This window comes from Bradyrhizobium sp. A5 (assembly GCF_042076515.1).
Taxonomy (GTDB): Bacteria; Pseudomonadota; Alphaproteobacteria; order Rhizobiales; family Xanthobacteraceae; genus Bradyrhizobium; species Bradyrhizobium cosmicum.
This window is the reverse complement of the sequence record NZ_CP148990.1, coordinates 6,783,433-6,839,546: the sequence shown is the minus strand read 5'-3', so window position 1 is coordinate 6,839,546 and position 56,114 is coordinate 6,783,433. Positions and strand designations below refer to the sequence as shown.

The 56,114-nt window shown below is 64.9% G+C and carries 52 protein-coding genes and 1 pseudogene (2 of these 53 only partly in view); 25 read left to right on the top strand and 28 right to left on the bottom strand.

What is annotated here, in order from left to right; all coding sequences use genetic code 11:
* A protein-coding gene (locus WHZ77_RS32345; RefSeq protein ID WP_375311634.1) for a DMT family transporter crosses the window boundary here: on the top strand, positions 1-431 show its end. It extends 442 nt beyond the left edge of the window; the window shows 431 of its 873 coding nt (coding positions 443-873); its start codon lies off the left edge, out of view; the stop codon is at positions 429-431.
* Positions 432-440: 9 nt separating this feature from the next.
* On the opposite strand, the gene WHZ77_RS32340 is transcribed toward WHZ77_RS32345, so the two are convergent.
* On the bottom strand, positions 441-1,655 hold the full coding sequence (locus tag WHZ77_RS32340; RefSeq protein ID WP_375311633.1) for an EAL domain-containing protein: 1,215 nt from the start codon (positions 1,653-1,655) through the stop codon (positions 441-443).
* Positions 1,656-2,239: 584 nt separating this feature from the next.
* The gene (locus WHZ77_RS32335; RefSeq protein ID WP_375311632.1) at positions 2,240-3,403 is read right to left on the bottom strand and encodes a hypothetical protein; all 1,164 of its coding nucleotides are present in this window, start codon (positions 3,401-3,403) and stop codon (positions 2,240-2,242) included.
* A 341-nt stretch (positions 3,404-3,744) separates the two neighbouring features.
* Here WHZ77_RS32335 and WHZ77_RS32330 point away from each other — a divergent pair, with 341 nt between their 5' ends.
* Complete coding sequence (locus tag WHZ77_RS32330) at positions 3,745-4,359, top strand: response regulator transcription factor (protein WP_375311631.1); 615 nt, start codon at positions 3,745-3,747, stop codon at positions 4,357-4,359.
* Positions 4,360-4,415: 56 nt separating this feature from the next.
* On the opposite strand, the gene WHZ77_RS32325 is transcribed toward WHZ77_RS32330, so the two are convergent.
* The 4 genes from WHZ77_RS32325 to WHZ77_RS32310 all read right to left on the bottom strand — a co-directional run bounded on the left by WHZ77_RS32325 (position 4,416) and on the right by WHZ77_RS32310 (position 6,889).
* The gene (locus WHZ77_RS32325) at positions 4,416-4,664 is read right to left on the bottom strand and encodes a hypothetical protein (RefSeq protein ID WP_375311630.1); all 249 of its coding nucleotides are present in this window, start codon (positions 4,662-4,664) and stop codon (positions 4,416-4,418) included.
* 98 nt (positions 4,665-4,762) lie between these two features.
* Entirely contained in the window at positions 4,763-5,140 is a 378-nt protein-coding gene (locus WHZ77_RS32320) for an Hpt domain-containing protein (RefSeq protein WP_375311629.1), read from the bottom strand.
* 155 nt (positions 5,141-5,295) lie between these two features.
* On the bottom strand, positions 5,296-5,994 hold the full coding sequence (locus tag WHZ77_RS32315; protein WP_375314863.1) for a Crp/Fnr family transcriptional regulator: 699 nt from the start codon (positions 5,992-5,994) through the stop codon (positions 5,296-5,298).
* A 187-nt stretch (positions 5,995-6,181) separates the two neighbouring features.
* Positions 6,182-6,889 carry a Crp/Fnr family transcriptional regulator gene (locus WHZ77_RS32310; protein WP_375311628.1) on the bottom strand — a complete coding sequence of 236 codons (708 nt, stop codon included), beginning with the start codon at positions 6,887-6,889 and terminating at the stop codon, positions 6,182-6,184.
* 250 nt (positions 6,890-7,139) lie between these two features.
* Here WHZ77_RS32310 and WHZ77_RS32305 point away from each other — a divergent pair.
* From WHZ77_RS32305 to WHZ77_RS32275, 7 genes and pseudogenes are all read left to right on the top strand, one after another.
* Positions 7,140-7,546, top strand: a pseudogene (locus WHZ77_RS32305) (response regulator).
* Between the two features lie 406 nt (positions 7,547-7,952).
* Positions 7,953-10,799 carry a chemotaxis protein CheW gene (locus WHZ77_RS32300; RefSeq protein WP_375311627.1) on the top strand — a complete coding sequence of 949 codons (2,847 nt, stop codon included), beginning with the start codon at positions 7,953-7,955 and terminating at the stop codon, positions 10,797-10,799.
* An 81-nt stretch (positions 10,800-10,880) separates the two neighbouring features.
* Positions 10,881-11,354, top strand: a complete 474-nt coding sequence (locus tag WHZ77_RS32295; RefSeq protein WP_375311626.1) for a chemotaxis protein CheW — start codon at positions 10,881-10,883, stop codon at positions 11,352-11,354.
* Between the two features lie 35 nt (positions 11,355-11,389).
* On the top strand, positions 11,390-11,779 hold the full coding sequence (locus WHZ77_RS32290) for a PleD family two-component system response regulator (protein ID WP_375311625.1): 390 nt from the start codon (positions 11,390-11,392) through the stop codon (positions 11,777-11,779).
* Positions 11,780-11,809: 30 nt separating this feature from the next.
* Positions 11,810-12,691, top strand: coding sequence for a CheR family methyltransferase (locus WHZ77_RS32285; RefSeq protein ID WP_375311624.1), 882 nt, complete (start codon positions 11,810-11,812; stop codon positions 12,689-12,691).
* Between the two features lie 2 nt (positions 12,692-12,693).
* Complete coding sequence (locus WHZ77_RS32280; protein ID WP_008565131.1) at positions 12,694-13,011, top strand: hypothetical protein; 318 nt, start codon at positions 12,694-12,696, stop codon at positions 13,009-13,011.
* Between the two features lie 141 nt (positions 13,012-13,152).
* A complete protein-coding gene (locus WHZ77_RS32275; RefSeq protein ID WP_375311623.1) occupies positions 13,153-13,656 on the top strand; it encodes a response regulator in 504 nt (167 codons plus the stop codon).
* A 34-nt stretch (positions 13,657-13,690) separates the two neighbouring features.
* On the opposite strand, the gene WHZ77_RS32270 is transcribed toward WHZ77_RS32275, so the two are convergent.
* Positions 13,691-13,996: a hypothetical protein gene (locus tag WHZ77_RS32270; protein WP_375311622.1), complete on the bottom strand. Its 306-nt coding sequence runs from the start codon at positions 13,994-13,996 to the stop codon at positions 13,691-13,693.
* Positions 13,997-14,146: 150 nt separating this feature from the next.
* On the opposite strand from WHZ77_RS32270, the gene WHZ77_RS32265 reads away from it, so the two are divergent.
* Complete coding sequence (locus WHZ77_RS32265) at positions 14,147-14,782, top strand: response regulator transcription factor (RefSeq protein ID WP_375311621.1); 636 nt, start codon at positions 14,147-14,149, stop codon at positions 14,780-14,782.
* 21 nt (positions 14,783-14,803) lie between these two features.
* On the opposite strand, the gene WHZ77_RS32260 is transcribed toward WHZ77_RS32265, so the two are convergent.
* From WHZ77_RS32260 to WHZ77_RS32250, 3 genes are all read right to left on the bottom strand, one after another.
* Positions 14,804-18,304 carry a PAS domain S-box protein gene (locus WHZ77_RS32260; RefSeq protein ID WP_375311620.1) on the bottom strand — a complete coding sequence of 1,167 codons (3,501 nt, stop codon included), beginning with the start codon at positions 18,302-18,304 and terminating at the stop codon, positions 14,804-14,806.
* A gap of 70 nt (positions 18,305-18,374) precedes the next feature.
* Positions 18,375-18,641 carry a hypothetical protein gene (locus WHZ77_RS32255; RefSeq protein WP_375311619.1) on the bottom strand — a complete coding sequence of 89 codons (267 nt, stop codon included), beginning with the start codon at positions 18,639-18,641 and terminating at the stop codon, positions 18,375-18,377.
* 185 nt (positions 18,642-18,826) lie between these two features.
* A complete protein-coding gene (locus tag WHZ77_RS32250; protein WP_375311618.1) occupies positions 18,827-19,528 on the bottom strand; it encodes a GntR family transcriptional regulator in 702 nt (233 codons plus the stop codon).
* Positions 19,529-19,622: 94 nt separating this feature from the next.
* Here WHZ77_RS32250 and WHZ77_RS32245 point away from each other — a divergent pair, with 94 nt between their 5' ends.
* The 5 genes from WHZ77_RS32245 (at position 19,623) to WHZ77_RS32225 (ending at position 24,856) form a co-directional block, all read left to right on the top strand.
* Complete coding sequence (locus WHZ77_RS32245; protein WP_375311617.1) at positions 19,623-20,639, top strand: ABC transporter substrate-binding protein; 1,017 nt, start codon at positions 19,623-19,625, stop codon at positions 20,637-20,639.
* Positions 20,639-21,400, top strand: a complete 762-nt coding sequence (locus WHZ77_RS32240) for an ABC transporter ATP-binding protein (protein ID WP_375311616.1) — start codon at positions 20,639-20,641, stop codon at positions 21,398-21,400. Before WHZ77_RS32245 ends, WHZ77_RS32240 begins: the two co-directional genes overlap by 1 nt.
* 11 nt (positions 21,401-21,411) lie before the next feature.
* Positions 21,412-22,275 (top strand): ABC transporter permease, encoded by an 864-nt coding sequence (locus WHZ77_RS32235; RefSeq protein WP_375311615.1) that lies wholly within the window; start codon positions 21,412-21,414, stop codon positions 22,273-22,275.
* Positions 22,272-24,014 carry an L-arabinonate dehydratase gene (gene araD, locus WHZ77_RS32230; RefSeq protein WP_375311614.1) on the top strand — a complete coding sequence of 581 codons (1,743 nt, stop codon included), beginning with the start codon at positions 22,272-22,274 and terminating at the stop codon, positions 24,012-24,014. The genes WHZ77_RS32235 and araD overlap by 4 nt, the downstream gene beginning before the upstream one ends.
* Positions 24,015-24,136: 122 nt before the next feature.
* Positions 24,137-24,856, top strand: coding sequence for a ribonuclease activity regulator RraA (locus WHZ77_RS32225; RefSeq protein WP_375311613.1), 720 nt, complete (start codon positions 24,137-24,139; stop codon positions 24,854-24,856).
* 21 nt (positions 24,857-24,877) lie between these two features.
* Here WHZ77_RS32225 and WHZ77_RS32220 read toward each other — a convergent pair whose 3' ends face one another.
* Both WHZ77_RS32220 and WHZ77_RS32215 read right to left on the bottom strand, forming a co-directional pair.
* Positions 24,878-25,438 carry a flavin reductase family protein gene (locus WHZ77_RS32220; protein ID WP_375311612.1) on the bottom strand — a complete coding sequence of 187 codons (561 nt, stop codon included), beginning with the start codon at positions 25,436-25,438 and terminating at the stop codon, positions 24,878-24,880.
* Positions 25,439-25,454: 16 nt separating this feature from the next.
* Positions 25,455-27,554, bottom strand: coding sequence for a S9 family peptidase (locus WHZ77_RS32215; protein ID WP_375311611.1), 2,100 nt, complete (start codon positions 27,552-27,554; stop codon positions 25,455-25,457).
* Between the two features lie 204 nt (positions 27,555-27,758).
* Here WHZ77_RS32215 and WHZ77_RS32210 point away from each other — a divergent pair, with 204 nt between their 5' ends.
* Together WHZ77_RS32210 and WHZ77_RS32205 are read left to right on the top strand one after the other, a co-directional pair.
* Positions 27,759-29,195, top strand: a complete 1,437-nt coding sequence (locus WHZ77_RS32210; protein WP_375311610.1) for an MBOAT family O-acyltransferase — start codon at positions 27,759-27,761, stop codon at positions 29,193-29,195.
* Entirely contained in the window at positions 29,195-30,304 is a 1,110-nt protein-coding gene (locus WHZ77_RS32205; RefSeq protein ID WP_375311609.1) for a hypothetical protein, read from the top strand. Before WHZ77_RS32210 ends, WHZ77_RS32205 begins: the two co-directional genes overlap by 1 nt.
* A 197-nt stretch (positions 30,305-30,501) precedes the next feature.
* Here the strand turns inward: WHZ77_RS32205 and WHZ77_RS32200 are convergent, their stop codons facing one another.
* The 3 genes from WHZ77_RS32200 to WHZ77_RS32190 all read right to left on the bottom strand — a co-directional run bounded on the left by WHZ77_RS32200 (position 30,502) and on the right by WHZ77_RS32190 (position 34,557).
* Positions 30,502-31,689 carry a pyridoxal-phosphate-dependent aminotransferase family protein gene (locus tag WHZ77_RS32200; protein ID WP_375311608.1) on the bottom strand — a complete coding sequence of 396 codons (1,188 nt, stop codon included), beginning with the start codon at positions 31,687-31,689 and terminating at the stop codon, positions 30,502-30,504.
* 105 nt (positions 31,690-31,794) lie between these two features.
* The gene (locus tag WHZ77_RS32195; RefSeq protein ID WP_375311607.1) at positions 31,795-32,535 is read right to left on the bottom strand and encodes a thermonuclease family protein; all 741 of its coding nucleotides are present in this window, start codon (positions 32,533-32,535) and stop codon (positions 31,795-31,797) included.
* 291 nt (positions 32,536-32,826) lie between these two features.
* A complete protein-coding gene (locus tag WHZ77_RS32190) occupies positions 32,827-34,557 on the bottom strand; it encodes a hypothetical protein (protein ID WP_375311606.1) in 1,731 nt (576 codons plus the stop codon).
* A 424-nt stretch (positions 34,558-34,981) separates the two neighbouring features.
* On the opposite strand from WHZ77_RS32190, the gene WHZ77_RS32185 reads away from it, so the two are divergent.
* On the top strand, positions 34,982-35,830 hold the full coding sequence (locus WHZ77_RS32185) for a caspase domain-containing protein (RefSeq protein ID WP_375311605.1): 849 nt from the start codon (positions 34,982-34,984) through the stop codon (positions 35,828-35,830).
* A gap of 111 nt (positions 35,831-35,941) precedes the next feature.
* On the opposite strand, the gene WHZ77_RS32180 is transcribed toward WHZ77_RS32185, so the two are convergent.
* From WHZ77_RS32180 to WHZ77_RS32170, 3 genes are all read right to left on the bottom strand, one after another.
* Positions 35,942-36,826, bottom strand: coding sequence for an efflux RND transporter periplasmic adaptor subunit (locus tag WHZ77_RS32180; RefSeq protein ID WP_375311604.1), 885 nt, complete (start codon positions 36,824-36,826; stop codon positions 35,942-35,944).
* Positions 36,827-37,105: 279 nt separating this feature from the next.
* On the bottom strand, positions 37,106-38,236 hold the full coding sequence (locus tag WHZ77_RS32175; RefSeq protein WP_375314862.1) for a lactonase family protein: 1,131 nt from the start codon (positions 38,234-38,236) through the stop codon (positions 37,106-37,108).
* Positions 38,237-38,369: 133 nt separating this feature from the next.
* Positions 38,370-38,507: a hypothetical protein gene (locus tag WHZ77_RS32170; protein ID WP_158324540.1), complete on the bottom strand. Its 138-nt coding sequence runs from the start codon at positions 38,505-38,507 to the stop codon at positions 38,370-38,372.
* A 129-nt stretch (positions 38,508-38,636) separates the two neighbouring features.
* On the opposite strand from WHZ77_RS32170, the gene WHZ77_RS32165 reads away from it, so the two are divergent.
* The gene (locus WHZ77_RS32165) at positions 38,637-38,813 is read left to right on the top strand and encodes a hypothetical protein (RefSeq protein WP_375311603.1); all 177 of its coding nucleotides are present in this window, start codon (positions 38,637-38,639) and stop codon (positions 38,811-38,813) included.
* 110 nt (positions 38,814-38,923) lie between these two features.
* Complete coding sequence (locus tag WHZ77_RS32160; RefSeq protein ID WP_014439102.1) at positions 38,924-39,049, top strand: hypothetical protein; 126 nt, start codon at positions 38,924-38,926, stop codon at positions 39,047-39,049.
* A gap of 216 nt (positions 39,050-39,265) precedes the next feature.
* Here the strand turns inward: WHZ77_RS32160 and WHZ77_RS32155 are convergent, their stop codons facing one another.
* A complete protein-coding gene (locus WHZ77_RS32155) occupies positions 39,266-39,496 on the bottom strand; it encodes a hypothetical protein (RefSeq protein ID WP_375311602.1) in 231 nt (76 codons plus the stop codon).
* A gap of 82 nt (positions 39,497-39,578) precedes the next feature.
* Entirely contained in the window at positions 39,579-39,953 is a 375-nt protein-coding gene (locus WHZ77_RS32150; RefSeq protein WP_375311601.1) for a hypothetical protein, read from the bottom strand.
* A gap of 252 nt (positions 39,954-40,205) precedes the next feature.
* On the opposite strand from WHZ77_RS32150, the gene WHZ77_RS32145 reads away from it, so the two are divergent.
* Together WHZ77_RS32145 and WHZ77_RS32140 are read left to right on the top strand one after the other, a co-directional pair.
* On the top strand, positions 40,206-40,478 hold the full coding sequence (locus WHZ77_RS32145; RefSeq protein ID WP_375311600.1) for a hypothetical protein: 273 nt from the start codon (positions 40,206-40,208) through the stop codon (positions 40,476-40,478).
* Positions 40,479-40,629: 151 nt separating this feature from the next.
* Positions 40,630-42,078 carry an acetyl-CoA hydrolase/transferase family protein gene (locus tag WHZ77_RS32140; protein ID WP_375314861.1) on the top strand — a complete coding sequence of 483 codons (1,449 nt, stop codon included), beginning with the start codon at positions 40,630-40,632 and terminating at the stop codon, positions 42,076-42,078.
* Between the two features lie 27 nt (positions 42,079-42,105).
* On the opposite strand, the gene rpsU is transcribed toward WHZ77_RS32140, so the two are convergent.
* The 3 genes from rpsU to WHZ77_RS32125 form a co-directional block, all read right to left on the bottom strand.
* Positions 42,106-42,381, bottom strand: a complete 276-nt coding sequence (gene rpsU, locus WHZ77_RS32135; RefSeq protein ID WP_375311599.1) for a 30S ribosomal protein S21 — start codon at positions 42,379-42,381, stop codon at positions 42,106-42,108.
* Positions 42,382-42,629: 248 nt separating this feature from the next.
* Positions 42,630-45,293 carry an EAL domain-containing protein gene (locus WHZ77_RS32130; RefSeq protein ID WP_375311598.1) on the bottom strand — a complete coding sequence of 888 codons (2,664 nt, stop codon included), beginning with the start codon at positions 45,291-45,293 and terminating at the stop codon, positions 42,630-42,632.
* Between the two features lie 116 nt (positions 45,294-45,409).
* Positions 45,410-46,102, bottom strand: coding sequence for a hypothetical protein (locus WHZ77_RS32125; RefSeq protein WP_375311597.1), 693 nt, complete (start codon positions 46,100-46,102; stop codon positions 45,410-45,412).
* Between the two features lie 152 nt (positions 46,103-46,254).
* Between WHZ77_RS32125 and WHZ77_RS32120 the strand changes: the two genes are divergently transcribed.
* Positions 46,255-47,280, top strand: a complete 1,026-nt coding sequence (locus WHZ77_RS32120) for a LysM peptidoglycan-binding domain-containing protein (RefSeq protein WP_375311596.1) — start codon at positions 46,255-46,257, stop codon at positions 47,278-47,280.
* Between the two features lie 192 nt (positions 47,281-47,472).
* Positions 47,473-48,783 (top strand): Spy/CpxP family protein refolding chaperone, encoded by a 1,311-nt coding sequence (locus tag WHZ77_RS32115; protein ID WP_375311595.1) that lies wholly within the window; start codon positions 47,473-47,475, stop codon positions 48,781-48,783.
* Positions 48,784-48,976: 193 nt separating this feature from the next.
* Here WHZ77_RS32115 and WHZ77_RS32110 read toward each other — a convergent pair whose 3' ends face one another.
* Together WHZ77_RS32110 and WHZ77_RS32105 are read right to left on the bottom strand one after the other, a co-directional pair.
* Positions 48,977-51,427 carry an adenylate/guanylate cyclase domain-containing protein gene (locus WHZ77_RS32110; RefSeq protein ID WP_375311594.1) on the bottom strand — a complete coding sequence of 817 codons (2,451 nt, stop codon included), beginning with the start codon at positions 51,425-51,427 and terminating at the stop codon, positions 48,977-48,979.
* Between the two features lie 247 nt (positions 51,428-51,674).
* Positions 51,675-53,750, bottom strand: a complete 2,076-nt coding sequence (locus WHZ77_RS32105; protein ID WP_375311593.1) for an AsmA family protein — start codon at positions 53,748-53,750, stop codon at positions 51,675-51,677.
* 263 nt (positions 53,751-54,013) lie between these two features.
* On the opposite strand from WHZ77_RS32105, the gene WHZ77_RS32100 reads away from it, so the two are divergent.
* Positions 54,014-54,688, top strand: coding sequence for a Crp/Fnr family transcriptional regulator (locus WHZ77_RS32100; protein WP_014439115.1), 675 nt, complete (start codon positions 54,014-54,016; stop codon positions 54,686-54,688).
* A gap of 92 nt (positions 54,689-54,780) precedes the next feature.
* Here WHZ77_RS32100 and WHZ77_RS32095 read toward each other — a convergent pair whose 3' ends face one another.
* The 3 genes in view from WHZ77_RS32095 to WHZ77_RS32085 are tightly spaced (at most 55 nt apart) and all read right to left on the bottom strand, a layout consistent with a single transcriptional unit that may run on beyond the window.
* Positions 54,781-54,975 (bottom strand): type II toxin-antitoxin system RelE/ParE family toxin, encoded by a 195-nt coding sequence (locus tag WHZ77_RS32095; protein WP_375311592.1) that lies wholly within the window; start codon positions 54,973-54,975, stop codon positions 54,781-54,783.
* Positions 54,972-55,259: a hypothetical protein gene (locus WHZ77_RS32090; protein ID WP_375311591.1), complete on the bottom strand. Its 288-nt coding sequence runs from the start codon at positions 55,257-55,259 to the stop codon at positions 54,972-54,974. Before WHZ77_RS32090 ends, WHZ77_RS32095 begins: the two co-directional genes overlap by 4 nt.
* A 55-nt stretch (positions 55,260-55,314) precedes the next feature.
* On the bottom strand, positions 55,315-56,114 hold the 3' portion of the coding sequence (locus WHZ77_RS32085; protein ID WP_375311590.1) for an efflux RND transporter permease subunit. Its footprint extends 2,365 nt past the window's final position; the window shows 800 of its 3,165 coding nt (coding positions 2,366-3,165); its start codon lies off the right edge, out of view — the gene reads right to left on this strand; its stop codon occupies positions 55,315-55,317.

The window sequence follows — 56,114 nt, the reverse complement described above, 5'->3', positions numbered from 1 at the left end:
CGGCCTCACTTACCGGCGATCTCCTGATGGTCGCCGCGATCGTGCTGTGCGGCCTCGGCTATGCCGAAGGCGCGGCGCTGTCACGCCGCCTCGGCGGCTGGCAGGTGATCTCCTGGGCGCTGCTGCTCGCCTTGCCGCTGATGCTGCCGGTCGCGGTCTGGAGCTGGCCGCCGACATGGAACGGCGTCAGTGCGCCCGCCTGGATCGGGCTTGCCTACGTCTCGATCTTCAGCATGTTCGTCGGCTTCATCTTCTGGTATCGCGGGCTCGCGATCGGCGGCATCGCCCGCGTCGGTCAATTGCAACAGCTTCAACCATTCTTCGGCCTCGCGCTCGCCGGCTTTCTGCTGCACGAGCCGATCGCATGGAGCATGATCGCCGCGACTGCGCTCGTGGTGGTCTGCGTCTTCTTCGCGCGGCGATATGCCTGAGGCCGCATCTCACGCCTGTCCCATCACCGTCTTCGTCAGCGCGCCTCTTGCAAACTTCTTCAGCGGCATCGGCTTGCCGAACAGAAAGCCCTGCACGAGGTCGAAGCCGAGCTCGTTCGCGGACACGAGGTCGGCGCGACTCTCGACGCCCTCGGCGACGGCGCGCACGCCATAGCCATGTGAAAGCTCGACGATGTGACGGCACACCGTGCGCTTGAGGCGGTCACTGCCGCTGCCGGTGACGAAGTGCCGGTCGGCCTTGAGCTTGATGAAGGGAATCTTGTCCAGATCCATCAGCGACGGCCAGTTGGCGCCGAGATTGTCGATCGACAGGCCGATATTGTGCAGCCGCACCTCGCGCGCGACCTCGGCGAGGAGATCGAGTTCGCGGATCGCCTCCTCGCTGTCGATCTCGATCGTCAGTCCGCCGAAGGCCGGATGCGTCGGTACGCGGCGGCAGAGATCTCGCACGGCCTGCGGCTCCTTCAGATACGACGCGGGCAGGTTGATCGAGAGATCGACCTGGCTCTGCTGCTCCAGCAGATAGTGCCAGTCCTGCACGGCGCGCTCGATCACGAACTCCGAGAGGTCGCGCAGGTGCGGATCGTGCTCTTCGGGGATGAAATAGGCCGGCGGCACCACGCCCCAGGTCGGATGCCGCATCCGCACCAGCGCCTCGGCGCCGCAGCGGATCAGCGTGCGCGCGTCGATCTTGGGCTGGTACCAGAGCTCGAGCCAGCCGGCATGCAGGGCCTCCCCGACATGCACGGCCGGGCTCGGCGCCGGCTCGTCCGGCAGCAGCATCGCGACGCGATCGCGCAGCGTCTCCGCGGCAAAGGGCGTTGTCAGCGGCGGCAGCATTGCAAGGCCATATTCCTCGCCGACCTGCTGCACCGCCCTGACGATGATCGACTCGCGGGCGCCCACGGCCAGAACCTTGCCGTCGAACGCCTCGCGCACCAGCGTCTGCAGAAACTGTCCGGGCTCGATGCCGTCGGCAGCAATGCCGAGCAGGATCAGGTCCGGCAGGTCGCTCGTCAGCACGGCCTGCAGCTCGTCGGCGCTGGCGCATTCGCTGGTGACGAAGCCGAGATCCTCCAGCACCTCGGCGAGGAACGCGCGCAGATGGCGCTTGCCGTCGGCGACGCATGCGCGCGGCGTTACCTTTCGCCGTCCGAAGGTTTTTGGCCTCCGTCCGGCGAGCTCAACAATTTCATCGTTCATCGCAAACCACTCCCGTTCCGCGACCGGTGTTAGCGATGGGAGCAGTTTCAAATATGGAGGGCTTCAGCCGTTCACTGGATTATCTGGGTAACGTTAAAGCCCGCATCACTTCTAAAATTGTCCGGATCTCGTTGCAGAAGTTTTTACGTCTGCCCGCGTGCCGGCGCGCCGGCATGTGACAATCATGTGAGATTTTCGTGCGGCGCAGTTTTCCGGCGCATGTGCGCAGTGTCCTGCAATTGGACGGGGCGGGGCGCGCTTCGCCCAATTGAATAATGCCCGCCTCAATTGCTGGTCGTCTTGTCGTGCTGAGCGGTGCGGCCGCCTGATCGCCAGACTTATTTCACGCGATGCGGCGTTGCGCGTGACGGATCCGCGACAACGCATCCGGGCGTGCGGGCGCAAATGTGAAGCACATCACATGCGTATTGCTGCACCTGCGCTAATGCTCAGCGCAGCCGGTGGTGGGCTGTCGAGGACTACAGCTATGTCGATGCGGCGAGTGATGTATTGGTGGTTCAGATTCGTGCTGTCAGGGCGATTTCTCGATCGCTTCCTGTGCCTGCCGCGTTAGCTGTGCGGTATCAGGTCTGCCCGATCAATTTGCGAAACGCCGCCGCGCCATCCTGCACAGCGTCGCGTCCCTTCCAGGCCAGATAGGACAGCTTGCCGCCAAGCGTGTCGTGACTGCGCAGCCGGCGTGAGCCGAGAATGTGTCCGACATTGGAGGGGAAGCGGCTGACCTCGGCGGACACCAGCGTCGCGATCGCGTCCATCAATTGCTGCAGCCGGACACCCCATTCGCAACTCTCGATGCCGTCGATGCGGACCTTGAGCGCATATTCGGTGTCGTAGATTTCGGTGAGCAGGTCGCGGGCGACCAGCACCCGGTTGTGCCGGAGCGCGACCCTGAGAGCGAGGCGCTTGTCGTCGAGCCGGTCGAGCACCATGGCAACGACGCAGGCATAGGGCGTGGCGGCGACGTCGGCCGCGCTCTTGCTTGCCGCGGCTTTGGTGGCGAGGCGCACCAATTGCCATGAGGTCTTGAGGCGCCTCGCCACCAGCGCCAGCGCGAAGGGCAGCGCCTCGGGATGGGACTTCTTGAAGGCGTCGAGCTGTGCCGTGATCTGGGCAACCTGGCCGTCGTCGAACTTCGCGATTGTCGCGGGCAGCTTCTCGTTGAACTTCGGCAGCGCGTCGCCGGCGCGCAGCACATGTTGCATCTTCCTGACGTCGTCGAAGGCGGTGCGCGAAGCCGTGTACTGCGCGAGCTTGGCGCGCGCGAACTCGGTGCTCTCCGCTGATGCGAGGGTATTCTCGAGGACCTTGATGACCTTGGTCTGGAAGGTCGAGGCGGTCTTCAGCACTTCCTTCGGGTTGTTGGCCGCGACCTGGTCGTTGATCGCCTTGATGTAGTCGCGCGCCATGGTCGGCAGCAGGTCGCGGCAGATCCACTCCCAGATCGGGGTGAGCGTGTTGCGCGAGATCCGACCCATATTCGAATGCTCAGGCGCGCCGTCGATCAGCAGCAGCTCGAGCGGGGCGAAGAAGTAGCGTGAGGGGCTGGCGGCGCGCGCCTGGGTTGATCCGTCCTTGCGGAACTCGGCGCGCAAGCGGGCCTGGACGGCGGTCGAGCCCGGCATGTCGATGCCGCACAGCTCGAGCCGCTCGAGCTCGCTGAGCAGACAGCTGCGCGACAGCGGCGTCAGCTTCTGCAAGAACTCCGATAGCTGGTCGATCTCGTTCATGGCACGCAATCTTCTGCAACGATTCCAGCAGACCTACCGGCCTAATGCGTGGAGGCATTTGCGCGCTCTCAATTGTGACATAGAGAAGCAAGTCGCCGTTAATTTATCCGTAAAATCCGGAGCCCGCGGACGTCCGGTCTGGAGGCGACTGTTAAGGAGGCTTTCGCCTGATTGCCCATGATTTGGGCACATTTATCAACCCTGACATAGTCAGCGGCGCTAGCGCACAAGCACAAATTGTGCCCTCTCCAACTTTTTAGCACAGAACTGCCAAAATTACCGTAGTCTTACGGAGAAAAAAGTTAATCACAGAATGCACTGAGTTCCGCTAAACGAGTCACATGGGGTCACAGAACGATACGGCCACTGATTCGCGACCGTCGGAATGGTTCGAAAGCAGCACCGCTCCGACCGAAGAGCTCGACTACGTTCGCCTGAACGCGGCTCGCGCCAAGGCTGCCGACGAAATGGCCGCCGCCATCGCCCGTGAACTCAACGGCCCCCTGACCGCGCTTCTGCTCTACATGGGTGAGATCAAGCATCACAGCGATCAGCTCGCGCCCGTGACGGGCGACCGCGCCTATCTGCAGCGGGTGATCGAGAACGCGCTGGCGCAGACCGAGCGCGTTTGCGGCGTGGTCAAGCAGCTTGCCGGTCCTCACAAGGCCGGCTTGCCGATCCCGTCCAGAACCGAGGACGCCGAAACGCAGGTCGTCCGTGCACCGCAGCCGCAGCGTACGCCTAACGCGGAGTTGTCGGGCCAGAAGCGGCTGACCAAGCGCGAACGCGAGGTGCTGAGGCTGATCAGCGAGGGCTACTCGAACAAGCAGGGTGCGCTGCGGATGCAGATCAGTCCGCGTACCTTCGAGAGCCATCGCGCCGAGGCGATGCGCAAGCTCGGTGCGCGCAACACCGCGGACCTCGTCCGTGCGGCGCTGCTCTATTCGATCGATTGAAGGTCAGTTGTTGCGCCGCCGCTGGCGGCGCAGGCCGGCTCCGAACCCGCTTGCGCTCAGAGATAGTCTTCGGCGAAGGGACGCGACCGCGAGCCGGGCCGCAGCGGCTTGATCGCTTCCTTCGGCGCGTTCGGGATGATCGTGATGGTCCAGCGCGGAGGGGTGCTCGATTCCTGCTCCAGCACCGAGCGCACGAAGCCTGTCACCGTCGACTCGCCTGCCTTCACCGTGGCCATCCGGCCGTTGAACTGGGCGATGCGGAAGCGGCGAACCTCTTTCTGGTCCGCGGTCTCGTAGGTGAACATGGAAACCCTCCTGGTTTCCGGTGAATATCGCCGGCCATGATTAGCCATCTGTGAAAATCCCAAACCGTAGAAGTACGGCGGGTGTTGCACGCGTTTCGCTAGACCTGCGGCTCCTGGACGCGCCCGGCGGCATAGGCGGCATCCATCAGATCGAGGAGATCGCAGAATTCGGTCTCGCCGAGCGCCTCTGCGGACGCCTCCAGTCGCAACGCCAGCGCTGCCAGCCTGAGATAGCCGAACGTCCCGGCAGCGCTCTTCAGCGAATGCGCTTCGCGCGCGATCCTGGCGTGGTGCTGCGCGAGCGCGAGCGTGCGGAACAATTGCAGGCGCGCGCTGGTCTCGCTCCAGAACACGGCTCGAACTTCGCTGGCGCCGTCGTCGCCGATCTCGCGCACCAGCGCCTGGTATGCGCCCGGCTCGCGCGCGGGTTCGGCATCGAGCGCCATTTGCGCGGGCGCAACGGTCACTTCAAACATGGCTCTGTCGATCTTGATCACGGTTGGTCTGTCGCGCCGCCCGTCCGGCGCGAGGCACGCCCATGTCTACGACATTCGGATTTCAGTTCCGGTAGCAGGACAGCAGGTGTTTGCGGGCTCGCGTTAGCTGCCGGTTTACCACGCAGCCCTGCCGGTCAGCGCGCCCCGAGCAGCCGGTCGTACTGGCCCTTCACGGTGGCGTAACATTCGCACGCCGTCTGGCGCAGGCCCTCCAGGTTGAGGATCTGGATGTGCCCGCGGCTGTAGTGAATGAAATTCGCCTGCTGCAACGTATTGGCGACCAGTGACACGCTGTTGCGCCGCGCCCCGATCATCTGCGCCATCGCCTCCTGGGTCAGCAGCAGCCGGTAGTCACCCGACAGGTCGTGGGTATGCAGCAGGCAGCGCGACAGCCGCGATTCCACCGGATGGGCGGCGTTGCAGCCCGCGGTCTGCTGGACCTGCGCGTAGACCGCCAGCCCGTGACGCGTGAGCAGCGTCCGCAGGGTGCTGCTCTGGTCGGCTATGACTCGCAGCCGGTCGAGGTCCATCACGGAGGCGACGCCCGGAACCAGCACGACCGCCGTGTTCAGCGCGCAGGCATCGCCCATGGTCGAGAGCGTGCCAAGCAGGCTGTCGCGGCCGACCATGGCGACCTGCACATTTTCGCCCTTGGCGAGTTTCACCACCAGCGAGATGACGCCGCGGTGGGGAAAGTAGGCGCGCTTGAGCGTTTCGCCGGTTTCGACCAGGACCGCTTCATGCGGCAGATCAATCGTGCGCAGATGCGGGCGGATCAACTCGTAATCGTCCGCCGACAACGCGGACAGGAAACCGTTGGGTGGGCGCACTATCGTTTCCAAAGCTGCCTCCCGTCTCGTCAGCGAAGCGGAGTTTGACGATCTCCTGCACTGGTAAGTTTCATCATGTTCACGACGGGATATATTGGCAATTGGTACTTTGTTATCCGGGTAATTACGCGATCGTCAGATGCTGCCTGTGTGCACGGCGGCATGCAGCCGGGTGCGTCCTCCGCCAGCGTCATTGCCGGATTCCGATCAAGGCTGCGTGGCGGGCCTTTACGACCGCATGACAATTACAGGACGTCGTCTCCAACGCGCGCAGGTCGATGATCTCGATCTGGCCGCGGGTGTAGTGAATGATGCCGGCGCGCTGGAGTGCGTTTGCGACGAGGGAAATCGCGTTGCGCCGTACGCCCATCATCTGCGCCAGTGCCTCCTGAGTCAGCGGGAGGACTTTGCTGTCGGAGAGGTCGTGTGCGCGCAACAGCCAGCGCGCCAGCCGGGCTTCGACCGGATGCAGCGTATTGCAGAGCAACGCTTGCTGCGCGTGCGCGAGCATGACTTGTTCATGGCGAATCATCAAGTTGCGGAACCGCGCGCTTGCGGCGGCGACCGCGCGGAAAGCCGCGATCTCCAGCATGGCGGCAGCACCTGGGAACAGCACGATGGCGTCTGCCGGAGCGACGCCATCGGCGAGTGCCGCCCCGCCGCCCACGACGCTGTCGCGGCCCAGCATGGCAACCTCGATCATCTGTCCTTCGGAAAGGCCCACCGTGATCGAGACGGATCCGCTGTGCGGGAAGTAGACGTGGCGTAACGTAGCGCCAGCTTCTCCCAAGGCAGCCCCCCTGACCAATTCAACCGTTTCCAGGTAGGAGCGCAGCAGATCGAAGTCTGCAACGCCGAGCATTTGCAGCAACTGGTTTGGCGGCTGGCTTGCGCTCATGCAGAGATCCATCTGGTGCGTTCATCGACAAATCGATGCCGCGCATCATCTTCGTGATCCAGTTGCACGTCAATCCAACCATATTGTAAAGGTTGTAGTGTCGTCGATATACCCTGTTGGGGGGGCAGGCAGACCGTCGCATCTACGGCGGAAATAAGAATGGCGCGCTGATTCTCTCATGAACTCGGAGCGTCCGTCCCGTTCGGGTCGGCGGGATAAAGCGGCAAGGGGGCAAACGGGGACAGGAGATCTGCACCATATTCTCGTTGTCGACGACGATCCGATGGTGTGCATGGCCATCGAGATCTATCTCCAGCGGAACAATTTCCAGGTGACGATCGCCGAAGGAGGAGAAGCCGGATTGCGCGCTCTCGAAGACGGGCGGTTCGATCTCATGATGATCGACATCTTCATGCCCCACATGCGAGGTTTCGAGCCGATCCGGATCTTCCACGAGCGCGCGCGGCCATTCCGCTCATCGCGATGTCCGGCTACGCCTTCGCGAATCTGAACTCGCCCGCTCCCAACTTCCTACGAATGGCGCTGGAGCTCGGTGCGGCGCGTTGCCTTCGCAAGCCGTTCACGCCGGATGCGTTGCTCGCCGCCATCAATAATTGCCTTGCCGAGCACCGCGCCGCCGCCGCGCGACTGGGTTAGCGCGTTATCAATCGCGACTTCCGCGAAATAAGTTTCCGTTTACCGCAAGCGCGTGTCTTGCGGATCTCGGCAAGTGGCGGCGCGAGCGCCTCTGATTGCGGGTGATTTGATTCAATTCGCGCGGTCCGTGCATATGCTGCCGCGATGACAGGATTTTTCGGGCACGTCGAAACGCCGTTATCGGTGCGTTTACCCAGGGCGCCGATGCGAGAGACGTCGCGCGGCTCCCGCCGGAAAACGCTATCGGATGCGGTCGAACGGCAAACTTCGCTTCAATATCCGTATTAGCACGGAGGCTGAAATTAACGGGACCGTGAAAGGGGATGTCTAACGATCCAGTCGGGGACTTCCGTCTGATCCATGTGCGGCACAGGCACCGAAGTCCAGCTCAGTTAAGGCGTAGCTCATGGATGATCTGTTGCGGGAGTTTTTGACGGAGACCAGCGAGAGCCTGGACACCGTCGACAATCAACTGGTGAAGTTCGAACAGGAGCCGAACAACGCCAAGATCCTGGATAACATCTTCCGCCTGGTCCACACCATCAAGGGCACCTGCGGCTTCCTCGGACTGCCGCGGCTGGAAGCGCTGGCGCATGCCGGCGAGACCCTGATGAGCAAATTCCGCGACGGCATGCCGGTGACGGCGGACGCGGTGTCGCTGATTCTGGCTTCGATCGACCGCATCAAGGAGATCCTGGCCGGCCTCGAGGCGACCGAAGCCGAGCCCGAGGGCACCGACCGCGATCTCATCGACCAGCTGGAAGCGATGGTCGAGCAGGGCATGGCGGCGATGTCAGCGTCGGCTTCGCCGATCGCGTCAGGCTCGGCGCAGCCGATGCCGGCGGCTGCAGCCGCTGCTCCCGTGGCGGAAGCGCCGCCGCTGGTGCCGGAAGCGCCGGCCGCCGCTGCGCCTGCGCCCGCAAAGGAGATGACCTCGGGCGCGCTGATCGACCAGACGCTGGAGCGTCCGCTGCGTCCGGGCGAAGTGTCGCTCGACGAGCTCGAGCGCGCCTTCCGCGAGACCGCGATCGAAGCGCCCGTTGCCGAGGTCAAGGCCGAGCCCGCCGCTGAAGCGCCGGCGCCGGTTGCCAAGGAAGTCACCAAGGAAGCCAAGGCTTCTAACGAAAAGGCGCCCAAGGAAAAGGCCGCGAGGAAGCCGGCCGCCGACGAGACCGCAGGCGAGGGCGACCGCGTCGCCAACCAGTCGATCCGCGTCAACGTGGATACGCTGGAGCATTTGATGACCATGGTCTCCGAGCTGGTGCTGACCCGCAACCAGTTGCTGGAGATCTCCCGCCGCAACGAGGACACCGAGTTCAAGGTGCCGTTGCAGCGCCTGTCCAACGTCACCGCCGAGCTGCAGGAAGGCGTCATGAAGACGCGCATGCAGCCGATCGGCAATGCCTGGCAGAAGTTGCCCCGCATCGTCCGCGACCTCTCGAGCGAACTCGGCAAGCAGATCGATCTGGAGATGCACGGCGCCGACACCGAGCTCGACCGCCAGGTGCTCGACCTGATCAAGGACCCGCTCACCCACATGGTGCGCAACTCCGCCGACCATGGCCTCGAGACCCCGGCCGAGCGGCTGGCGAGCGGCAAGGGCGAGCAGGGCACCATCCGCCTGTCCGCCTATCACGAGGGCGGCCACATCATCATCTGCATCGCCGACAACGGCCGCGGCCTCAACACCGACAAGATCAAGGCCAAGGCGATCTCTTCCGGTCTCGTCACCGAGGCCGAGCTCGAGAAGATGAGCGAAGCCCAGATCCACAAGTTCATCTTCGCGCCGGGCTTCTCGACCGCGGCCGCCATCACCTCGGTCTCCGGCCGCGGCGTCGGCATGGACGTGGTCCGCACCAATATCGACCAGATCGGCGGCACCATCGACATCAAGTCGGTGGCCGGCGAGGGCTCCTCGGTCACCATCAAGATCCCGCTGACGCTTGCCATCGTCTCCGCGCTGATCGTGGAAGCGGCCGGCGACCGCTTTGCGATCCCGCAGCTCTCGGTGGTCGAGCTCGTCCGTGCCCGCGCCAACAGCGAGCATCGTATCGAGCGCATCAAGGACACCGCGGTGCTTCGCCTGCGCAACAAGCTGCTGCCGCTGATCCACCTCAAGAAGCTGCTCAAGATCGACGACGGCGCGGCCAGCGATCCCGAGAACGGCTTCATCGTGGTGACGCAGGTCGGCAGCCAGACCTTCGGCATCGTCGTCGACGGCGTGTTCCACACCGAAGAAATCGTGGTCAAGCCGATGTCGACGAAACTGCGTCACATCGACATGTTCTCGGGCAACACCATTCTGGGCGACGGCGCCGTGATCATGATCATCGACCCCAACGGCATCGCCAAGGCGCTCGGCGCCGCCGGTTCCTCGGCTCACGAGATGGGCGACGACGCCTCGGCCCACCACGCCTCCTCGGGCGAGCAGACCACCTCGCTGCTGGTGTTCCGCGCCGGCTCCAGTCAGCCCAAGGCGGTCCCGCTCGGGCTGGTCACCCGCCTGGAAGAGCTTCCCGCCGACAAGATCGAGTTCTCCAACGGCCGCTACATGGTGCAGTACCGCGACCAGCTGATGCCGCTCGTCGCCATGGAGAGCGTCACCATCGCCTCGCAGGGCGCCCAGCCGATCCTGGTGTTCTCCGATGACGGCCGCTCCATGGGCCTGGTCGTCGACGAGATCATCGACATCGTCGAGGAGCGGCTCAACATCGAGGTCGGCGGCGCCAGCCAGGGCATCCTGGGTTCGGCCGTGATCAAGGGCCAAGCGACCGAAGTGATCGACGTCGGCCACTTCCTGCCGATGGCGTTCTCCGACTGGTTCACCCGCAAGGAGATGAAGTCGTCGATGCACTCGCAGTCGGTGCTGCTGGTCGACGACAGCGCGTTCTTCCGCAACATGCTGGCACCGGTGCTCAAGGCCGCCGGCTACCGCGTCCGCACCGCGCCGACCGCGCAGGAGGGCTTAGCTGCGCTGCGTGCGCAGAGCTTCGACGTAGTCCTGACCGACATCGAGATGCCCGACATGAACGGGTTCGAGTTCGCCGAGACCATCCGCTCGGACAACAATCTGGGCTCGATGCCGATCATCGGCCTCTCCGCCCTGGTGTCGCCGGCGGCGATCGAGCGCGGCCGTCAGGCCGGCTTCCACGACTATGTCGCCAAGTTCGACCGTCCCGGTCTGATCGCGGCGCTGAAGGAACAGACCGCGGGCGCCGCCGGTGCCTCCGAGCTGAACCGGGCGGCGGCGTAACCGCATGATCCGGAAAAGTGTGAAGCGGTTTTCCGAAGAGATCATGCTCAAACAAGAGAGCCGGGATCAGGAGATACGCACATGACCAGCAAGACACAAATCGGCGAAGGCGCCATGGTCGAATACGTCACCGCGATGATCGGCGGGCAGCTGTTCGGGCTGCCGATCTCCCGCGTCCAGGACGTGTTCATGCCCGAGCGCGTCACCCGCGTTCCGTTGTCCTCGCGCGAGATCGCGGGCGTGCTGAACCTGCGCGGCCGCATCGTCACCGTGGTCGACATGCGCGCCCGGCTCGGCCTGCCCAAGCCGGAGGACGGCAAGACCCCGATGGCGGTCGGCGTCGACCTCCGTGGTGAATCCTATGGCCTGCTGATCGACCAGATCGGCGAAGTGCTGCGGCTCGCCGAAGACGGCAAGGAAGAGAACCCCGTCAACCTCGATCCCCGCATGGCGAAGCTTGCCGGCGGCGTCCACCGCCTCGACGGACAGCTCATGGTCGTCCTCGACGTCGATCGCGTCCTCGAGCTCAAGACCGAAGTGCAATTGGCTGCCTGAACTTTCACAAAAGAAATTTAAGCGGGAGATCCAAGATGAAGACGTGTTTGGTAGTTGACGACTCAAGCATCGTGCGCAAAGTCGCGCGTCGTATCGTCGAATCGCTCGGCTTTCAGGTCATCGAAGCGGAAGACGGCGTCGAGGCGCTGGTCCACTGCAAGAAGGCGATGCCGGAAGCCATCCTGCTCGACTGGAACATGCCGGTCATGGACGGCTTCCAGTTCCTCGGCACGCTGCGCCGCATGCCCGGCGGCGACGAACCCATGGTCGTATTCTGTACCACCGAGACCGGTATCGACCACATCACGCGTGCGATGGGCGGCGGTGCGAACGAATACATCATGAAGCCGTTCGACAAGGACATCGTGATGGCGAAGTTCCAGGAAGTGGGGCTGATTGCGCTCGGCGAAGAAACTGCTGCCTGAAGCTCATTCGCTAACGCCAAGAGGTCTTCCGTGAACCCGACCGAGTACGAGTACCTGCGTAAGTTTCTGAAGGATAGTTCCGGTCTGGACCTGTCTGCTGACAAGCAGTATCTAATCGAAAGCCGCTTGCTGCCGCTCGCGCGGAAGGCCGGACTCTCCGGCATCGGCGAACTCGTGCAAAAGCTTCAGGCCGGCTCGAGCGCGCTGGTCGGCAGTGTGGTCGAGGCCATGACCACCAACGAGACCTTCTTCTTCCGCGACAAGGTCCCGTTCGATCATTTCCGCGACACCATCGTGCCCGAGGTGATCAAGGCGCGCGCCGGCAAACGCAGCGTGCGCATCTGGTGTGCCGCCGGCTCGACCGGGCAGGAGCCCTATTCGCTGGCGATGTGCCTGAAGGAGATGGGGGCGGCCCTCACCGGCTGGCGCATCGAAATCATCGCGACCGACCTGTCGCAGGAGGTGCTGGAGAAGGCCAAGTCCGGCATCTACAGCCAGTTCGAAGTGCAGCGCGGGCTGCCGATCCAGATGCTGATGAAATATTTCAAGCAGAACGGCGAGACCTGGCAGATCAATCCCGAACTGCGGGCGATGATCCAGCACCGGCAGCTCAACCTGCTGCACGATTTCGCCCAGCTCGGCACGTTCGACGTCATCTTCTGCCGCAACGTGCTGATCTATTTCGACCAGGACACCAAGATCAACATCTTCAACCGCCTGGCACGCCAGATCGAGCCCGACGGCTTCCTGGTGCTCGGTGCGGCGGAGACCGTGGTCGGCCTGACCGACACGTTCCGGCCGCTCCCCGAAAAGCGCGGCCTCTACAAGCCGAACGACCCGCGTGCGGCCGCAGCCAGGCCGGCTGCCGCCGCTGCCGGGCCGCCGCGCATCGCGGTGATGGCAGGACGATAAGCATGGCCGAGGATGGCAAGGGTGCGGAGCGCGTCACGTTCAGTCGCGGCTATGATGTCTGCATCATGGCCATCGACGGCACGTGGCGGCGCGACTGCAAGCTCAACGCGATCTCCGACACCGACGCGATCCTCACGGTAGAAGGCTCGATCCAGGGATTGAACCTGAAGGAGTTCTTCCTGCTGCTGTCGTCGACGGGGCTGGCCTATCGCCGCTGCGAACTGGTGCGCGTCAACGGCGCCGAAATGGACATCCAGTTCCTGCGCGGCAAGAACCGGAAGAAGCGCGGCGCCGCCGGCGGCCGTGACGAAGCGGCGTGATCCTGACGCAGCCCGCGTCGCCGCTCTCCGAGCCGTTGGTTCACAATTGCTGAAATTTCCGGGTGAATTCGCCGCGTCGGCTTTACGTCGCCTAAGCGCGATCCGTGTATCCATGAATGGTCTCAATCCCAGGATACGGAAATGCCCAGAAGTTCCCTCTCCCCCATCCCGTCAAACCTGCCTGACGTCGCCGAGCGGCGCGCGCTTCAGCTCCTTGTCGTCGACGACGACGCCACGCAGCGCAGCCTGATCACTGTCGCCGCCAAGCACGCCGGCCACGAGGTCACGGTGGCGCCGTCCGTCGCGGAGGCGATCGAAAAGCTCCGCGCCTCGCGCTTCGACTGCGTGACGCTCGATCTCGTGCTGGAGGATGGCGACGGCATCGAGGTGCTTGGCGAGATGGCGAAGGTGAAGTTCGCCGGCGCGGTGATCGTCATCAGCGGCATGGATGGCAAGCGCCGCAGTGCCGCCCGCAGCTTCGCCCGCTCCGTCGGCATCGAGCTCCAGAGCCTGCCGAAGCCGCTGGATCTCGCGGCCCTGCGCATCAGCCTCGCCAATCTCGGAAAGACGGCGATGGGCCTTCCGGCGATACACACCTGGGGCGGCGTCGCCACCGACGCGATCGTGGGGCGGCACCGGGCCTGACGCGCGGAGATGCGATGCAGTCAGCTGCGGCAGGTCAGCCGCGCTGATTGCGGCTTAAGCCGAGTTGCTCCGATAGTTGCTGCAGGGCGCGGCCAAGCCCCGTCCGGCAGACGTTGAGGGTGGCGCTCGCCGTGGCATAACGGGGCGTCACGTCGTCGAGCACGACCACATCGACGGAACCTGCGGCACTGCCTGTATCGTCCCGCTCCATGGCTGCGTCGATCAGGCGCATGCTGATATCGATGCGCGCGATCAGAGAGCGAAGGTCCGCTGCGATCAACTGACGGCTGTCAGTTTCATGCGCCGCGACGAGCGAGGGTGTGCCAGCGGAATTTAGCATGGATATTCTCCGTGTCCCGCAATTAGGCCTCCTGCCGCTACTTGTGCGTTAAGTCCATGTCCCGTACAAATACGGGTGGGCCGAATCTGCGCCGAACGCCATAACGAAAGGCGCGGACGCGAGTCCTTTAATGTCGGATGGACATGGCACATGGTCGAACAAACCTCCCGTGGTGAGATCTTCGTGGTCGATGACGACCCTGCCGTTCGCGACACCTTGTCGATGGTGTTGAAGGCGGCGGGCTATGAAGTGATTTGTTTTGCGGACGGCGCGGCACTGCTCTCCGTCGCGCGAAGCCGCACACCGGCTGCGATCCTGCTTGACGTGCACATTCCCGGAAAGTCGGGTCTCGACATTCTCAAGGAGCTGCACGGCGAGGACTATCCGGCGCCGATCTTCATGATCTCCGGACAGGGCGACATCACGATGGCGGTGGGTGCGATCAAGAGCGGCGCGCTCGATTTCATCGAGAAGCCGTTCCGCGGCAGCGAGATCGTCGGCCGGCTCGACGAGGCGATCGGAGCCTATGCACGCAGGCAGGCAGAGAGTGCGTCGCCGAAATTCAACTCGCTGCATTTCCCCGGACGCGAGCCATTGACGCGGCGTGAACGGGAGGTGCTCGAACAGTTCGCTTCCGGTGCGTCCAACAAGGAGGCCGGCCGCACGCTCGGCATCAGCCCGCGCACCATCGAGGACCACCGCGCCAACATCATGAAGAAGCTCGGCGCGCGCAATGCCGCCGACCTGATCCGCATCGTGATGACCGCGGCCCAGCGCGCGTCGTAACTCTGTCCGGGCTACTGCGCATCACCCCTGCAGCGCCTTGCGGATGATCCGCGCCAGATCCGATTTGCGATACGGCTTCGCGAGCAGCAGCACGCCCAAATCGAGCCGGCCGTGATGGATGATCGCGTTCTCGGTATAGCCGGACGTGAAGACCACCCTGAGATCGGGGCGCGTCTTCAAGACTTCGTCGGCCAGCTGCCGTCCGTTCATCTTGCCGGGCATGATGACGTCGGTGAACAGGAGGTCGAACGGCTCTCCGCTCGCGACGATCGCGAGCGCTTCTGCGGCATTCGCGGCCTGCAAGGTGACGTAGCCGAGCGACTCCAGCTGAGCCAGCACGTACTCGCGGACCAGTCGATCGTCCTCGACCACGAGGATGGTCTCGTGTCCACCCTCGACCGCCGCCTGGGTCACGCCTTCGCCCACAGCCGTAGGCGTCTTGCCCGGCGGCAGGTACATCTTGATCGTGGTGCCGTGGCCCTCCTCGCTGTAGATCTTGATGTGGCCCGCGGACTGCTTGATGAAGCCGTAGACCATCGAGAGCCCGAGCCCGGTGCCCTTGCCTGGTCCCTTCGAGGTGAAGAAGGGATCGAACACCCTGGCCAGGATGTTGGCGGGAATGCCGGTGCCGGTGTCGCTCACGGCGATCAGGACATAGTGGCCGGGCCGGACGTCGTTGACGCTGGCATAGGCCTCGTCGAGATAGGCGGCGCCAGTCTCCACGATCAGCTTGCCACCTCCGGGCATGGCGTCGCGGGCATTGAGCGCGAGATTGAGCAGCGCGGTGGTAAGCTGGTTGGGATCGACGATCGCGACGACGCTTTCGTCCTCGAACACCGATTCGATGTGGATCTGCTCGCCCAGAGTCGGCCGCAGCAGCTTCGCGGTGTCGATGATCAGCGAATTGATGTCGATCTCGCGCGGCTGGAGTGGTTGCTTGCGCGCGAAGGCGAGCAGGTGCTGGGTCAGCTCTGCGCCGCGCCCGGCGGCCTCGTCGATCATCTTCGTGATCGCCGCAAGCTCCGGCTCCTTCGCCACCGCGTCGCTCAAGATCTCGATCGTCCCGGTGATGACGGTGAGAATGTTGTTGAAGTCATGCGCCACGCCGCCGGTGAGCTGGCCGACCGCCTCCATCTTCTCGGCGTGGCGGATGCGCTCCTCGGACGCGATCTTGTCGGTCAGGTCGCGGTAAAACACGTTGAACAGGACGCCTTCGCGGCGCCGCAGCGCGGTGACGCTCAGCTCGGCCTTGAAGTCCTTGCCGTCGCGGCGGCGGCACATGAGCTCGCGGCGGCGATTGAGTGTCTGGCCCTCCCCGGACTCGAGGAACCGCGCGAGGCCGGTCGTGACCCTTTCACGCTCAGCCTCGGCGACGATGAGATCAATCGCGTTTCTGCCCAGCACCTCGTCGCGGCGCCAGCCGAACAGCTCTTCGGCCCGCGAGCTCCAGCTCAGGATGGTGCTGCGGTCGTCGGTCTGGACGAAGGCGTCGAGTGCGGTCTCGACGATGTTGCGGGCGAGATGCTCGCTCTCACGCAAGGACTCCTCCGCGAGCCTCGCTTCGGTCATGTCGCGCCCGACGAAGAAGAAGCGCCGGGCCTGATCCGACCAGTTGCCGAGCCATGATAGCCAGACTTCGTGTCCGTCCTTGTGGAAGCAGCGGGTGTCCGCGAGCTTGGGAGAGCCGCCGTGCCGGAGCTCGCGCATTTCCTCGCGGGACTGCTCGAGATGGGCAGGATGGATGAAATCGGCGCCGCTGCGGCCGATCATCTCGTCTGGCCGGTAGCCGAGAATGGTCTCGCTGCTCGGACTGATCTGCACGATATGGCCCCGCGAGTTCATGATCATGATGAGATCCTGCGAGGCGTCGAACAGCTGCCGCCGCTCCTCGAGCTGCTGCTGCAAGGCCCGTTCGGTCCGCCGCGCGTCGGTGAGGCGGCGCGCAGAGCCGGACGCGCCGATGATCTCGCCCGAGGCCCCCCTGATCGGTGAGAGGCTGACCGAGATTTCGACCGGACTGCCGTCCCGGTGCAAACGCATGGTCTCGAAGTGCTCGATCCGCTCGCCCCGCGAAATCCGGCCAATGTAGTCCTTGCCCTCCTCGCGGCGCTCGGCCGGCAGGATGATCGAGGTCGGTTGTCCGACCGCTTCCTCGGCCGAATAGCCATAGAGCCGCTCGGCCGCTCCGTTCCAGCCGATGATGATGCCATCGAGCGTCTGCATGACGATCGAATCGTCGGAGGACTCGACCGCCGCGCTGAACAGGCGCTCGCGGACGGCAAGCTGGTCGCGTGCGGCCTCGGTGCGCCGCCGCTCTTCGACCTCGTGCTCCAATGCCGATGTCTTCGCCTTGGTCTCCTCGACCATACGGGCAAAGGCCCGCGCCAGCATGCCGGTCTCGCCCGAGGCGTCGATCGGGATGTTCGCGGGCTGGCCGCGCCCGATCGCCTCGACCGCGGTCGTGAGCCGTCCGATCGGCCGGGTCAGCGACCGCGCCAGCAGCATGGCAAGCACGGCAGCGACCATCACCGCGATGAGGCCGATCGTGATGGTGGTTCGTTCGATGATGACGGCAGGCGCCATGAAGACGGCGTTAGGCACGACGCGGATGATGGCGGCCCACTGCCCCTCGGCCAGGATCGCGGGCGCGATCGCGGTCCCGCTCGGCCTGCCGTCGCTGCCTGGCACGACCTGCGTAGCAGTCAGGGTCGATCCGGTGGTCGCAGCAAAATAGGGGAAGTCGTCCTGCCAGCGCGTCGGTGTCCCCAGTTGCGAACCGAACTCGCGGGTACGATCCGGATGTACGAGGTAATCGCCGTTGCGGCCGACGACATAGACCGACTCGCCCCGCCGGACCGATATGCGAATGCGATCGAACACCTGGCGCATGTCGATATTGACGACGACGATGCCGAACAGCCGGTGATCGGGCCCGAACAGCGGTCCCGCGACGCGCAATGTCGGAACATGCGGCATCTGAATGACGCCGTCGTCGACGTTGAGATCGACCGGAGAGACGTAGATCTGGTCCTCGGACAGTTTGATTGCGTCCTGGAAGAAGAAGCGATCGTCCTTGCTCTGCAGAGCCTCGTCGGGAACGATGCGCACCGATCCGCCCGGTCCCGATCGGTCGACGCGCAGATATTCGTGGCCGTCAGCGCCGATCACGCGGAACTTTGCGTAGGCCGGATGGGCCCCGACGTCGGCCAGGAGGCGCGTCAGCAGCCGCTCGCGCCAGGTCTTTTCCGAGAGGCGATCGATCGGATCGACGCCGCCGTTGAAATGGGCATCGATCATGCCACGCACGGCGGCATGGGCGCGGAATGTCACGATGTCGGCATGCGCGCCGGCGGTCTGGGCTTCGAGTTGGGAGGCGAGCAGCTGTGATTGGCTCTCGATGCGTTCGAGCACGCGCGGCAGGAAAGCTCGCTCCAGGCTGTAATGGCTCAGCCATCCGACGGCAGCGACCGCAACCGCGACCAGCAGGATCATTGCGATGGCCAGTCGGGTTGCGAGGGTCATGTCGGCCTTTGCGCCGCGTCGAGAACAGTCTGGAAGTCTCTGCCGCGCTGTAACATGGAGCTTTCAGCCATCAGCAGCCGCAGCCGGCATTGGGTTGCGGCGGGGACGACGATTGCGCCGATCCGAGGCAGCTGTCGACAGCTGCAAGCAACGCGTCGGGCCGAAACGGCTTTTGCCGGCTGGCCACCGCGTCGAGCTTGGTCGCCATCTTCAGGAAGTCTACCAGTCCCGTGCGGCCATCGCCGGCGATGCTGAGGTGATGACCGGCCCTCTCCAGGATCAGCCGGATCGTCAGCTGCACGGCCGGGTCGTCATCCACGATCAGGATGTTGGCCACGTCTAAAATCCTCCGGGTCGAACGGAGATGTTCCCGCCGACCAAATCAAAGTTTCAAATGAGAAATTGTTGCGCGGATTGTGCCCATCCTGCAAGCACTTCGCGGCCGATGCAGCGTTCGCTTCGCGCGATTCCGACGGCGGCGCTCATATGCATGTTTACGTGCACATGGGGTTCCGGGCGGACCTAGTCGGTCAGGTACTCCGGATGATGGCTTCGGATCCTGTCGAGCTCGCTGAGCGTGCCTGACAGGTGCTTGCGCAGATGCTGCTGCGCCGCATCGGCGTCTCCGGCCTCGATCGCGCTTGCGATCAGCTTGTGATGGCGGACGATGTTCTGGGCCTTGCCGGGCGAGGGCAGATGCAGCCGGCGAAGCCGGTCGATATGTCCGCTGCGGCTGCGCACCAGCGTCCAAAGCTCCTGCTTGCCAGCGGCGGCGTAGAGCTGGGCATGGAAATCATTGTCGCCGGCCATGAACGCCTCGAAGTCACCGGCCTTGGCAAATTGTTGCTGCAGTACGATGGCGTGATCCAGACGGGCCACCAGCGCGGCGTCGCAGTTGCCCGCGAGCAGACGCACGATCTCCAGCTCCAGCGCCTGGCGCAGGAAGTGCGCCTGCTCGGCGCGGCTGATGTCGATCCGGCTGACCACGGTCGCGTGCTGCGGAAAGACGTCGACCAGGCCTTCCTCCTCGAGCCGCATCAGCGCATCGCGCACCGGCGTCAAGCTGACGCCAAACTGCCCGGCGAGTTCGGCGCGTGACAGCGGCGCGCCCGGCGGCAGCTCCAGGGCGATGATCGCATTGCGCAGGCGCTCGAACACCTGCGGCGCGGCCTGACGGGCACGATCGAGCCGGGCCGCGCGAGGCGCGGTATGGGTTGCTTCCATGTCGGGTCCCGCGGGCTTGCCTTCGATACGCTAATATATTAGTGCATCACCGGGGTCAACGCGGCGCGACGCTGGCCGGAGGAAACACACAACAATGATCAAGTATCTTCGTAGCAGGCTTGCGGTTGCCGCCCTGATCGCCGCGGCCGCCACATTATCCGCGGCACATGCGCAGCAGAAGTCTGAGATCTCGCTGTCGCGCCAGCCCGGCATTTTCTACATGCCGAGCCACATCATGGAAAAGCAGAAGCTTATCGAGAAGCATGCGGCCGCTCTCGGTGTGCCAGGTGTCACCACCAAATGGGTCACCTTCTCGGGCGGCGGGGCGCAGACCGATGCGCTGCTGGCCGGCGGCGTCGACATCCTCAACACCGGCACCGGCAATCTGCTGCTGCTGTGGGATCGAACCCGCGGCGGGGTGAAGGGCGTCGTCGCGACCTCGGCGCAGCCGATGACGCTGATCAGCCGCGATGCCAACATCAAGTCGATCAGGGATTTCGGCCCGAGCGACAAGATCGCGGTCCCGACGGTGAAAGTCTCGACCCAGGCGATCGTGCTTCAGATCGCGGCGGCCGAGGCCTTCGGCGCCGATCAATGGGCGAAGCTCGATACCAACACCGTGCAGCTCGGTCATCCCGACGCCTATGCGGCGCTCGCCAATCCCAAGCACGAGGTGCACACCCATTTCTCGATTCCGCCGTTCACCTTCCTGGAGCTGAAGAACGTGCCGGGCGCGCACGTCGTGCTGTCATCGCCCGACGTGATGGGCGGCCCGCTCAGCCAGGCGCAGTTCTTCACCACGACGAAATTCGCCGATGCCAATCCGAAGATCATCCAGGCCGTGCGCGACGCGACCAGGGAAGCGCAGGATCTGATCCGTAGCGACACCAGGCAGGCCGTCGAGATCTACAAGGAGATCACCGGCGACAAGACTTCCGTGGAAGAGCTGCTCGATCTCCTCAAGGAGCCCGGCATGATGGAGTGGAATCTCGAGCCGCAGGGCACGATGAAGTTCGCGGCGCACCTGTTCAAGACCGGCACGCTGAAGAACCAACCCAAGGCCTGGACCGATTATTATCTCCCCGTCGCGCACGATCTGAAAGGCAACTGATGGCGCTGCTCGACGTGAGCGGGGTAACGCTGCGCTACAAGACCTCCAGCGCGGTCGTCACCGCCACCGAAAGGGTGAGCTTCACTGTCGACAAGTCCGATCGCTTCGTGCTGCTCGGGCCCTCCGGCTGCGGCAAGTCGACTTTGCTCAAGGCCGTCGGCGGTTACATGACGCCGAGCGAGGGCCGCATGAGCATCAACGACCGCGAGATCCGTGGTCCCGGCGCCGACCGCATGATGATCTTCCAGGAGTTCGACCAGCTGCTGCCCTGGAAGAGCGTGCTTGCGAACGTGATGTTTCCGCTGCTGACCGCGCGAAAGCTGTCGCGCAAGGAGGCCGAGGCGCGGGCGCGGGCCTATATCGAGAAGGTCGGCCTCACCCGTGTCGTCGATGCCTATCCGCACACGCTGTCCGGCGGGATGAAGCAGCGGGTTGCGATCGCGCGCGGCATGGCGATGGAGCCGGACATTCTCCTGATGGACGAGCCGTTCGCGGCGCTCGACGCGCTGACGCGCCGGACCTGCCAGGACGAGCTGCTCCAGCTCTGGAGCGAGACCCGGTTCACCGTTCTGTTCGTGACCCATTCGATTGCGGAGGCGATCCGCATAGGCAACCGCATCCTGCTGCTGTCGCCGCATCCCGGCCGCGTCAAGGCCGAGGTGGTCGACGTCGACAAGGTCTCCAGCGACGATGGCAGCGCCGGCCGGCTGGAGAAGGAGATCCACGATCTTCTGTTCGCTGCCGAAGCCACGGCGCATTGAAGGAGCCTCTCATGGGCGAAGCAAGAATATTGCTGCGTGACGCGCCGGTTGCGACCGCGAGCGGCGCAGGCGAGGTCGAGCGCAAGCTGAGCGTGCCTGAAATGCTGTGGAATGACGGTTTCGTCCGCAAGACCGTCATCATCCTGTTTCTCGCCGCGGTCTGGGAGGCCTACGGCGTCACTCTCGACAATCCCCTGCTGTTTCCGACGCTGCACGACACGATCGTCACGCTCTGGGACCGCGTCAGGGACGGCTCGATCCCGATGCGAGCCTGGGCCTCGCTCAAGGTCCTGTTCATGGGCTATTCGGCCGGCATCGTGCTCGCCGCCATCTTCACCGTGCTTGCGATCTCGACCCGCATCGGGACAGACTTCCTGGAGACGGTCACGGCGATGTTCAACCCGTTGCCGGCGATCGCGCTGCTGCCGCTAGCCCTGATCTGGTTCGGTCTCGGCAATGGCAGCCTGGTCTTCGTGTTGATCCATTCGGTGCTGTGGCCGGTCGCGCTCAACACCCATTCCGGCTTCAAGAGCGTGTCCAACACGCTGCGCATGGTCGGCCGCAACTACGGCCTGCGCGGATTGCCCTATGTGGCGAAAATCCTGATCCCCGCCGCCTTCGGCTCGATCCTTACCGGCCTGAAGATCGGCTGGGCCTTTGCCTGGCGCACGCTGATCGCAGCCGAGCTGGTGTTCGGCGTGTCCTCGGGGCAGGGCGGGCTCGGGTGGTTCATCTTCGAAAACCGCAACCTGCTCGACATACCTGCGGTCTTCGCAGGCCTCTTGACGGTAATTATCATCGGGCTCTTTGTCGAGAACCTGATCTTCCGCGCCATCGAGCGGAACACCGTGCAGAAATGGGGCACCCAATCATGACCAAGACCAAGAAGAAGACACCCGACCAGCTCCGCAGCGCCCGCTGGTTCGCGCCCGACGATCTCCGCTCGTTCGGCCACCGCTCCCGCGCCATGCAGATGGGCTATGCCCCCGAGGAATGGAAGGACCGCCCGATCATCGCGATCCTCAACACCTGGTCGGATGCGCAGCCCTGCCACATGCACTTCAAGTCGCGCGTCGACGACGTCAAGCGGGGCATCCTGATGGCGGGCGGCCTGCCGCTCGAATTGCCGGCACTGTCGCTGTCGGAATCGCTGCTGAAGCCGACCACCATGCTCTATCGCAATCTGCTGGCGATGGACGCCGAGGAGCTGCTACGCAGCCATCCCGTCGATGGCGTGGTGCTGATGGGCGGCTGCGACAAGACCACGCCGGCGCTGCTGCTGGGTGCCACCTCGATGAACATCCCGGCGATCTACCTGCCGGCAGGTCCCATGCTGCGCGGCAACTGGAAGGGCAAGACGCTCGGCTCCGGCTCGGACGGCTGGAAATACTGGGACGAGCGGCGCGCAGGAAAAATTTCTGAAAAGGACTGGCTCGATATCGAAGCCGGCATTGCCCGTAGCTACGGCACCTGCATGACCATGGGCACGGCCTCGACCATGACGGCGATCGCGGAAGCGATCGGCATGACCTTGCCCGGCGCCTCCTCGATTCCGGCCGCCGATGCCAACCACATCCGCATGGCCAGCGAATGCGGCCGCCGCATCGTCGAGATGGTGTGGGAGGACCTGACGCCCAGGACGATCCAGACCCGCGAAGCCTTCGAAAATGCCATTGCGGTGGCGATGGCGATGGGCTGCTCGACCAACGCGATCATCCATCTGATCGCGCAGGCCCGCCGCGCCGGCCAGGACATCGGCCTCGACGATTTCGAGATTGCGAGCCGCAAGGTGCCTGTCATTGCCAACGTGCGGCCGAGCGGCGATGCCTATCTGATGGAGGACTTCTTCTACGCCGGCGGCTTGCCGGCGCTGATGGGCCAGATCAAGCAACATCTGCATCTCGGTTGCGTCACGGTGACCGGCAAGACTGTTGGCGAGAACATCGAGGGCGCCGAGGTCCACAACGGCGACGTGATCCGCTCGGTCGACAATCCCATCTACAAGGAAGGCGCGCTCGCCGTGCTCAAGGGCAACCTCGCGCCCGACGGCTGCGTCATCAAGCCCTCCGCCTGCGCGCCGCGCTTCCTCAAGCACACCGGTCCTGCGCTGGTGTTCGACGACTATCCCTCGATGAAGAAGGCGGTGGACGATCCCGATCTGGACGTCACCGAAGACCACATCCTGATCCTGCGCAATGCGGGGCCGCAGGGCGGGCCGGGCATGCCGGAATGGGGCATGCTGCCGATCCCGACCAAGCTCGTGAAGCAGGGCGTGCGCGACATGGTGCGCCTCTCGGATGCGCGCATGAGCGGCACCAGCTACGGCGCATGTATTTTGCACGTCTCGCCCGAGTCCTACATCGGCGGTCCGCTGGCGCTGGTGCGGAACGGCGACCGCATCACGCTCGATGTCGCCGCGCGCACCATCAACCTCGACGTATCAGAAGCCGAGCTCGACAAGCGCCGCGCCGCCTGGAAGCAGCCCGAGCGCCGCTTCGAGCGCGGCTATGGCTGGATGTTCACCAAGCACATCAAGCAGGCCAATGAAGGCTGCGACTTCGACTTCCTCGAGACCGATTTCGGCGCGCCGATCGGCGAGCCGTCGATTTACTAACCCCGTCATTCCGGGGCATCGCGAAGCGATGAGCCCGGAATCCATCGTGCAGCAGTCTGTGCCGCCCCATGGATTCCGGGTTCGCGCTACGCGCGCCCCGGAATGACAAGAGAGAGTGTCCCATGACCAAACTGTCCGAAGCCACCCGCACCAAGCTCAAATCAGTCTCCACCGCCACCGTCGCCACCGCGCTGTTCAAGCGCGGCCTGCGCATCCAGATGATCCAGGATGTGCACCCCGTGGGCGCGGACCAGCCGACCATGGTCGGAGAGGCCTTCACGCTGCGCTACATGCCGGCGCGCGAGGATCTCAACACCATCGATGTCTTCAAGGACCGCTCGCATCCGCAGCGCAAGGCGATCGAGGATTGCCCGCCCGGTTCGGTGCTGGTGATGGACAGCCGCAAGGACGCGCGCGCGGCTTCGGCCGGCGCAATCCTGGTGACGCGGTTGATGAAGCGCGGGGTTGCCGGCGTCGTCACCGACGGCGGCTTTCGCGATTCCGCCGAGATCGCAAAACTCGGCATCCCCGCCTACCACCATCGCCCCTCGGCGCCGACCAACCTGACGCTGCATCAGGCGATCGAGATCAACGTGCCGGTCGGCTGCGGTGACGCGCCGGTGTTCCCCGGCGATGTCATCCTCGGCGATGCCGACGGCGTCATCGTGATCCCTGCGCATCTGGCCGACGAGATCGCCAACGAGACCTTCGAGATGACCGCGTTCGAGGATTTCGTCACCGAGGAAGTCGGCAAGGGTCGCGGCATCTTCGGTCTCTATCCGGCCACCGATCCGCAGACGCTCACCGACTTTGCGGAATGGCGGACGAAGAACGGTCGGTAGCAGGCGCCGGCCGCGGAGCGATCACAGCATCCCGGGCCGGAACAGCTTCCTGTACTTGCGTGTCTCGGCGCCGGAGATCATGAACTCGCCGTCGCCGCGATAGTGGATGGTCTTTGGCAGCTTCGGCGCCGTCGCCACGTGCGCCTTGACCACCTCGAAGACGAACATGTTGTACTTTTTCACCTGGCTGGCGTCGGCAAGCTGGCATTCGAAGCTGGCATAGCACTCGTCGATCAGCGGCGCCCGGACATGCGTGCCCGGCTTGGGCGTCAGGCCGAATTCGCCGAACTTGTCGATATCGCGCCCGGAGCTGTTGCCGATTTTCACGACCGTCGTTGCGAGGTCGGCGGTCGGGATGTTGATCACGCATTGGCGGCTGCTGCGGATCAGATCGAAACTGTGGTTCGCGCTCGAGATGATGCAGGACACCAGCGCCGGCGAGAATTCCATCATCATGTGCCAGCCCATCGTCATGATGTTGGTCTCGTTCTTGTGGGCCGAGCTCACAAGGACGATGGGCCCCGGCTCGAGCAGGCGGCGGACGTTCGAGGTCGGAAAATCCCGCTTAATGTAACGCCGCATGCTCACTCCTGCGAATCTACGCCTGCGCCATTCCCGCCGCCCACAGCGCGAACGCGTAGACGATCGCGACCTCATCGAGCCGGTCGAAGCGCCCCGACGCGCCGCCGTGCCCGGCGCCCATGTTGGTGCGCAGGAGAACCGGACCGCCGCCGCTCATCGTGGCGCGCAGGCGGGCGATCCACTTGGCCGGCTCCCAATAGGTGACGCGCGGATCGGTCAAGCCGCCCATCGCCAGGATAGCCGGATACTCCTTGGCGGCGACGTTGTCGTAAGGCGAGTAGGACAGGATGGTGCGAAAATCCTTCTCGCTCTCGATCGGGTTGCCCCATTCCGGCCATTCCGGCGGCGTCAGCGGCAGCGTGTCGTCGAGCATGGTGTTGAGCACGTCGACGAAAGGCACCTCGGCGACGATGCCCGCGAACAGCTCGCCGGCGCGGTTCGCCACCGCGCCCATCAACATGCCGCCGGCCGAGCCGCCATGCCCAACGATGCGCTTTGCGCTGGTGTACTTCGCGTCGATCAGTGCGCGGGCGCTGGCCGAGAAGTCGTCGAAGCTGTTGGTCTTCTTCTCGCGCTTGCCGTCGAGATACCAGCCCCAGCCCTTGTCGGCGCCGCCGCGGATATGGGCGATGGCGTAGACGAAGCCGCGATCGACCAGCGACAGGCGGTTGGCATTGAACGAGGCCGGCATCGCCATGCCGTAGGAGCCGTAGCCGTAGAGCAGCAGCGGCGCCGATCCGTCGAGCTTGAGGCCGCGACGATAGAGGATCGACACCGGCACCTCGGCGCCGTCATGCGCCTTCGCCATGATGCGCGTGGTGACATAGTCGGCCGCATTGTGGCCGGACGGAATCTCCTGGCGCTTGCGCAGGGTGCGTGTGCGCTTGGCCATGTCGTAGTCATAGACTTCCGACGGCGTCGTCATCGACGAATAGGCGAAGCGCAAATTCGTCGTCTCGAATTCGTAGGAGCCCATCGTGTCGAGCGAATAGGCCGCTTCGTCGAAGGCGATGGCGTGCTCTTCCCTGGTCGTGAGATCGCGGATCACGATTCCCGGCAGTGCATTGGCGCGCTCCAGCCGCACCAGATGGCCGGCATAGAGATCGAGATCGATGATGTAGATACCCGGACGATACGGGATCAGGTCGCGCCAGTTCGCGCGCTCGGGCTGGCTGAGCGGCGCGGTGACGATCTTGAAGTCGATGGCGTCGTCGGCATTGGTGAGGATGAAGAGCTCGTCGCCGCGGTCGGCCAGCGAATATTGCACGCCTTCCTCGCGTGCCGCGACCAGCCGCGGCGGCGCTTCGGGATGGGCGAGATCGATCAGCCGCTGTTCCGAGGTCTCGTGGTCGCCGCCGGCGATCACGCAGAAGCGGCCGCTGGCGCTCTCGTGCAGATGGGTGAACCAGCCGGCATCCTGCTCTTCGTAGACGAGCGTGTCATCGGCCTGCTTGGTGCCGAGCTTGTGCCGCCACACCTGCATCGGCCGGTGATTGTCGTCGAGCTTCACGTAGAAGAAGGACTTGGCATCCGCAGCCCAGACCACGCCGCCATCGCTCTCCTCGACGACGTCGTCGAGATCCTTGCCCGTGGCCCAGTCGCGGACACGGATCGAAAAATATTCGGAGCCCTTGGTGTCCGCGCTCCAGGCCTGCAGCTTGTGATCGTTGGAGTGGCGGCTGCCGCCGAACTTGAAATAGGTGTGGTCCTTGGCCAGCGCGTCGCCGTCGAGCACGATATGACCCTCGCCGCCGTCGCGCGGCATGCGGCCGAACAGCTCGTGCTGCCCGCCTTCACGGAACTTGCGGAAATAGGCGAAGGGCCCGTCCGGCGAGGGCACGCTGGAATCGTCCTCCTTGATCCGCCCGCGCATCTCGCGCACCAGAGTCTTCTGGAGGGCTCCGGTATGGCCGAGCAGACTCTCGGTGTAGACGTTCTCTTCATCGAGATATTTTCGGATGTCCGGATCGAGCACCTTGGGTTCGCGCAACACCTCCTGCCATTTCTCGTCCTTCAGCCAGGCATAGTCGTCGGTCACCGTGATCCCGTGCCGCGTAAAGGAATGCGGCCGGCGCGGGGCGACGGGGGGCTTCGAAGGTGTCTTGGTCTGGGTCACTCGGTCCTCATCATCTCGTATTCGCGCGGCGCCGTTCTTCACCTCTCCCCGCGTGCGGGGCGAGGGAGAAGTCTGTCCTGCCTTATATCGTCCTGATTCCACCAATTGCCAGCGGGGCTGCGCCGGGGACTGCGCCAAGTCGCCGGGTTGTTGATCGCCCGCTGGTATGCTTTAGGGACGATATCCCGCCGCCGGTCCAGCCTGATGCTGTTCAATTCCTATCCGTTCATCCTGCTGTTCCTGCCGGTCGTGCTGGCCGGGTATTTCTGGCTCGGGCGGCGCAGCAATCTGGCCCCGGTGATCTGGCTGGCGGCGGCTTCGCTCGCCTTCTACGCCATCGGCAGCTGGCAGTTCGTGGCCCTGTTGCTGCTGTCCATCGCCTTCAACTACGGCGTCGGCCATCTCCTCATCGTGGCGAAGCTCACCCCGCCGCAGCGAAAGGCCGCGCTCGCGCTCGGTGTCGTCGGCGATCTCCTCGTGCTCGGCATCTTCAAATATGCCGGCTTTGCCACCGACAACATCAACGCGCTGTTCGGCACGCATGCCGCAGTCCACATCCTGCTGCCGGTCGGCATCTCCTTCTACACCTTCACCCAGATCGCGTTCCTGGTGGACGCATACCGCGGCCAGGTCGCAGCCTATGCGCTGCCGCATTATGCGCTGTTCGTGACCTATTTTCCGCATCTGATCGCCGGGCCGATCCTCCACCACAAGGACATGATCCCGCAATTCGAGCGCGAGGAGTCCAAGCATCCGGACCCGCATCTGATCCTGTGCGGGGTCATCATCTTCGCCATCGGACTGTTCAAGAAGACCTGCCTTGCCGACGGCATCCAGCCGCTGGTCGCGCTCGCCTTCGACGCGCGCGCGCCGAGCTTCGACCAGGCCTGGTGTGGCGTGCTCGCCTACACGTTCCAGCTCTATTTCGACTTCTCCGGCTATTCCGACATGGCGATCGGGATCTCGCTGATGTTCGGCATCTTCCTGCCGGTCAATTTCAACTCGCCCTACAAGGCGACCAGCATCGTCGAGTTCTGGCGGCGCTGGCACATGACCTTGTCGCAGTTCTTGCGCGACTATCTCTACATCCCGCTCGGCGGCAACCGCCGCGGCCGCGTGCTGCGTTATGTCAACCTGCTGCTCACGATGCTGCTTGGCGGGCTCTGGCATGGCGCGGCCTGGACTTTCGTCATTTGGGGCGCGCTGCACGGCGCCTATCTCTGCGTCAACCATGCCTTCAATGCGCTGGTGCCGAACGTCCCGGCGATCCTTGCGCGGCCTGTTCGTTTCGCCGGCGCCGTGCTGACTTTCCTCGCCGTCGTCGTCGCCTGGGTGTTCTTCCGCGCCGAGCGGGTCGATTGGGCGCTGCGGATCCTCCACGCCATGGCGGATCCCGCGACTATCGTGTTCGGGCGCGAGGAGATCGCGGCACTCGTGATGATATCGATCTACGCGGCGCTGGTGTGGCTGGCGCCGAACACGCAAACGATCATGGAATATGATCACGGCAATCGCCGGGTCGGCCAGGCCTTGCGGGCAGGCCGAATGCGGTCGCTGGTCCTTTATGGCGCATCGCTGGTGCTCGCGCTCGGGATTCTGGGCATCCAGAGCCACAGCGAATTCATCTACTTCCGGTTTTGATGCGCAGCGCCTTCACCAGTCTGAAGCGTCTCATCCTCGCGAGCATCGCCTGCGTGCTGGGCGCGGCTGCGCTCACGTTCGTGGTCGATCCCCTGCAACTGTTCCGCCCCTCGCGTCTCGTCGCAGCCGGTTACTCCGAAGACACCCGCGTGCAGAATGCCGGGTTAATCCGCAGCCAATCGTTCGACACTGCCTTCATGGGCACCTCGCTCGCGATCCATTTCCGCCAGAGCGACATCGACCGCGCGCTCCGCGTTCGTTCGCTCAAGCTGGCGATGACCGGTTCCAACTCGCGCCAGCAGGGCTTCGTGCTGGAGCAGGCGATCGACCGCGGCGCCCGGCGCGTGATCTGGGCGATGGACGATTTCAGCTTCATCGATGCGGCCGATATCGAGGCCGATCCGTATCTCTCCGTCGATCTCTATCGCAGGACGCCGAAGGGCATCGCGTCCTATCTGTTCAGCGCCGCGATGGCGAAGGAATCCCTGTTCGCACTGCTGCGATCGATTCCGCCGCTACGGGACCCGCTGACACGAGTTGCACCTTATCTCCCCGTCAAGTTCGCGCTGTCCGACGTCGACGACATCTACGCGCTGCCGCGAAATTTCGACGTCGCGCGCGGCTACAATGCGGAGAGGACGCTTGCCGCCTTCGCCTATATCACCGATCCCGTCCGCAGCCGCTTCTTGGGCGAAGGCTATGGCTATGAGGCCATGGTGCGGCATTTCGAGCGTGACGTTGCAGGCCTCGTCACGCGCCATCCGGATGTGACCTTCGATATCTACTTCCCGCCCTATTCGATCCTGCAATTCGTCGCGATGCGCGATGCCTCGCCGGCGACGCTGAAGATCGTCACCGATCTCACCGCACACATCGCGCAGCGCCTGTCGCAGCTTCCGAACGTCCGGCTCTACGACTTTCGCGCGATCAAGGCGGTGACGCACGATCTCGGCAATTACAGCGACGTCATCCACCATTCGCCGGTGGTGGATGCGATGGTGCTGGGGTGGCTGGCGAGTGGGGAATATCGGGTCGATCCGAAGAAGCCGCTCGCGTCGTTGGAGGAGCTAAAGGCGCAAGTGGAAGCGTATCAGGTGCCGCAGCCTTAGCCAAACACTCCGCTATCGTCCCGGACAAGCGAAGCGCAGATCCGGGATCCATAACCCCAGGGAGAAGTTTGGTGATGACTCGCAGTGAAACGGCTTTCGGTACTGCGGCCGTGCTCCATCGAAAGATCACGCGGTATGGGTCCCTGCTCCCCGTGCGCAATTGCGTACTAGGCAGGGACGACAGCGTTGGCTTGCGCCTACGCCGCCACCTCTTCACCGAGATACGCCACCGCGGCCTCAAGCCCGCCCTTGCCGTGCGGGATCTTCAGCGCGTTCAGGCCGACCTCGATCACCCCGAGCGTGCCGAGCAGCATCGGTGCGTTGACATGGCCCATATGGGCGATGCGGAAAGCCTGGCCCGAGAGATCGCCGATGCCGGTGCCGAGCACGACGCCGCACTTCTCCTTGCAATAGCGCTGCAGCACGGCCGGATCGTAGCCGTTGCTCATGGTCACCGTGGTCACGGTGTTGGAGCGTTCGCTGGCTTCCGCGATGTTGAAGCCGAGCACCTGGCCTTCCGACCATGCGGAGACCGCGCGGCGCGTGGCTTCGCCGAGCAGGCTGTGGCGGCGGAAGGCGTTCTCCAGCCCTTCCTCGTGCAGCAGGTCGATCGCCTGGCGCAGCGCGAACAGCAGATGCACCGGCGCGGTGCCGGCATATTTGCGATAGTGCTCGCTGCCCTCGCGCTCGCTCCAGCTCCAATAGGGTGTGCTCATATTGGCCTTCTTCTGCACCTCGAGCGCGCGCGCATTGGCGGCAACGAAGCCGAGGCCGGGCGGCGTCATCAGGCCCTTCTGCGAACCGGACATCGCGACGTCGACGCCCCATTTGTCCATCTCGAACGGCATGCAGCCGAGCGAGGCCACGGTGTCGACCATGTACAGAGCGGGATGGTCGCTCGCCTTGATCGCCTTGCCGATCGCCTCGATGTCGTTCTGCACGCCGGACGCGGTGTCGACCTGAACGACGACGACGGCCTTGATCGCGTGCTCCTTGTCGCGGCGCAGGCGCTCCTCGACCTCGTGCGGCCGCACCGCGCGGCGCCAGTCGCCCTTCAGCACCTCGACCTCGGCGCCCATCAGGGCTGCCGCATGGCCCCAGCCGATCGCGAAGCGCCCGCTTTCCAGCACCAGCACCTTGTCGCCGCGCGACAGCACGTTGCTCAGCGCGGCTTCCCAGGCGCCATGGCCGTTGGCGATGTAGATGTAGGACTTGCCCTTGGTGGCAAACAGGCCCGAGATGTCGCGGAGCAGGCCCTCGGTCAGATCGGTCATCTGTTTGGAGTAGATGTCGATCGCCGGACGATGCATCGCCTGCAGCACGGCGTCGGGCATCGTGGTGGGCCCGGGGATGGCCAGAAATTCCCGGCCCGCGCGAACGGTCATTGCGGTCAGTCCTTGTTGCTTGAGAACAGGGTGGTGGGTCGCTGATTCATGCTTTTACGCGGCGCTGCGATGCAAGAAAAGCGCCCAAAACGCAGGTCTGGGGCTCTATCTCTTCGTTTCGCGGCAGCCGGCGGCCTCCGCCTCTTCCACCGAGCAGAACCAGCGGGTGCCCTTGCTGATCCGCATCTTGATCTGAGTGTACCAGCGGCTGGTCGGCTGGTGAAAAATGCACTCGCCGGCGCTGTTGACGTTGCCCTTGATGGTGCAGTCCGGCGAGGGCGCGACCGGCCCCGAGGCCGAGGCGAGCAGCACCGCATGCGCCCCGTCCGGCGGCTTGGTCGCGCCTAATATCGTCGTCTTCTTGTTGCGCACGCGCCAGTCCCAGGGCGCAATGAAAGCCCCCTGCCACATGCCGGCTTTTGCCTCACGCGCGGCGGCCTCGTCGGCGTCGTAATCATGCGAGACGCGGGTGTAGGACAAGGCCCAGCCGCTGCGCACCAGCCATTTCTGGATATCCTCGCCGCCGACCTCGCAGCGCGCCACGGTGCGGCCGCGCCGGTCGATCGCGCGGGCATGGCAGAGCCAGTTCTTGCCTTCGGCATATTTGGCGAGCTCGTCGCGGGCGGCGATGCCGCAGGTCCAGCGCTCGCTCTTGGTGTTGAGGCAGAGCTGGTCGACCTGCGGCGCGTCGATGCCGCCGAGCCGGACGCGTGTGTTGCCGATCACGACGGCATCGCCGGAACGCACCTTGGCCGTGCCGGAGATGTCGGCGGCCTCAGCCTGCGAGGGCAAGGCGAGCTGGGACAAGCCGAGCAATGACAGCGCAATCAGGAATTTTCGCAACATGCCGGTCCGCGTGTGAAGACAATCTCGATAGAGCCCGCAATTGTGGTCGGCTTTTGTCCGCCCGGCCAGCGCCTGCCTAACAACTATGCTTTCAACTTCCCGTCATTGGAGCGCGTCTTTCTTACCCTCCCCTGGAGGGGGAGGGTCGATCGCGCGCAGCGCGAGCGGGGTAGGGTGACCTCTCCACACGGGCACTGTTCGATGCGGAGAGACTGTCACCCCGCCCCGTCTCACATCTCGCTGCGCTTCATGTGAGCCGACCCTCCCCCTCCAGGGGAGGGTAACAGACACCTACCCCCGTCCCGCCATCGCCCGCTTTGCCAGCGCCAGTCCCATCAGAACGAACGCCGACGTCACCTCCGGTCCGCCCACCAGAATCCGTGTCGGCGTCTTCATCTTGTTCCATTCATAGGCGCGGAACGGGCCGCGGCGGCCGCCTTCGCCGAGGCTGGCGACGATCACGTTCAACGCCGGCGCAAACGCACGCGGGTCGGCGCCGAGATGGCCGAGCGCGATCAGCGCCAGCGCCGCGTCGAACACGTTCATCTCCGCGGCCATCAACTCGCCCTTGACGTAGGAGAGCACGCGGTGGCGGATGAAGTCGAAATCGCCGTTGGGGTCGATCGCGGCCTGCGCCGCCAGCGGCAGCGCCAGGAAGGCTGCATAGCAGCGGCCGAAATAGGCGCTGTAGAGCTCCGGCAGATAATAGATGTGCGAGCGCGGATTGGCGAAGGCGCCGCTGGCGGCGAGCCGCTTCTGGAAACCGATGATGCGATGCACGGTGGCCAGTCGCGCCGGCGTCTCCAGGATCTTCCAGCGCGCAAGGTTACGAAAGCTCACTTCGAGAATGTCGAGATTGAGCGTCGGATCGAGATCGTTGCCGTAGGGCCGCTCGCCTTTGAGATTGTCGATCCAGGTCGCGACCCCGCCCTCGTAGTCGATGTTGTCGTTGATCGGGACCGTCACGCGCGGCTCGTTGACGCCGGCGCGCACCTGGTAGCCCGAATAGAAATCCAGCAGCGGCTGGTCGATGATCGGATCGGTGCAGCCGGCCTGCGTCGCCGCCGAGATCGAGCACGCCGTGGTGTCGCAATCCGGCACATAGATGCCGAAGCCGAGCTCCTGCTTGATCTGCGCGAAGAAGCGCGAAAAGCGCGGATGCGGCGCCGGCGCCAGTGCGGTGATGACGTTGAACCGCGCGCCGTCCAGGCCCTCGACCTCCTCGCGGCTGATGTTGACGCAGAAATCCACCATGTCGGCGATCGCGCGCTCTGCCGCGATCTTGTCGGCCGGCGAGGCGAGGCCGGTCTCGGCATAGCTCAACAGCGCCTCGATGAAGAACGCGTCGTAATAGGCCGAGCGGTGCCGGATCTGCACCGGCTCCCACATCGGCTCGGCGATGCCGGTCCAGGGCGGATTGATGACGGCCCGTGCCGGCGATCGCGCGATGAAGACACGGGCGAGGTTGAACAGCAGCGAGGAATTCTTGTAGCCGCGCGCGTTCAGCCCCGTCAGCGCCATGGTCAGCTCGCGCCCGCGAAAATCGGGGTCGCCGATCAAATTGAAGGCGGCATAAGTCGGCAGAAAGCCGTTTCGGCGGTACGAGCCGAGCAGATGCTGCGCGCAGTCGCGGATCACGCCGTCGATCTGCGCCAGCGGGGGCGCCAAGCCGGTGAACATTGCGGGGGGCGGTTTCGGATGGTCGAGCGCGATGCTGTCGACGAGATCGGCGACGGGCTGGCCGACCGCCGCCCAGTCGGGCTCGGCCTCGTCGCGGGCGTGCGCGAGCGCCGCGCGCAGTTTGCCGAGCTTCGCCTCGTCACGCAGCTCGGGCAGGCCGGCACGTCGCAGCAGCACCCGCAGTGCGGGATTGCCGAGCGCGGTCTTGTAGAACTTGGCCAGATGCGGATCGCCGCTGGTGGTCGCAGACAATACGGGATCGCAGACGTCATAAAGAGAGGGGCCGTCCTTCGGCGCCAGCAGCGCCCGGCAGGCGGCGCCGGCAAAATAATGAAAGCTCATGAAATACCTGGTCGCGGGGCCTCGGCCGGGGGCCGGCCGGCACGCTCCCACCTGCGTGCCACCCCCTGCAAGTCTTTGAAAAGGCTACCCGGATTCGCAGGAAATACAAATGTGAGGGATCTCACGGCAAAACCCGGCACGAGGGCTGCATATTTGACCCCCGGAAGGCTACGGGGATCGGGAAAATGCGCAAATTATGTTCGCTGAATTAATTAATATATTCAGTGGCTTAACTCAAATTTTGGGCAATCTATTGCCGGGAAGGCGATATCCGGTTAAGGGTTTGTTTGGTGCGGCGCCGCAAATTGCGCGCAATTCGGGGGCACACCCCCGGCCAATCCCTCAAACCTGAAGACGCTATCGCGCTACTTAAACTGTGTGCGCGCGCTTGGCTGGTCTTTGGCACTGACAGGAATGAAGCGAGATGAATGTAAGGCAGCTCGACATTTCCCGACGCACGATCGCGGTGGCCGCAGCCCTCATCGGGACGGTCTCGCTCGTGATCGGCGCCCATGCTGCCCTCAACATGCGCGCGCTCGATGCCGCCAAGGCTGTTACGACCGACCAAGTCACCGGCTCGATCGGCCATGCTTCGCGCCTCGCCCTCGTCATCGGCAATGGACATTATCCCGACGCCGGCGCGCCGCTGACGCAGTCGATCAACGACGCCCGCGCGCTGTCCTCGTCGCTGCGCAAGAACGGCTTTGACGTCGACATGGTGGAAGACGCGACCAGGGACGACATGGTCCGTGCCGTCAACCGCCTGAAGTCCCGGATCAAGCGCGACACCGTCGTCATGCTGTTCTTCGGCGGCTTCGGCGTGCAGGCCGGCCGCCAGAGCTACATGCTGCCGGTCGATGCCGTGATCTGGAAGGAAAGCGATGTCCGCCGCCAGGGTGTCTCCATCGACGGCGTGCTCGACATGATGAAGGAGCAGGGCGCCAAGGCCAAGCTCGTCGTCGTCGACGCCTCCCGCCGTAACCCTTACGAGCGCCGCTTCCGCTCCTACAGCCACGGACTCGCGCCGATCAGCGCGTCCGACAACGCGCTGATCCTCACCTCGGCCTCGCCCGGCAAGGTCGCCGACGACGGCAAGGGCGAGCACAGCGTTCTGGTCAGCGAGCTGCTCGGCAATCTCAATGCGCAGGGCAGCGCCGAAAGCGTCTTCAACAAGACCCGCGTCGCCATCTCCCGCGCCTCCGAAGGCGACCAGGTTCCGACCGTCTCCTCATCGCTGCTCGAAGACGTTCATTTCGACGCAGCCGGCGGCTAGTCGAAAATTGCAGGGCGGGCAAAGGCGCAACGCGCCGTGCCCACCATCTTTCCAAAATCGCGAACAGAATTGGTGGGCACGCTTCGCTTTGCCCCCCTACGGAGTCGTTTGCTACTTCGCCGCTTCCGCAGCCATCACCGGGCGCACCGGATCGCCTTCGCGGAGCAGCGCGCCGGCGCGGGCGACGACGATATCGCCTTCGTTGAGGCCTTCCCGCACCTCGATATTGCCGCCTGACATCAAACCGATCTCGACGCGCTTGGTCTCGACGCGGTTGCGGCGGATCACCTGCACCACGGTGCCGGCGGTCGAATATTGCACCGAGGTCAGCGGCACCGCGACGTTGCAGCTCTGTCCGGTCTTGATCAGCGCACGTCCGCTCGCATTCAGCAGCAGCCGCTTCTGCGAGGAGATGCCGATATAGACCAGGCCCTGCTGGATGTTGGGCTCGACGGTCGGCCCGATGCGGCGCACCTTGCCGTCGATGTCGCCGGCACCGGCAATGCGCACGGTCGTCGGCTGATTGATCGCCAGCTTCCTGATATCGGTGGTCGCCACCAGGCCGACCAGATCGTATTCGCTGCGCGCCACGATCGTGAACAGCGCTTCGCCCTTGGCCGAGGCGAGGTTGCCGATCTGCGCGGTCGATGTCGCGATCACACCCGCCACGGGGGCGGTGACCTGAAGCGAGCCGCCTTCCGGCAGCGCCAGCCGCGCCAGCACCTGGCCGGCCGTGGTGGTGTCGCCGGCTTCCGCCAGCAAGTCCGTGACCTTCAGGCCCGGACGCTCGGGCCGCACCGAAGTCTCCTCGCGCGCGATGATCGTGCCGGTCGCCTCGACGATGTCCGAGAAGCAGGATTTTGCGACCTTCAGCACCGTGACCGCCGGCCCCTTGGGCGCGTCGTCATCGGCGGCGAGCACGGGCTGGGCGGACAGCAGCAGCCCGGTGAGAGCAACGAGATGTCGGGAAAAGGAACGCGCAGGCAATGGACGCATCGGTCATTCCGGTTGGGGCCTTGACGGCCTCATCGTTAGCAGAAGCGACCGCGGCGGGCCATGGTCCGGCCGGATGAGAATGCCGCAGCAGCAGGCGGCGCGATGCCACCTGTTGAATTAGTCGCCGCCAAGGCCGAGAGGTTCGCTGGCGGTGCCGCCCAGCAAACCCGTCATGCCCGGGCTTGACCCGGGCATCCACGTCTTTGGCTCCATTTATGCCGAACCGCGTGGACGGCCGGGACAAGCCCGGCCATGACGACGCGGAGGGACTGTGCCCCCTCACGGCAGGCTCAAGAACTCCACCCAGTTCGGCTTCTTGCCGGTCGGATAGGATTTCAGCCTGGCCAGTGCGCCGCTGCTCTGGTCGATGGCATAGACCGTCATGCTGTCCGACATCTCGCCGACCGCGGCGAGATAGCGCCCGGAGGGATCGATGTGGAAGCCGCGCGGCTGCTTCTCCGTCGGAACGCTGCCGATCAAGGTCAGCTTGCCGCTTGTCCCGTCGACCTTGTAGCCGGTCAGCGTGTTGGTGGTGCGCTCGGAGGCATAGAGGAAGTGGCCGTCCGGCGTGATGTGGATGTCGGCGGCCCAGGGCTTTTTACCGGACTCTTTTCCATTGAAGCCTTCCGGCAGCGCGGTGCTGCGCTGGATCTCGTCCCAGGCGCCGCTTTTGGCATCATAGGCAAATGCCGCGACGTCGCCGTTCAGCTCGTGGATGAGATAGACGAACTTGCCATTGGGATGGAACACGAAGTGCCGCGGCCCGGATTTCTCCGGCAGCTTGATAACAGGCGGATCGTTCGGCGTCAGCGTGCCGGCTGTCGCGTCGAGGGCGAAGGCCAGCACCTGGTCGGAGCCGAGATTGGTCGCGAACACGAAGCGGTTGTCGGGCGAGGGCAGGAAGGCGTGCGCGTTGAGTCCGGTCGGGATCACCTGCTTCGGCTCGCCCACGACGCCGTTGGCCTGCAGCGGATTGAGCGCGACCTTGTTGCCGCCATAGGAGGCGCTGAACAGGAATTTGCCGCCGCGATCGAGTGCGATATTGGCCATGCTGTCGGCGAGCGGCCCGTTGCCGATGTGGCTGAGCTGGCCCGTCCTGGGATCGATCGCAAAGCTCACCGCGAGAAAGGGCTGAGATCGGACGCCGGCAACCAGCACGCGGCGGTCGGGCGTGATCGCGAGCGGCGTCGAGGACCCGGGCTTCTCGACGCCGGTGAAGGCGGCGGTCTGCACCGGCGTCATCTCGCCGCTCTCGGCCATCTTGAACACGCTGATGTCGTTGCTGTCGGCGTTGCCGACATAGGCGAAGGTGTCGGCCATGCCGGCGCGGACTCCAGGTACGAGGGCAAGGAAAGCGAGGGCGGTGACGATCGCAGCGCGTGATGCGGTGCGGCGTGCCGGTCTGAACATGGATCTGAACATGGGCGTCCTCCTCGAGCCGGTGCGGGCTTGTTATTTTGCCGGGGAGGATAACTGCAGGCGTGCCGCCGCACCAAATTCCAAAGAGGATCGATCGATACCGAAATCGTATCGGTCGCGAGTGCTAGCGCACCGCTGCGGTCAAGTCGCGGGAGGGCGGACGCGGACCGGTCGGGTGGTCAGGCGGTCCGAGCACTGTCCACACGGCCACCGCGACCAGGGCCGAGGTCAGGATGGTCCAGGCGACGAGTCGGTCCCGCATCAAGCCAAATCCGTCGGTGAAAGCTCGCGCTATCGTGCGCTGCAAATAGTGGCGACCCTATGAACTCGTTCACAGCCGAAAACAGCGCAACCGATGCGAACAATTGCCGCGCCGGCGCATTGACCCCGCATGTCCCGTGACAACGATCTCGAAGGCAAGCCAGACATGGGCGGCAAGCATGGCGGCCAGGCCGGCCAGCCCAAACCCCCGCCGCGCCCGCGCGAAGGCGCGCGGGATGGAGACGTCGTGGCAAAGCGCCACACCGGTCAAACCGATCGCACGTTACCGCCGACCAACAAAAAATAGCGCCGCGCTTCGCCCGCACCACGTCGTGCCGCAATCGCGCCGGGAACGGCAGCCTTGCCTTGCCGTTACCTTGATCCCGCGGGCGGTGGAGATCGAACGGAGGCTGGTAGATGTTTTGGATTTATTGGAACACCGCCTGGTCGCTGATTATCAGCGGCATCATGGTCGCCACCATCGTCAGCCATCCCGACTCCGAATTCGCCGAAGTGCGTGCCGCAAAGCAGCGGCTGATGTGAACTTCGAGGCCTCCTGAGACGTTAGCTGACCGATCGCTGGCCTCGCCTTCGCGGTGAGGTCACGGTCCGAGGTCCGGTTTGGATTCGCCTCCGTTTCCGGGCCTCGTCCCCGCCGGGGTGACGTGACATTTTAGCAGCGGCGCGATGCCGCGCCGATCCCCGACCGCTTGGAAGCGATCGGTCTTTGGCCGGAAGTCCGCGATAGGCCAGTTTCGGCTAGTGGTGATGACGCCAGTTGCCACGTCCCCGGTACCAGCCATAATGATGGCCGCGATTGCGGTGCCAGCCGCCATGGCCGTGACCGTGGCCATGGCCGCCCCGGACCTGGATCACCGCGTCGCTCTGCGTGTCGTTCAAGGGGGCGATTCCCAACCGTGCCGAAGCCGGCGATGACAGTCCGATCGTCGCCATCACGACCGCCGTTGCGGCCAGTCCCAAAAGTCTCATGGTCGTTCTCTCCTGCTGCTCTTCTGATCCCGGGTCACATCGGGCACGCGGGGCCGGGTCCCCACGTATTCGAATTTCGGTCTCACCAGCGGCCAAAGAATTCGCGGTGTTCGGAAGCCAAACGCCGCTCCGATGCGCCGCGGGCGGATCGAGAGGAGCGGCGGGCGTGCCGTGGCTTGGTGACATGTTCGGTGACGGCGCGTATCGGCTGCGTCTCGGTCGCGTGGTCCTGCGTCATCATCGCAAGCGCTTCACGCGGCGGCTGCTCGTCGTGCGCGATGTCGGCGGTCACGGAAGCCGCAGGGAGGGGTGGACGATGCGAGACGTCGAACACGATCTTTTCAGGGACAGGGCGGGTCGAGTTGATCCGGATGATGCTTCTGTCCACCTCGGCGGCCGAAATCGGCTCTACAGCAGGCGGAAGAAAATGATCGGCGGCGAACAGCAGCGACAGCAATAGTCCGCCGACGAAGACGAGATATTTGACGATAGGCATGAACACCCGCGATCGCGTCCCATGAAGCAGGACGCGGTCCTAACGGGAAAAACATGCAATCGTTCCGAACGATCATGTTGAGGGCAGTGAATAGTGCTGACCTTCCCGGCCAAATGGGAACTTTATTGATATCCCGGTCGTTGTCGGGAAAAAGATGTAAATATCCCTGAACGCGGGGCGGCACCGCCTGGATACGACAACAGATTCAATTGAATGATGGACGACAAGAAATCGATCGAGGATATTCTTTCAGGCCTGCGCACAGACTCCTCGGCCAGACCCGCCCAGGCCCCCGTCAGGAGTTTCGAGCATCTCAGCGATGAGGGCGTCCTGCGTCTCTACGACGGCATCCGCCGTCAGGTTGACGCCGATAGGGCACTCGGAGACAAATATCGCCTGGTCGGTACCGCCGCCAGGGAGCGAGCCGAGCGGCTTCGCGAGGAAATCGTCGAACGCGGGTTGAAATTCACCCCGATCGCCTGGTAGCCGCCGCTACACGCGTCTCGAAGGCGCGCCGGCTCTCTTGATCTAAATCATCCGCACACGGCCGATTTGATGGAGAATCCGCGAAACCAGAGAGGTTCACGTGTCCTTTGATCGTTCGCGCATCGCGTCGCCGGCATTTCGCTCGAAAATCATGTCGGCCGATGATGCCGCCGCGCTCGTGCCGCACGGCGCGAATGTCGGCATGAGCGGCTTTACCGGATCCGGTCACCCGAAGGCGGTCCCGACGGCGCTGGCGCGCCGGATCGAGCGGGCGCATGCGCGCGGCGAACAGTTCCGGATCGGCGTGTGGACCGGCGCTTCGACCGCGCCCGAGCTGGATGGTGCGCTGGCCAAGGTCAACGGCGTCGAGCTGCGCTTGCCCTACCAATCCGATCCGATCACGCGCGAGCGCATCAATGCCGGCGCGATGGATTACGTCGACATTCACCTCAGCCACGTCGCGCAGTTCGTCTGGTTCGGCTTTCTCGGACATCTGGATGTCGCGCTGATCGAGGTCACGGCCATCCTGCCGGACGGCAGCCTGGTGCCCTCGAAGTCCATCGGCAACAACAAGACCTGGCTGGACCAGGCCGATCGCATCATTCTCGAGGTCAATTCGGGGATGAGCACGGCGCTGCAGGGCATGCACGACGTCTACTACGGCACCCGGCTGCCGCCGCATCGCAAGCCCATCCCCATCATCGCGCCCGGCGACAGGATTGGCGAGACCACGTTTCGCTGCGATCCCGCCAAGGTCATTGCCGTGGTCGAGACCAATGCTCCGGACCGCGACACCAGCTTCGCTGCATCTGATGCGACATCCGAAGCGATCGCCGGTCATATCCTCGAATTTCTGGGGCACGAGGTTCGCCGCGGCCGGCTGCCGCCGGAATTGCTGCCGATCCAGTCCGGCGTCGGCAACGTGGCCAATGCCGTGATGGCGGGACTCGAGAACGGCCCGTTCTCCGGGCTGACCGCTTATACCGAAGTGTTGCAGGACGGCATGCTGAACCTGGTTCGCTCCGGCCGGATGGTGCTCGCCTCCGCCACCGCGCTGTCGTTCAGTGCCGACGCGACCCGGCAATTCGACCGCGACATCGAAAGCCTCAAGACGAAAATCGTGCTGCGCACGCAGGAGATCTCCAACCATCCCGAGGTGATCCGGCGGCTCGGGGTGATCGCAATGAACGGATTGATCGAGGCCGACATCTACGGCAACGTCAACTCGACCCACATTCGCGGCACCACCATCATGAATGGGATCGGCGGCTCCGGGGATTTCGCGCGCAACGCCTATCTCTCGATCTTCATGACGCCGTCGACCGCCAAGGGTGGATCGATCTCGGCGATCGTGCCGATGGTGACGCACGTCGATCACACCGAGCACGACGTGCAGATCATCGTGACCGAGCACGGTCTTGCCGATTTGCGCGGCCTGTCGCCGAAACAGCGGGCCGCGGTCGTCATCGGCAATGCAGCGCACCCGTCGTTCCGGCCGGCACTGAAGGATTATTTCGACCGTGCGTGCCGGCTCTCGCCGGGAAAGCACACGCCGCATCTGCTGGACGAAGCCTTCCGCATGGTCGATCCCTTGCGCTGAAGAGCGGAGCCGCCGGGGCGGCTGCGTTCAGCTCGCGGGTCGTGCGGTCTGCGGCAGGCCGGGCTTGCGCTCCGGAAGCTTCTTTTTCGGAGGCGCGGGAAGCAGGCCTTCCCTGATCATCTGCTTGCGAGCGAGCTTGCGGGCCCGACGAATGGCCTCGGCTTTCTCGCGCGTCTTCTTCTCGGAAGGCTTCTCGTAGGAGCGCCGCTGTTTCATCTCGCGAAAAACGCCTTCGCGCTGCATCTTCTTCTTCAGAACACGAAGCGCCTGATCGATGTTGTTGTCGCGGACGAGGACCTGCAATTGAAATTCCTTGCTGGGCTGCGAAATAAGGCAGTCCTGCACGCAGCCGATTGCGCAGGAGTTTCATTGCGATCGTGAGGGTGACAGCAACGGCGATCTGGTCCGCCGGCCTCGAACACGCGAGCGACTTGGCATCGCGATACAGTTCGGGGGCGACGTGAACACTCCCGGGCGGCCGTGTCAATCGATAAGGCGTTCCTGGACGTCAATTCGCGGTCCGAAACCCGCACGGGGCGCGGCGAGGAGCGCTAGGCAGCCGCCGCCTGCGCGGCCAGCAATTGTTTCAGTTTCGCGGCCGGAACCGCCGGGCTGAACAGCCAGCCCTGCATCTGGCTGCATCCGAGCTGCCGCAGCACGTCGCGCTGGGCTTCGGTCTCGACGCCTTCCGCGGTCGTCGCCATATGGCGGGCGGCGGCCATGTGCACCACCGCCTGCACGATCGCGGACGAGTCCTCGGGCTCGCCGATGTCGCTGATGAAGCTCCGGTCGATCTTGATCTTGTCGAAGGGAAAACGATGCAGATAGCTCAGCGAGGAATAGCCGGTGCCGAAATCGTCGAGCGCGATGCGCACGCCGAGTTCGCGCAGTTGCTGCAGGATCGTCAGCGCCTCCTCGTCGTCGCGGATCAGCACGGTTTCGGTGACCTCGAGCTCGAGCCGGCCGGGCGCGAGGCCTGATTCCGCGAGCGCGGCGGCGACCTTGAGCGCCAGCGTGCGGGCGCGGAACTGCACCGGCGAGACGTTGACGGCGACATGGATATTGCCCGGCCAGCTGGCGGCTTCGGTACAGGCCTGCTTCAGCACCCATTCGCCGATCTCGCCGATCAATCCGGTCTCCTCGGCGACCGGGATGAAGTCGGCGGGCGAGATCATGCCGTGCTCGGGATGGCGCCAGCGCAGCAGCGCCTCGCAGCCGGTGACGACATTGGCCGCAAGGTCGACCAGCGGCTGGTAATGCACCTCGAATTCGCCGCGGGCGAGCGCCTGGCGCAAATCGAGCTCGAGCTGCCGGCGCAGCCGCGCCTTGGCGTCGTATTCGGGCACGAACAGGCGGAAGGTGCGGCGGCCCTCCGACTTCGCCGCATACATCGCCAGATCGGCGCGCTTGAGTAGGTCGTCGAGATTGTCGCCATGGTCGGGCGCGATCGCGATGCCGATACTGGCGTCGGTCGGAATCTCCTGGCCCTTGCAGTTCACGGGCGAACGCAGCGCCTTGAGGATATCTTCAGCCAATGCCGTCAGTTCGGCCGGGTCGCTGGTTCCGGCCTTGACGATGGCGAACTCGTCGCCGCCGAGACGCGCGACGAGATCGTTGCCGCTGACGCAGGCGCGCAGGCGGCTCGCGACCTGGCGCAGCAATTCGTCGCCGACCTCGTGGCCGAGGGAATCGTTGACGCCCTTGAACTCGTCGACGTCGATATAGAGGATCGCGAACGGCTTGCCCTGGGCCAGCTCCGCCACGCGGCGCTCCAGATGGCCGCGCATCAGCACGCGGTTGGGCAGGTCGGTCAGCGCGTCGTAATGCGCCATGTGCGCGATGCGCTCGTCGGCGCGGATGCGCTCGGTGACGTCGTCATGGGTGGCGAGCCAGCCGCCGGAAGCGCCGGGCTGGTTCTTGATCTCGATCAGGCGGCCGTCGGCGGTCTCCACGATGGCGCTCTGCGTGAGTCCGACCTGGCTCAGGATCCCGTCGCAATAGGCATCGACGTCGCCTTCGAACGAGCCGGTGTCGTGGCGGTGCCGGATCACGTCGCGGAAATAGGCGCCGGGCTTCACCACGTCGGTGGAGAGGCCGTACATCTCGACGTAGCGCCGGTTACAGACGATCAGCTGCTCGTCCTGATCGAACATCAGAAGGCCCTGCGTCATCGTGTTCATGGCGGTGTCGAGCCGCTGCTTCTCGATCGACAGCCGGCGTGTCATCTGGCGGAAGATCAGATAGAGCGTGAGCACGAGCAGGCCGATCGACAGCACGGCGACGGCGACGAAGAATTTGGTTTGGGTGTGCCAGGTGGCGAGCGTTGCGTCCAGCGATCGGGTGGCGACCACGACCAGCGGTTCGCCGGTCAGCATGCGCGAGGCGACGATACGGTCCTTGCCGTCCATCGGGCTGGCGAGCTGGGTCGTGACGAAAGTTCGCTCGAACACCGCCATCTGCTCGGGCGTGCCCTTGCGGTAGTTCTGCCCGATCATCGCATCGACATGCGGAATGCGCGCGAGCAACTGGCCGTTCTGGTGATGCATCGCGATCGAGGAATCCTCGCCGAGCCCGCTCGATGCGAAGAAGGATTCCAGTTGCTCGGGCGCGATCGCGCGCGACACCATGCCGAGGAATTCGCCGTGCGGACCGGAGATGCGGCGTGCGAACACGATCGCGGGTCCGTCGCCGAACCGGCCGGGCACGACCTCGATCTCTTCCTGTGCGGCGGGATCGTTCATGAGGCGGTTGAAATAGCCGCGGTCCGATACCGAGATGTCGGCGACCGGCCAGCGCTTCGACGAATTGATCAGCACGCCCCTGGAATCGAACACGTTGGCGCCGGCGACATCGGACCAGCCGCTGGCCTTGGCGCGCAGCGCCTCGTGCATCGCGAGGGTGCCCATCTCGCTGCGGAAGATCTCGGCGGATTCGATGCCGTGGCTTTCGAGCTCGGCGATGATGCTCTTCTGGAGCACCGCGAAATCCTCGAACTCACGGTCGAAATGCCGGGCCAGCAGCCGCACGGCGCTCTCCAGGCTGTCGCGGCCGCTCACGATCGCATTCTGCCGGAAGCGGTCGACGGTCAGCGCGGTGCCGATGGCCATCGCGATCATCAGCACGACGCCGCCGGCGATCAGCCACGTCAGCGGCGCGCCCTGCCAACGCCGGAGCAACGCGCGCATGCGCGCGGTCCATCGGATCGATGTGCCCATCCAGCCCTCCCGTGGGATGCAAGATGCAGCAAAACCGCCAAGACCCCGTTACCAGCAAGGGTTAGGAAATGATGAATCGGAACGGAATCAGCGGGTTGGTGCACCGGCCGGCGCGTTCACCGCTTGATCTCCCATTTCAGCGCTTCCGCGTTCCCCTTCGCGAACATCTCCGGCACGTCGAACTTGCCGGTCGTGAGGTCGTAACGGCATTTCCAGTCGGCGAGCCCCTTCACGGCGACGTTCTTCGGATGCTTGTCCATTTCGCCTGACAGCGAGATCACGAGGTAGCGGTTGGCGGGCCAGTCGACGCCGAGCCAGCGATAGGCCTCTTCGCTGCCCTTCATCAGATTGGCCGAGATATGGAAGTCGAGCTTCATCTTCTTGGTGTCCGGCCGGCTGTGGAAATAGGCCCAGGCGAGATCGCCGAGCGACGTCTTCGTCGCGTTCACGAAGGCGCCGTTCTCGACATGGTAGAGAAACAGATCCTGTTCGCCGGAGCCGGTCTTCTGCATCCGCACCAGCCATTGCGAGTCGGGGGTGAAGCGAAAGCCGGCCGGATAATCCTGCTCCGGCTTCAGCTCGGTCATCCGCTCGCCGTGCCGTGCCCAGGCCTGCCATTTGATATCAAAATCCTTTCCCTCCCTCATGTACTGCTCGATCCCGGTGGCGCCGTCGGGCGAGGTGAAGGCGAGATCGGCTTTGTCAGTGAGGACGTAGTCCGGCGGCGGGCCGGATGCGGCAAGCGCGGGGGAGGCGGCGAGCGTCAAGGCGAGCGCCAGCCATGGCGCGGTGCGAAAAAGCGCGGTCACGGGAAAATCCTTGAAAAATGCCGCAGCGCGGCCTCGCTCATTTGACGCCGAGGGGGCCGCGCCGGTTCATCCCATCGACCGTCTTGCTGCCGCAGCCAAATCGGCGCAATTTGCCGCCTTCGGCCGATTTGCCAGCCAAGGTTCATGTCCTGATGATCACCGCGTCCAAGGCTTTCATTGCCTTCTGTCTGCTCGCATTGGTCGGCACCGTGCTGGTGATCGGCCCCCTTGAGCTGCGCCGCCTCTTGCCGGGCGGGACGAAGACCGAGATTGCGGCGGCCACGAAGCCGGAAGTCAGGCTGGAGCCGAAGGCCGAGGCCAAAGTCGAAGCCAAAGTCGAAGCCAAGCCAGCAGCCAAGCCCGACGAGCCGAAGCTTGCCGCCACGGCGCCGCCCACGCCGAAGGCGGATGCGATGGCCGAGACGCAGAAGCAGGTTACGGCGCTGGCCGATCTCGTGCCGGCCAAGCCGCCGGCGGCCGCGACCGACGCGGGCCCCCGCTTCGACGTCGCGCGCGTCGACGATCATGGCGAGGCGGCGGTGATCGCGGGCGTGGCCGCGCCGGGCGCCAGGGTCGAGCTGCTGCGCGACGGCCAGCCGCTCGACACCGTGGTGGCCGATGCGTCGGGCCAGTTCGTGATGACCCCGCCAAAGCTTCCCGCCGGTTCCTATGAACTGACCCTGCGCGCGAAATCGCCTGACGGCACCGTCACGCAGTCCGCCCGCACCATGCCGGTGACCGTCGCCGAAGCCGCGCCGCCGCCCGCGCGCCCCGCGCCGGCCGCCCGGCCGGAGGCGAAGCAGGCCGAGAAGCCGGATGAGAAGTCGGATGTCGTCGCGGCTCTTCCGGGGCCGCGCCTGCCTTCCGCATCGGAGAAATCAGCGGCGCGGCCGAGGCTGACCGGCGTATCGAAACCGCGGTTGATGGCGCATGCGCCAGCCGCGCCGACGCCCACGACGGTCGCATCGGCATCTCCGGCGGACGTCTTCAACACTGCGCCCGCAGGGACCGGCAGCCGGGTGATCACCCGCGGCGACAGCCTGTGGACCCTCAGCCGGCTCGCTTACGGCGACGGCGCCCGCTACGCCGTGATCTTCAAAGCCAACCGCGACAAGATCCACAATCCCAATCTGATCTATCCCGGCCAGACCTTCGTGCTGCCGCAGAAGGCGGAGTGAGCTGCGGCCTTGGTGGGCGCGACGTCCCTCTCCTGAAGTCTTGCCGCAAAACGCGACCTCATCCTGAGGGCCCGCCGCAGGCGGGCGTCTCGAAGGATGGCCGCAAGCGAGCGGACCTCACGGCCCGCGACGCTTTGACCACCGCCGCTCCGGAACCTTTGGTTCCGCTCCGCGTCTCTTTCCTGCGACGCGATGCGCGCGGAGGGCCAGGACGTGGTCAACTCTTTGGTCAGCTCGATATCACGCATGCGGCTGGCGCTGGCGGCTGCGGCCCTCGCGAGTCTGGCTCTGTTGCTGCCAGGCAAAGCCGAGGCGCAGTTCGGGATCCGCGGCGGTCCGCTCGGCGTCGCACGTTTCGCCGTCGGCCACGTCATCGGCCTCTCGCGCCTGCGCCATTCCCGCATGGCGGTACGCGGCAGCCGCTACCGCGCCGCCGCGTTGCGGTCGCAGGATCCCCGCGGTGCCGAGCGCGGCCAACTCGCCAATCCTTACGTTCTGCGTGCCGCACTCACGGCGCAGGCCGCGCTGTCCGGCTGGCATGGTGGCCGCCGACCGCAGGGCTGGTGGCGCCATCCTGACGGCAGCTATGGCTGGGTCGGCCCGGTGTTCTGGCCGTTCGCGCATGACGATATCACCAATGCAATCATCCTTGGCGATGCGACCAGCCTCTCGCTCTACGGCTATGGCGACATCTATGCCGCGATCTTCGCGCCCTATGCGGCGACCGAACTCGCCGCCTACGCCGCGCCGCCAGTCAGGCGCGGGCGAAGGGTGCCGACCCTGGACGCCGTCTGCGATGCCAGCGACAGCGGCGGCCTGCCGGTCGACCGCATCGCTAGCGCCGTGCAGCCGAACGAATTGCAGCGCGCAGTGCTGGACGAGCTCGCAGCCGCCTGGCGTTTTGCGCGCGACACCATCCGCACCGCCTGCCCGGCGCGGCCGCCGGCGAGCGCAACGGAGCGCCTCGGCCTGATGCAGACGCGCATCGAGGCCATGATCAAGGCGGCGGACGCGATCGCCCCGCCGCTGGCCAAATTCGAAAGTCTGCTCGACGACGGCCAGAAGGCAAAGCTCGAGGCGATCTCCAGCGAGCGCCTCGCAGCGCTCAGCGCGGGCCAGCGCAACGACGAGAAAGGCCCAAGCGCCTGCGCGTCCGGCTATGATCCTCGCTACGACGTGCAGGCGCAGCGCCAATACGAGCAGCTCGTGCAGCAGCAATGGCCCGCCGCCGAGATCGCGTCCACGCTTGGGCTCGACGAGGTCGCCCGCGCGAGGCTCGACGTGCTCCAGGACACCACGCTGCGCACCATGGAAACGCTCAGCGCCTGCCCGACCAAGCCCGCCGCGACACCGCAGGCCCGTCTTGCCGCGGTAAAGGCGCGGCTGGAGACGATGCTGCAAGCCGTGAAAGGCGTCGGCGACGCGCTCGACGATTTCGAGGTGGATTTGAGCGACGTGCAGAAGGCCGGGTTCGAGGCGATCGGGCCGAAGCGCGGGGTGTGAGGCTCGCGGACGCAAACGCACCAACGCCTGACGACACGAAGTCCGGGGCAATCACCCGATGATGTCATTCTGCCAGTGTTTTGCCCGACGCGTCAACGGAAAATTCGTTAAATCCGTAGCGCTCAGAGTTTCGCTAGGCCAGCCAGTGGCTTGCCTACTGTGCATGGGGTTGTTTTCGACGTTTCTGTTTTGGCTACCCGCGCCGCCGCGCCGCCGCAGCCGCATCCACCACGTTCTCCACTTCCTCGCGCCAGTTCAGAATCTCCATCGCCAGCACGGGATGATTGAAGCCCTTGAGCTGGAGATCATCGAGTGCGCGCGCCTCCACCCAGGGCTCGACGATGCCGTAGACGCGGCGGCTGACGACGATCTGGTTGGGCTTGGCCTCGCCGCAGAGGCGCGAGGCGAGGTTGGTGACGCTGCCGATCGCGGCATATTCCAGCCGCTGCTCGAAGCCGACCTGGCCGAGCGTGGCATACCCGAGCGCGATGCCGATGCCGAACCCGAGGCTATGCCCGCGGTTGCGCCAGCGCTCGGTCAGCGGGCCGATCGTGTCGCGCATCTCCACCGCCATCTTCACGGCGCGCTTGGTGTGGTCCTCGAACTGGATCGGCGCGTTGAACAGGATCATCACGCCGTCGCCGGCATATTTGTCGAGCGTGCCCTCGTATTTGAAGATCAGCGTGCCGAGCGCGGCGTGATATTCGCGCAGCACGTTCATCGCCTCTTCCGGCTCGGTCGCCTCGGTGAAGGCGGTGAAGCCGCGCAGGTCGCAGAACACCACGGTCACTTCGCGGCGCTGGCTGGTGAGCAGTCCCTCGGGGCTGTCGGAGGAGGCGATCAGCTGCGCCACCTGCGGCGCCAGGAATCGCTCGAGCTTGCGGATGCGCTCGATCTCGCCGAGCTGGGTCTCGACACGCTCCTCGAGCGACTTGTTCCAGTCCTTGAGCTGCTCGGTCTGCTCGCGCAGCTTGTCGGCCTGGGCGCGAACGGTCTCGTTCGCGGCCGCAAGCTCGCGGCCCTTGTGGTCGACCTCGGTGAACAGCCGCGCGTTGCGCATCGCCAGCACCGCCTGGTTGGCGAAGGTGCGCATCAACCCGATGATGCTGGCGGCGAATTCCCCACTGGCGCGGCGCAGCACCACGAGCGAGCCGAGCGTGCCCTGCTGGTCCACCAGCGGCACCACCAGCACCGAATGGAAGCCGGCATCGACCGCGACGTCGCGCAGCGGTTGCCCGGCGGCCTGGTCGAGATCGGCCAGCGCGATCGGCTCGCCGCTTCCGGCGGCATCGCTCAGGATGTTCTCGCCTTCGTCGATGGTGACATGGGCGCCATCGGCCGATCTGTCGATGCCGCCCGCTTCGACCAGGTGGAAGCGGCGCGTCGCGGCATCATAGCCGTAGATCAGCACCGCATCGGCATGGGTGATCTCGATCGCGCGCGCGGCGATGGTCGGCAGCACGGCGTTGAGATCGAGCGAGGACGCGACGGCGCGGCCGACCTCTTCCAGCACCTTCAGCTCGTTGATCGACTGGGCGAGATCGCGGGTGCGCTCGTCGACCTTGGTTTCGAGATTTGAATAAGTTTCCTGGATCTGGTCGGCCATGCGGTTGAACTGGCCGGCGAGGTCTTCCAGCTCGTCGGAGGTGTGCACGTCGATGCGGTGGCTGAAATCGCCCTCGCCGAGCTTGTGCGCGCCGTCGCGCAGCGCGGTGATCGGGATGATCATGCGGCGGGCGAGCAGCGTGCCGGCGAGGATCGCGACCAGCAGGCCCATCCCGATCAGCAGTGCAATGCGCACCAGCTGGTCGCGGATCGGCATCAGCGCCTGCGTGGTCGGCTGCTCGAACATCACGTTCCAGCCGAGCTTCGGTACGGTGCTGGCGGCGCTCATCACCGCATGGCCGTTGAAATCGGTGCCCGATGTGTCGGGCGCGCGCCCCGGCGCGATCGCGGCCGCCACCTGCGGCAGCTTCGACAGATCCTTGCCGACATCGGGCCCCTTCGACGACGTCGCCAGCACGCGGCCGCGCGGATCGACCACATAGGCGAAGGCGGCCTTGCCGACCTGGGTGTCGGACAGGAAGTCGGAGAGGAAGTTGAGGTCGATCTCGGCCACGGTGACGCCGGCGTTGAAGCCCGAATGCGCCACCGAGATCGACATCATCGGCGTGCGCTCGACGAACCAGGCCGGCGCATAGCTGACGCCGCGGGCGACGGTGTCGGTAAAGCGCATGTCGCGGGACAGGTCGGCATTGCTGCCGGTCGTGGTCGACTGGCGCGAGACGCGCAGCACCTCGCGTCCCTCGCCGTTGAGCTGGAACAACTGGTTGACGACCGAGACCTGGTGCAGCAGTGCGGCGTAGTCGGCGCGGCGCTTCTCCAGCGTGTCCTGGCTCGCCCGCGTCACCCAGCTGATCTGGCGCTCGAGCTCGGAGATCGACTGCTCGATCCGCCTCGCGGCTCCTTGCGCCTTGTCCTCGAGCCCGTCGGTCAGCTGTGTCTTGGTGGCGCGATAGGAGATCCAGGTCTCCATCGCGCCGTTGACGGCGAGCACGAACACGACGAGGCCGACGAGGGAGACGACGTATTTGGCGAACAGGCCCTCGCGCAGAAACCGTGTCTTGTCTTTCGCTCCCGCCATCCGGATCCTCTCGCGCCGCCCTCGACGCCGGCGCTACGGGCCGTACAGGCCCGACCGCCCTTCTACCATAATTTGAGCCAATGGACCGTCCCGGACCGGCGGACCGGCCGGCGTGGTTACCCGTTATGGACGCCGGGGGAGGCCGAAATGGTGGTGAATTGTCGCAGCCTCATCCGTTCGGATGAAGCGGCGGGCGGGGAAGCCGATGTAAGGGACTGGCGTGGAGTCCAGCACGTTGGTCCGCCAATCATCGATTGTTAAAGAGCTGCCGCAGCACGTCGTTCATCGGCTGGCTGTCCTGCTGCGCCACCGCCGGGTCATCCTGGGCCGGGGGCGCGGGAGAGGCCTGCGGCGCGGGGTTGGTCGGCGTTGCCGGCAGGCTGCGGCTGCGGCCGGTGCCCGTCGCGGTGCCGGCGTTGGCGCCCGTGCCGCTGGAAAGCCCTTGCTGGATCAGGTTTCCGATCGCTTCGCCCAAGGGGCCGCCGAGCAGATTGTTCTGTCCCGGCTGCTGAGTCTGCGGATTGACGTTGCCGGGAGCGGCACTGCTGCCACCCGGCGCGGCGGTCGCCCCGCCAAGGCCGAGGCTGCCCAGAATGTTGCCGAGCCCGGCGCCGTCGGGGCCGAACAGGCCCTTGCCCATCTCGCGCAGTTTGGCGTAGGCGGCGTCCGGATTGTCCAGCATGCCGGCCATGTCGGGGTAGATCCGCGGCTGCGACCAGGCCCCGGTGATCATCACGGGGATGCCGAAGCCGACCGGCTCGGAGGCGCGGCCCTGGCCTTCGGTCGTCATCACCAGCTTGGGCTCGACGCGAAAACCCATCATCTTGGTGTCGAGCGCGATGGTGCCGGCGCCGGTGACGCGCACCAGCGGCCCGATCAGATTGAGGTCGGTCGTCACCGCCTGGCCCTTGTCGATGCGGAAGGACGCCGAGAGCTGCGACAGATCGGTGCTCTGTTCCTGGCTGCTGTTTTGGTTGTCCTGCCAGCCGGACAGCGTGCCCGACGTCAGCGAGCGGATCATCTGCGCGACATTGATGCCGCGGATGGCGCCGTCCTGGAAATTGACGAAAGCAGTGCCCTGCATGTTCGCCATCAGCGCGCGCTGGCTGGTGCCGGCGCTGCGCAGCGCGAGCTTGGCTTGCAGCTTGCCGTCGATCCGGTCGAATTCGGCGAGGCCCTGGAGCAGCGGCAGCGCGCGCACGCCGACGAGGTCGGAATGCATGGCAAAGCTCGGTGCGCCGGTGGTCGCGTCCAGGATCACTTCGCCCGAGACCTGGCCGCCATAGGCGCCGAGATTGGCGGTGCCGGCTTTCAGCACGCCGCCGGCGAGCTTCGCATCGAGCGCGAGCGGCGCGAAGCGCGCATCGCCGATCACGGCCTCGTTCGCGGAGATCCTGATTTGCGCGTCGACATAATTGAGCCCGGACACGTCGATCGGCGCGTTGCTCCAGGGTTGTCCCGACGCGCCGTCGGGCGTTTTCGCCAGCGGAATCGCGAGACGCTGGAAATCGAGATCGACCTTGACCAGCGGCTTGCTCGCGATGTCGACCGAGGCCCAGCCGTTGAAGGCGCCGTCGCCGAGCCGGCCGTTGACGCCGTTGATCATCACGACGTCGCCGTTCAGGCGCATCTCGGCATGGCCGGTGAGCTGGGACTTCAGCACGTCGGGCATGTCGATGGCGAATTCCACCGGAACGGTCGGCCGGTCGATCGGCGGCGCCGGCATCGCCGCCTTGATGTCGAACTTGGTCGGGTGCTCGCCGACGCGCGCAGTGCCGGTGATGTTGACCTTGCGGTCGCGGCCAACGATCGCGTCGGCATTGATGGCGCTGATCCGGCCCTCGACGCGATCGCGCACGCGTGCGAACGCGACCTCGCCGTCATCGACCTTGACGCGATCGATGCTCACGCCGTCGGTGTCGAGCGCGAGCGGCTTCGACGAGGTGCCGGCGTTCGGCAGGCGCTCGCGCAGCAGCGGCTGGTAGAGCATGGGATGGGTGACGACGAGCTCGCTGATCTTCGGACGGCCCGACCACACGCTCGAGAGCGACATGTCGGCCTGCACGCGATCGATCGTGAGGCGCGTGATGCCGCTGCGGTCTTTGGGGTCCTGCAACGTGAGGTCGTTCAGCGTGACGTTCAGCGTCGGCCACAGGCTGATCCTGGTAGTGCCGTCGATCGACAGGCGATAGCCGGTCGCGCTCTCGACCCGCGACGCAATCGTCGAGGTCAGGAAGCCCGAGGGAATCCCGACCACCAGCAGGAGCGCGATCACGATGATGACGGCGGCCACAGCCGTGCCGGCGAATTTCACTGCTCTCATGTCGACTTTCCAACGACGGACGAGCGGCATCGAATCCGGCAAAGTACCGTCCTTTGCATCCGTCCTTTGCGCCTGAGTTTATCCCCGGACGGGAAGCGGCTCCAAGCACGTAAAAATAGTCCGGGGGAGCTGCAAAGTTATGTGACTTATGACACACTTCCCCGACGCGGTTTTACGCGATCCTGCTTTCGATGGTTCCAAGCGATTTGCCAAGGAGATTGGCCGGGTTCACTGGCCAAGGAAAAGTTCACAAGGAAGTTGAAATGAGCAAGCAGGCCGAATTTGCGGTCATCCTGAAAATGAACGCGATGTTCGCGGATCTCGGCACTGACGAGCTCCAGCGGTTGTCCAATCTCTGCCACACCCAGCATCTGGGGAACGGCGAGGTGCTGTTCCAGAAGGGCGATCCGGGCGACGCGCTGTTCGGCGTACGCCGCGGCCAGGTCCGCATCGAGACCGGCGCCTCCGACGGCAGCCGGTTGACGTTGAATTTCATGGGCCCGGGCGATCTGTTCGGCGAGGTCGCGGTGCTGGACGGCCAGAGCCGCACCGCGGACGCGACCGCGGGCGAAGCCAGCGAATTGTTCGTGCTGCGGCGCGAAGATTTCCTTGCCTTCCTCGAGCGCGAGCCGAAGGTCGCGATCAAGATCATCGCGCTGCTCTGCCAGCGCATCCGCTGGCAGAGCGAGCGCATGGAAGAATCCATGCTGCAGCCGCTGCCGGTGCGGCTGGCGCGGCGACTCTGCGCGCTCGCGGCCGATTTCGGCTCCGAGGTGCACATCTCGCAGGAGCAACTTGGCGTCTTCGTCGGCGCCGCCCGCGAGAGCGTCAACCGCCAGCTTCAGACCTGGCGCAAGGAAGCGATCCTCGATCTCCAGCGCGGCCGCATCCTGCTGCGGAACATGACCAAGCTGACCGCGATCGCTCGGAACGAGTAGAGTCAGGTGCGTGCTTCACGGCCGTGCCAGAGCCGCGTGATAAGGATATCGCCGGACTCGGGAACGATGACATATCGCACGATGTAACCGGATTAGCCGAACTGGACGATGATCTGACGGATATCGCCGTCATTGGTCGGCTTACCCAAGGATGGAAATTCCAGCAGCCGGTCGATGGCCTTCCAGATCATTGCTAAGGCGCGGCTTGCCGCCCCGGGGTTCACCGTGTCGAGGAAAGTTCGCAGCCGCTCGATATCTTCGAGAGCGGCCGGCGAGAGCAGGATCATCTGACCTTGCGTGGCTGCGGTCGAGGCAGCTCGTCGACAGAATCCCAGCTCGCCACCCATGTCTTGACGTCGTCGAGCGGGACGGCGAGCCCAGTGCGCTTGAATTCCTCGTAACGATTGCGATCTTCTTCGAGGTCCGGGCCAGAAAGATCGATGACCGAATCCAGCAGCGCGACAGCCTCGGCGAGCACCGTTGCGACATCCTTCCCGCGCTCAGAGGCAATTTCCCTGAGGCGGGCATCGGTGCTTGCGTCGATCTCAAGCGTGCGGCTGACGAGGTTCATGCCCAAAAGATAGCACTTTACTTACTCGTGTCGAGCCCAGCTCGCGGGCAAATTCTTACTCCGCCGCCGGGTGCACGATGCTCTTCGGCGCTGGTAGCGCTCCCGCGGGCGCAGCGCCGACGGGCGGGGCGGCGTGATAGTCGCCGCTGTCGGCGTCCTCGCTGTGCACGACCAGCCGCTTGCCGAAGCGCCAGATCAGGGCGCCGAGATCGTCCATCACCATGAACATCGCGGGCACGAATACCAGCGACAGGATGGTCGAGAAGATCAGGCCGCCGATCACCGCGAGGGCCATCGGCGAGCGGAACTCGCCGCCGGCGCCGACCGCAAGGGCGCTCGGCATCATGCCGGCGGCCATCGCGATCGTGGTCATCACGATCGGGCGGGCGCGCTTCATGCCGGCGTCGATCATCGCCTCGTCGCGCGGCTTGCCGGCGTGGATCGCTTCGATGGCGAACTCCACCAGCATGATCGCGTTCTTGGTGACGATGCCCATCAGCATCAGGATGCCGATCCAGACCGGCGTGGTGAGCTGCTTGCCGGTGACGAGCAGGGCCGCGATCGCGCCGCCGATCGAGAGCGGCAGCGAGAACAGGATGGTGATCGGCTGCAGGAAGGTGCCGAACAGCAGCACAAGCACCGCATAGACCATCATCAAGCCCGCCGTAATCGCGGTAGCGAAACCACTCGACAACTCGGCCAGGCTTTCGGCGTCACCCGAGGGATTCACCTTCACGCCCGGCGGCAGGCTCTTCTTCACCGGCAGATCGTCGATCATCTTCGTGGCATCGCCGAGCGCGGCGGAGCCGACGAGGTCGGCGGCGACGGTGGCCTGTCGCTCACGGTCGTAGCGGT

Coding starts and splice junctions, on each gene's coding strand:
- WHZ77_RS32340 (WP_375311633.1), bottom strand. CDS start 1,655: ATGAACGATGAAATTGTTGAGCTCGCCGGACGGAGGCCAAAAACCTTC.
- WHZ77_RS32335 (WP_375311632.1), bottom strand. CDS start 3,403: ATGAACGAGATCGACCAGCTATCGGAGTTCTTGCAGAAGCTGACGCCG.
- WHZ77_RS32330 (WP_375311631.1), top strand. CDS start 3,745: ATGGGGTCACAGAACGATACGGCCACTGATTCGCGACCGTCGGAATGG.
- WHZ77_RS32325 (WP_375311630.1), bottom strand. CDS start 4,664: ATGTTCACCTACGAGACCGCGGACCAGAAAGAGGTTCGCCGCTTCCGC.
- WHZ77_RS32320 (WP_375311629.1), bottom strand. CDS start 5,140: ATGTTTGAAGTGACCGTTGCGCCCGCGCAAATGGCGCTCGATGCCGAA.
- WHZ77_RS32310 (WP_375311628.1), bottom strand. CDS start 6,889: ATGAGCGCAAGCCAGCCGCCAAACCAGTTGCTGCAAATGCTCGGCGTT.
- WHZ77_RS32300 (WP_375311627.1), top strand. CDS start 7,953: ATGGATGATCTGTTGCGGGAGTTTTTGACGGAGACCAGCGAGAGCCTG.
- WHZ77_RS32295 (WP_375311626.1), top strand. CDS start 10,881: ATGACCAGCAAGACACAAATCGGCGAAGGCGCCATGGTCGAATACGTC.
- WHZ77_RS32290 (WP_375311625.1), top strand. CDS start 11,390: ATGAAGACGTGTTTGGTAGTTGACGACTCAAGCATCGTGCGCAAAGTC.
- WHZ77_RS32280 (WP_008565131.1), top strand. CDS start 12,694: ATGGCCGAGGATGGCAAGGGTGCGGAGCGCGTCACGTTCAGTCGCGGC.
- WHZ77_RS32275 (WP_375311623.1), top strand. CDS start 13,153: ATGCCCAGAAGTTCCCTCTCCCCCATCCCGTCAAACCTGCCTGACGTC.
- WHZ77_RS32270 (WP_375311622.1), bottom strand. CDS start 13,996: ATGCTAAATTCCGCTGGCACACCCTCGCTCGTCGCGGCGCATGAAACT.
- WHZ77_RS32265 (WP_375311621.1), top strand. CDS start 14,147: ATGGTCGAACAAACCTCCCGTGGTGAGATCTTCGTGGTCGATGACGAC.
- WHZ77_RS32260 (WP_375311620.1), bottom strand. CDS start 18,304: ATGACCCTCGCAACCCGACTGGCCATCGCAATGATCCTGCTGGTCGCG.
- WHZ77_RS32250 (WP_375311618.1), bottom strand. CDS start 19,528: ATGGAAGCAACCCATACCGCGCCTCGCGCGGCCCGGCTCGATCGTGCC.
- WHZ77_RS32245 (WP_375311617.1), top strand. CDS start 19,623: ATGATCAAGTATCTTCGTAGCAGGCTTGCGGTTGCCGCCCTGATCGCC.
- WHZ77_RS32240 (WP_375311616.1), top strand. CDS start 20,639: ATGGCGCTGCTCGACGTGAGCGGGGTAACGCTGCGCTACAAGACCTCC.
- WHZ77_RS32235 (WP_375311615.1), top strand. CDS start 21,412: ATGGGCGAAGCAAGAATATTGCTGCGTGACGCGCCGGTTGCGACCGCG.
- araD (WP_375311614.1), top strand. CDS start 22,272: ATGACCAAGACCAAGAAGAAGACACCCGACCAGCTCCGCAGCGCCCGC.
- WHZ77_RS32225 (WP_375311613.1), top strand. CDS start 24,137: ATGACCAAACTGTCCGAAGCCACCCGCACCAAGCTCAAATCAGTCTCC.
- WHZ77_RS32220 (WP_375311612.1), bottom strand. CDS start 25,438: ATGCGGCGTTACATTAAGCGGGATTTTCCGACCTCGAACGTCCGCCGC.
- WHZ77_RS32210 (WP_375311610.1), top strand. CDS start 27,759: ATGCTGTTCAATTCCTATCCGTTCATCCTGCTGTTCCTGCCGGTCGTG.
- WHZ77_RS32205 (WP_375311609.1), top strand. CDS start 29,195: ATGCGCAGCGCCTTCACCAGTCTGAAGCGTCTCATCCTCGCGAGCATC.
- WHZ77_RS32200 (WP_375311608.1), bottom strand. CDS start 31,689: ATGACCGTTCGCGCGGGCCGGGAATTTCTGGCCATCCCCGGGCCCACC.
- WHZ77_RS32195 (WP_375311607.1), bottom strand. CDS start 32,535: ATGTTGCGAAAATTCCTGATTGCGCTGTCATTGCTCGGCTTGTCCCAG.
- WHZ77_RS32190 (WP_375311606.1), bottom strand. CDS start 34,557: ATGAGCTTTCATTATTTTGCCGGCGCCGCCTGCCGGGCGCTGCTGGCG.
- WHZ77_RS32185 (WP_375311605.1), top strand. CDS start 34,982: ATGAATGTAAGGCAGCTCGACATTTCCCGACGCACGATCGCGGTGGCC.
- WHZ77_RS32180 (WP_375311604.1), bottom strand. CDS start 36,826: ATGCGTCCATTGCCTGCGCGTTCCTTTTCCCGACATCTCGTTGCTCTC.
- WHZ77_RS32175 (WP_375314862.1), bottom strand. CDS start 38,236: ATGTTCAGACCGGCACGCCGCACCGCATCACGCGCTGCGATCGTCACC.
- WHZ77_RS32170 (WP_158324540.1), bottom strand. CDS start 38,507: ATGCGGGACCGACTCGTCGCCTGGACCATCCTGACCTCGGCCCTGGTC.
- WHZ77_RS32165 (WP_375311603.1), top strand. CDS start 38,637: ATGTCCCGTGACAACGATCTCGAAGGCAAGCCAGACATGGGCGGCAAG.
- WHZ77_RS32160 (WP_014439102.1), top strand. CDS start 38,924: ATGTTTTGGATTTATTGGAACACCGCCTGGTCGCTGATTATCAGCGGC.
- WHZ77_RS32155 (WP_375311602.1), bottom strand. CDS start 39,496: ATGAGACTTTTGGGACTGGCCGCAACGGCGGTCGTGATGGCGACGATC.
- WHZ77_RS32145 (WP_375311600.1), top strand. CDS start 40,206: ATGATGGACGACAAGAAATCGATCGAGGATATTCTTTCAGGCCTGCGC.
- WHZ77_RS32140 (WP_375314861.1), top strand. CDS start 40,630: ATGTCGGCCGATGATGCCGCCGCGCTCGTGCCGCACGGCGCGAATGTC.
- WHZ77_RS32130 (WP_375311598.1), bottom strand. CDS start 45,293: ATGGGCACATCGATCCGATGGACCGCGCGCATGCGCGCGTTGCTCCGG.
- WHZ77_RS32120 (WP_375311596.1), top strand. CDS start 46,255: ATGATCACCGCGTCCAAGGCTTTCATTGCCTTCTGTCTGCTCGCATTG.
- WHZ77_RS32115 (WP_375311595.1), top strand. CDS start 47,473: ATGCGCGCGGAGGGCCAGGACGTGGTCAACTCTTTGGTCAGCTCGATA.
- WHZ77_RS32110 (WP_375311594.1), bottom strand. CDS start 51,427: ATGGCGGGAGCGAAAGACAAGACACGGTTTCTGCGCGAGGGCCTGTTC.
- WHZ77_RS32105 (WP_375311593.1), bottom strand. CDS start 53,750: ATGAGAGCAGTGAAATTCGCCGGCACGGCTGTGGCCGCCGTCATCATC.
- WHZ77_RS32100 (WP_014439115.1), top strand. CDS start 54,014: ATGAGCAAGCAGGCCGAATTTGCGGTCATCCTGAAAATGAACGCGATG.
- WHZ77_RS32095 (WP_375311592.1), bottom strand. CDS start 54,975: ATGATCCTGCTCTCGCCGGCCGCTCTCGAAGATATCGAGCGGCTGCGA.
- WHZ77_RS32090 (WP_375311591.1), bottom strand. CDS start 55,259: ATGAACCTCGTCAGCCGCACGCTTGAGATCGACGCAAGCACCGATGCC.